The organism is Streptomyces sp. NBC_00988 (assembly GCF_045162645.1).
In the GTDB taxonomy this organism is placed as follows: Bacteria; Actinomycetota; Actinomycetes; order Streptomycetales; family Streptomycetaceae; genus Streptomyces.
Genome location: NZ_CP108730.1, coordinates 3,095,314 through 3,151,120 on the forward strand (window position 1 = coordinate 3,095,314; position 55,807 = coordinate 3,151,120).

At 70.1% G+C, this 55,807-nt stretch carries 54 protein-coding genes and 7 tRNA genes (2 of these 61 running past the window's edge); 17 read left to right on the forward strand and 44 right to left on the reverse strand.

Going from position 1 to position 55,807, the window contains the following annotated elements:
- The 8 genes from ruvC to pgsA all read right to left on the reverse strand — a co-directional run.
- On the reverse strand, positions 1-434 hold the 5' portion of the coding sequence (gene ruvC / locus OG496_RS14000) for a crossover junction endodeoxyribonuclease RuvC (protein ID WP_405971093.1). It extends 178 nt beyond the left edge of the window; the window shows 434 of its 612 coding nt (coding positions 1-434); the start codon lies at positions 432-434; the stop codon falls past the left edge of the window.
- A 150-nt stretch (positions 435-584) separates the two neighbouring features.
- Complete coding sequence (locus OG496_RS14005) at positions 585-1,337, reverse strand: YebC/PmpR family DNA-binding transcriptional regulator (protein WP_366097447.1); 753 nt, start codon at positions 1,335-1,337, stop codon at positions 585-587.
- 51 nt (positions 1,338-1,388) lie between these two features.
- Positions 1,389-1,994, reverse strand: coding sequence for a pyridoxal 5'-phosphate synthase glutaminase subunit PdxT (gene pdxT / locus OG496_RS14010; RefSeq protein ID WP_405971094.1), 606 nt, complete (start codon positions 1,992-1,994; stop codon positions 1,389-1,391).
- A gap of 15 nt (positions 1,995-2,009) precedes the next feature.
- On the reverse strand, positions 2,010-2,921 hold the full coding sequence (gene pdxS, locus OG496_RS14015; protein WP_200686525.1) for a pyridoxal 5'-phosphate synthase lyase subunit PdxS: 912 nt from the start codon (positions 2,919-2,921) through the stop codon (positions 2,010-2,012).
- 166 nt (positions 2,922-3,087) lie between these two features.
- Positions 3,088-3,630, reverse strand: coding sequence for a hypothetical protein (locus OG496_RS14020; RefSeq protein WP_366495514.1), 543 nt, complete (start codon positions 3,628-3,630; stop codon positions 3,088-3,090).
- A 173-nt stretch (positions 3,631-3,803) separates the two neighbouring features.
- Positions 3,804-4,964, reverse strand: coding sequence for a glycosyltransferase family 4 protein (locus OG496_RS14025; protein ID WP_405971095.1), 1,161 nt, complete (start codon positions 4,962-4,964; stop codon positions 3,804-3,806).
- Positions 4,961-5,872, reverse strand: a complete 912-nt coding sequence (locus OG496_RS14030; RefSeq protein WP_405971096.1) for a phosphatidylinositol mannoside acyltransferase — start codon at positions 5,870-5,872, stop codon at positions 4,961-4,963. Before OG496_RS14030 ends, OG496_RS14025 begins: the two co-directional genes overlap by 4 nt.
- Positions 5,869-6,606, reverse strand: a complete 738-nt coding sequence (gene pgsA, locus OG496_RS14035; RefSeq protein WP_405976624.1) for a phosphatidylinositol phosphate synthase — start codon at positions 6,604-6,606, stop codon at positions 5,869-5,871. The genes OG496_RS14030 and pgsA overlap by 4 nt, the downstream gene beginning before the upstream one ends.
- A gap of 232 nt (positions 6,607-6,838) precedes the next feature.
- On the opposite strand from pgsA, the gene OG496_RS14040 reads away from it, so the two are divergent.
- Both OG496_RS14040 and OG496_RS14045 read left to right on the forward strand, forming a co-directional pair.
- Positions 6,839-9,034, forward strand: a complete 2,196-nt coding sequence (locus OG496_RS14040; protein ID WP_405971097.1) for an elongation factor G-like protein EF-G2 — start codon at positions 6,839-6,841, stop codon at positions 9,032-9,034.
- Positions 9,035-9,242: 208 nt separating this feature from the next.
- On the forward strand, positions 9,243-10,910 hold the full coding sequence (locus OG496_RS14045; RefSeq protein WP_399396278.1) for a hypothetical protein: 1,668 nt from the start codon (positions 9,243-9,245) through the stop codon (positions 10,908-10,910).
- Positions 10,911-10,935: 25 nt separating this feature from the next.
- Here OG496_RS14045 and OG496_RS14050 read toward each other — a convergent pair whose 3' ends face one another.
- On the reverse strand, positions 10,936-11,496 hold the full coding sequence (locus tag OG496_RS14050) for an HIT domain-containing protein (RefSeq protein ID WP_033282250.1): 561 nt from the start codon (positions 11,494-11,496) through the stop codon (positions 10,936-10,938).
- 67 nt (positions 11,497-11,563) lie between these two features.
- Here OG496_RS14050 and OG496_RS14055 point away from each other — a divergent pair, with 67 nt between their 5' ends.
- Positions 11,564-12,220, forward strand: a complete 657-nt coding sequence (locus OG496_RS14055; RefSeq protein ID WP_405971098.1) for an ion channel — start codon at positions 11,564-11,566, stop codon at positions 12,218-12,220.
- Between the two features lie 52 nt (positions 12,221-12,272).
- Here the strand turns inward: OG496_RS14055 and thrS are convergent, their stop codons facing one another.
- The 3 genes from thrS to OG496_RS14070 all read right to left on the reverse strand — a co-directional run bounded on the left by thrS (position 12,273) and on the right by OG496_RS14070 (position 16,192).
- A complete protein-coding gene (gene thrS / locus OG496_RS14060; RefSeq protein WP_366495520.1) occupies positions 12,273-14,249 on the reverse strand; it encodes a threonine--tRNA ligase in 1,977 nt (658 codons plus the stop codon).
- Between the two features lie 147 nt (positions 14,250-14,396).
- Positions 14,397-15,629 (reverse strand): hypothetical protein, encoded by a 1,233-nt coding sequence (locus OG496_RS14065; RefSeq protein WP_405971099.1) that lies wholly within the window; start codon positions 15,627-15,629, stop codon positions 14,397-14,399.
- On the reverse strand, positions 15,626-16,192 hold the full coding sequence (locus OG496_RS14070; protein ID WP_200689140.1) for a DUF4365 domain-containing protein: 567 nt from the start codon (positions 16,190-16,192) through the stop codon (positions 15,626-15,628). Before OG496_RS14070 ends, OG496_RS14065 begins: the two co-directional genes overlap by 4 nt.
- A 181-nt stretch (positions 16,193-16,373) precedes the next feature.
- Between OG496_RS14070 and OG496_RS14075 the strand changes: the two genes are divergently transcribed.
- Positions 16,374-17,102: a 3'-5' exonuclease gene (locus OG496_RS14075; RefSeq protein WP_405971100.1), complete on the forward strand. Its 729-nt coding sequence runs from the start codon at positions 16,374-16,376 to the stop codon at positions 17,100-17,102.
- Between the two features lie 60 nt (positions 17,103-17,162).
- On the opposite strand, the gene OG496_RS14080 is transcribed toward OG496_RS14075, so the two are convergent.
- Positions 17,163-17,234, reverse strand: a tRNA-Val gene (locus tag OG496_RS14080).
- A 53-nt stretch (positions 17,235-17,287) separates the two neighbouring features.
- Complete coding sequence (locus OG496_RS14085; protein WP_405971101.1) at positions 17,288-17,734, reverse strand: SRPBCC family protein; 447 nt, start codon at positions 17,732-17,734, stop codon at positions 17,288-17,290.
- 65 nt (positions 17,735-17,799) lie between these two features.
- Between OG496_RS14085 and OG496_RS14090 the strand changes: the two genes are divergently transcribed.
- Positions 17,800-20,238 (forward strand): SCO7613 C-terminal domain-containing membrane protein, encoded by a 2,439-nt coding sequence (locus tag OG496_RS14090; protein WP_405971102.1) that lies wholly within the window; start codon positions 17,800-17,802, stop codon positions 20,236-20,238.
- A 7-nt stretch (positions 20,239-20,245) separates the two neighbouring features.
- Here OG496_RS14090 and OG496_RS14095 read toward each other — a convergent pair whose 3' ends face one another.
- The 7 genes from OG496_RS14095 to OG496_RS14125 all read right to left on the reverse strand — a co-directional run bounded on the left by OG496_RS14095 (position 20,246) and on the right by OG496_RS14125 (position 27,780).
- Positions 20,246-22,981: a Tat pathway signal sequence domain protein gene (locus OG496_RS14095; RefSeq protein ID WP_405971103.1), complete on the reverse strand. Its 2,736-nt coding sequence runs from the start codon at positions 22,979-22,981 to the stop codon at positions 20,246-20,248.
- Between the two features lie 110 nt (positions 22,982-23,091).
- Entirely contained in the window at positions 23,092-23,682 is a 591-nt protein-coding gene (locus tag OG496_RS14100) for a hypothetical protein (protein ID WP_405971104.1), read from the reverse strand.
- Between the two features lie 4 nt (positions 23,683-23,686).
- Positions 23,687-24,574, reverse strand: coding sequence for a carbohydrate ABC transporter permease (locus OG496_RS14105; RefSeq protein WP_366495527.1), 888 nt, complete (start codon positions 24,572-24,574; stop codon positions 23,687-23,689).
- Complete coding sequence (locus OG496_RS14110) at positions 24,571-25,536, reverse strand: carbohydrate ABC transporter permease (RefSeq protein WP_405971105.1); 966 nt, start codon at positions 25,534-25,536, stop codon at positions 24,571-24,573. Before OG496_RS14110 ends, OG496_RS14105 begins: the two co-directional genes overlap by 4 nt.
- Positions 25,536-26,822 (reverse strand): ABC transporter substrate-binding protein, encoded by a 1,287-nt coding sequence (locus OG496_RS14115; protein ID WP_405971106.1) that lies wholly within the window; start codon positions 26,820-26,822, stop codon positions 25,536-25,538. Before OG496_RS14115 ends, OG496_RS14110 begins: the two co-directional genes overlap by 1 nt.
- Before the next feature lie 344 nt (positions 26,823-27,166).
- Positions 27,167-27,238 (reverse strand) — tRNA-Val (locus tag OG496_RS14120).
- Positions 27,239-27,315: 77 nt separating this feature from the next.
- Complete coding sequence (locus OG496_RS14125) at positions 27,316-27,780, reverse strand: TIGR02611 family protein (RefSeq protein WP_366495530.1); 465 nt, start codon at positions 27,778-27,780, stop codon at positions 27,316-27,318.
- 191 nt (positions 27,781-27,971) lie between these two features.
- On the opposite strand from OG496_RS14125, the gene OG496_RS14130 reads away from it, so the two are divergent.
- Together OG496_RS14130 and OG496_RS14135 are read left to right on the forward strand one after the other, a co-directional pair.
- A complete protein-coding gene (locus tag OG496_RS14130; RefSeq protein WP_004002642.1) occupies positions 27,972-28,385 on the forward strand; it encodes an SsgA family sporulation/cell division regulator in 414 nt (137 codons plus the stop codon).
- A 306-nt stretch (positions 28,386-28,691) separates the two neighbouring features.
- Positions 28,692-29,252, forward strand: coding sequence for a CGNR zinc finger domain-containing protein (locus tag OG496_RS14135; protein WP_366495531.1), 561 nt, complete (start codon positions 28,692-28,694; stop codon positions 29,250-29,252).
- A 70-nt stretch (positions 29,253-29,322) separates the two neighbouring features.
- Here the strand turns inward: OG496_RS14135 and OG496_RS14140 are convergent, their stop codons facing one another.
- A complete protein-coding gene (locus tag OG496_RS14140; protein ID WP_019059824.1) occupies positions 29,323-29,475 on the reverse strand; it encodes a hypothetical protein in 153 nt (50 codons plus the stop codon).
- A gap of 169 nt (positions 29,476-29,644) precedes the next feature.
- Positions 29,645-30,094, reverse strand: a complete 450-nt coding sequence (locus OG496_RS14145) for a hypothetical protein (protein ID WP_366495532.1) — start codon at positions 30,092-30,094, stop codon at positions 29,645-29,647.
- 328 nt (positions 30,095-30,422) lie between these two features.
- Between OG496_RS14145 and OG496_RS14150 the strand changes: the two genes are divergently transcribed.
- A complete protein-coding gene (locus OG496_RS14150) occupies positions 30,423-30,938 on the forward strand; it encodes a DsbA family protein (protein ID WP_405971107.1) in 516 nt (171 codons plus the stop codon).
- A gap of 15 nt (positions 30,939-30,953) precedes the next feature.
- Here the strand turns inward: OG496_RS14150 and OG496_RS14155 are convergent, their stop codons facing one another.
- The 3 genes from OG496_RS14155 to OG496_RS14165 are packed head-to-tail and all read right to left on the reverse strand — an operon-like array spanning position 30,954 to position 33,693.
- The gene (locus OG496_RS14155) at positions 30,954-31,778 is read right to left on the reverse strand and encodes a GNAT family N-acetyltransferase (protein WP_405971108.1); all 825 of its coding nucleotides are present in this window, start codon (positions 31,776-31,778) and stop codon (positions 30,954-30,956) included.
- Between the two features lie 53 nt (positions 31,779-31,831).
- The gene (locus tag OG496_RS14160) at positions 31,832-32,653 is read right to left on the reverse strand and encodes an aminotransferase class IV (RefSeq protein ID WP_405971109.1); all 822 of its coding nucleotides are present in this window, start codon (positions 32,651-32,653) and stop codon (positions 31,832-31,834) included.
- Positions 32,650-33,693, reverse strand: a complete 1,044-nt coding sequence (locus OG496_RS14165; protein WP_405971110.1) for a chorismate-binding protein — start codon at positions 33,691-33,693, stop codon at positions 32,650-32,652. The genes OG496_RS14160 and OG496_RS14165 overlap by 4 nt, the downstream gene beginning before the upstream one ends.
- A gap of 179 nt (positions 33,694-33,872) precedes the next feature.
- On the opposite strand from OG496_RS14165, the gene OG496_RS14170 reads away from it, so the two are divergent.
- The 5 genes from OG496_RS14170 to OG496_RS14190 all read left to right on the forward strand — a co-directional run bounded on the left by OG496_RS14170 (position 33,873) and on the right by OG496_RS14190 (position 34,329).
- A tRNA-Gly gene (locus OG496_RS14170) sits at positions 33,873-33,945 on the forward strand.
- 40 nt (positions 33,946-33,985) lie between these two features.
- Positions 33,986-34,059 (forward strand) — tRNA-Cys (locus OG496_RS14175).
- A 1-nt stretch (position 34,060) separates the two neighbouring features.
- Positions 34,061-34,132: transfer RNA gene (locus tag OG496_RS14180), tRNA-Val, on the forward strand.
- A gap of 19 nt (positions 34,133-34,151) precedes the next feature.
- Positions 34,152-34,223: transfer RNA gene (locus OG496_RS14185), tRNA-Val, on the forward strand.
- Positions 34,224-34,257: 34 nt separating this feature from the next.
- A tRNA-Val gene (locus tag OG496_RS14190) sits at positions 34,258-34,329 on the forward strand.
- A 52-nt stretch (positions 34,330-34,381) separates the two neighbouring features.
- Here the strand turns inward: OG496_RS14190 and OG496_RS14195 are convergent.
- The 4 genes from OG496_RS14195 to OG496_RS14210 form a co-directional block, all read right to left on the reverse strand.
- Positions 34,382-34,684 (reverse strand): zf-TFIIB domain-containing protein, encoded by a 303-nt coding sequence (locus OG496_RS14195; protein WP_405971111.1) that lies wholly within the window; start codon positions 34,682-34,684, stop codon positions 34,382-34,384.
- A gap of 80 nt (positions 34,685-34,764) precedes the next feature.
- Positions 34,765-35,703 carry a phosphotransferase family protein gene (locus tag OG496_RS14200; protein ID WP_405971112.1) on the reverse strand — a complete coding sequence of 313 codons (939 nt, stop codon included), beginning with the start codon at positions 35,701-35,703 and terminating at the stop codon, positions 34,765-34,767.
- Between the two features lie 400 nt (positions 35,704-36,103).
- Positions 36,104-36,313: a hypothetical protein gene (locus tag OG496_RS14205; RefSeq protein ID WP_026178166.1), complete on the reverse strand. Its 210-nt coding sequence runs from the start codon at positions 36,311-36,313 to the stop codon at positions 36,104-36,106.
- Positions 36,314-36,525: 212 nt separating this feature from the next.
- Positions 36,526-36,801, reverse strand: coding sequence for a hypothetical protein (locus tag OG496_RS14210; RefSeq protein WP_033282228.1), 276 nt, complete (start codon positions 36,799-36,801; stop codon positions 36,526-36,528).
- Between the two features lie 196 nt (positions 36,802-36,997).
- On the opposite strand from OG496_RS14210, the gene OG496_RS14215 reads away from it, so the two are divergent.
- Positions 36,998-38,395, forward strand: a complete 1,398-nt coding sequence (locus tag OG496_RS14215; protein WP_405971113.1) for a serine/threonine-protein kinase — start codon at positions 36,998-37,000, stop codon at positions 38,393-38,395.
- A gap of 237 nt (positions 38,396-38,632) precedes the next feature.
- On the opposite strand, the gene OG496_RS14220 is transcribed toward OG496_RS14215, so the two are convergent.
- From OG496_RS14220 to OG496_RS14270, 11 genes are all read right to left on the reverse strand, one after another.
- Complete coding sequence (locus OG496_RS14220) at positions 38,633-39,028, reverse strand: NUDIX domain-containing protein (RefSeq protein WP_405971114.1); 396 nt, start codon at positions 39,026-39,028, stop codon at positions 38,633-38,635.
- Between the two features lie 8 nt (positions 39,029-39,036).
- Positions 39,037-39,855 (reverse strand): RNA methyltransferase, encoded by an 819-nt coding sequence (locus tag OG496_RS14225; RefSeq protein ID WP_019059837.1) that lies wholly within the window; start codon positions 39,853-39,855, stop codon positions 39,037-39,039.
- 64 nt (positions 39,856-39,919) lie between these two features.
- Positions 39,920-41,152, reverse strand: a complete 1,233-nt coding sequence (cobA, locus tag OG496_RS14230) for a uroporphyrinogen-III C-methyltransferase (RefSeq protein ID WP_405971115.1) — start codon at positions 41,150-41,152, stop codon at positions 39,920-39,922.
- 149 nt (positions 41,153-41,301) lie between these two features.
- Complete coding sequence (gene cobT, locus OG496_RS14235) at positions 41,302-45,165, reverse strand: nicotinate-nucleotide--dimethylbenzimidazole phosphoribosyltransferase (RefSeq protein ID WP_405971116.1); 3,864 nt, start codon at positions 45,163-45,165, stop codon at positions 41,302-41,304.
- A 384-nt stretch (positions 45,166-45,549) separates the two neighbouring features.
- The gene (gene cbiE, locus OG496_RS14240; RefSeq protein WP_366495543.1) at positions 45,550-46,773 is read right to left on the reverse strand and encodes a precorrin-6y C5,15-methyltransferase (decarboxylating) subunit CbiE; all 1,224 of its coding nucleotides are present in this window, start codon (positions 46,771-46,773) and stop codon (positions 45,550-45,552) included.
- A gap of 115 nt (positions 46,774-46,888) precedes the next feature.
- Positions 46,889-47,527: a GNAT family N-acetyltransferase gene (locus OG496_RS14245; protein ID WP_405971117.1), complete on the reverse strand. Its 639-nt coding sequence runs from the start codon at positions 47,525-47,527 to the stop codon at positions 46,889-46,891.
- A 144-nt stretch (positions 47,528-47,671) separates the two neighbouring features.
- A complete protein-coding gene (locus OG496_RS14250) occupies positions 47,672-48,508 on the reverse strand; it encodes a MetQ/NlpA family ABC transporter substrate-binding protein (RefSeq protein ID WP_405971118.1) in 837 nt (278 codons plus the stop codon).
- 32 nt (positions 48,509-48,540) lie between these two features.
- Positions 48,541-49,374, reverse strand: a complete 834-nt coding sequence (locus OG496_RS14255) for a MetQ/NlpA family ABC transporter substrate-binding protein (protein WP_399396311.1) — start codon at positions 49,372-49,374, stop codon at positions 48,541-48,543.
- Between the two features lie 84 nt (positions 49,375-49,458).
- Positions 49,459-50,163, reverse strand: coding sequence for a methionine ABC transporter permease (locus OG496_RS14260; RefSeq protein WP_366495547.1), 705 nt, complete (start codon positions 50,161-50,163; stop codon positions 49,459-49,461).
- Positions 50,160-51,194 (reverse strand): methionine ABC transporter ATP-binding protein, encoded by a 1,035-nt coding sequence (locus tag OG496_RS14265; RefSeq protein ID WP_405971119.1) that lies wholly within the window; start codon positions 51,192-51,194, stop codon positions 50,160-50,162. Before OG496_RS14265 ends, OG496_RS14260 begins: the two co-directional genes overlap by 4 nt.
- Before the next feature lie 333 nt (positions 51,195-51,527).
- Positions 51,528-52,178 (reverse strand): HAD family hydrolase, encoded by a 651-nt coding sequence (locus tag OG496_RS14270; RefSeq protein WP_366495549.1) that lies wholly within the window; start codon positions 52,176-52,178, stop codon positions 51,528-51,530.
- Between the two features lie 50 nt (positions 52,179-52,228).
- Here OG496_RS14270 and OG496_RS14275 point away from each other — a divergent pair, with 50 nt between their 5' ends.
- Entirely contained in the window at positions 52,229-52,588 is a 360-nt protein-coding gene (locus OG496_RS14275) for a hypothetical protein (RefSeq protein ID WP_405971120.1), read from the forward strand.
- A gap of 1 nt (position 52,589) precedes the next feature.
- A complete protein-coding gene (locus OG496_RS14280) occupies positions 52,590-53,048 on the forward strand; it encodes a hypothetical protein (protein ID WP_405971121.1) in 459 nt (152 codons plus the stop codon).
- On the opposite strand, the gene OG496_RS14285 is transcribed toward OG496_RS14280, so the two are convergent.
- From OG496_RS14285 to OG496_RS14295, 3 genes are all read right to left on the reverse strand, one after another.
- Positions 53,038-53,535, reverse strand: coding sequence for a GNAT family N-acetyltransferase (locus tag OG496_RS14285; protein ID WP_366495551.1), 498 nt, complete (start codon positions 53,533-53,535; stop codon positions 53,038-53,040). The two genes, OG496_RS14280 and OG496_RS14285, sit on opposite strands and share 11 nt — an antisense overlap.
- A 46-nt stretch (positions 53,536-53,581) precedes the next feature.
- Positions 53,582-54,088, reverse strand: a complete 507-nt coding sequence (locus OG496_RS14290; protein ID WP_405971122.1) for a sigma-70 family RNA polymerase sigma factor — start codon at positions 54,086-54,088, stop codon at positions 53,582-53,584.
- Between the two features lie 73 nt (positions 54,089-54,161).
- A complete protein-coding gene (locus OG496_RS14295) occupies positions 54,162-55,346 on the reverse strand; it encodes a glycerophosphodiester phosphodiesterase (protein WP_405971123.1) in 1,185 nt (394 codons plus the stop codon).
- A 320-nt stretch (positions 55,347-55,666) separates the two neighbouring features.
- Between OG496_RS14295 and OG496_RS14300 the strand changes: the two genes are divergently transcribed.
- A protein-coding gene (locus OG496_RS14300) for a 1-acyl-sn-glycerol-3-phosphate acyltransferase (RefSeq protein WP_019059854.1) crosses the window boundary here: on the forward strand, positions 55,667-55,807 show its start. It continues 531 nt past the right edge of the window; the window shows 141 of its 672 coding nt (coding positions 1-141); it begins with the start codon at positions 55,667-55,669; its stop codon lies off the right edge, out of view.

Sequence of the window (55,807 nt, forward strand, 5' to 3'; positions counted from 1 at the left end):
GCGTCGGCCGCGTCGGCGGGCTTCGGGGGCGCGTCGAGCCGGAGCAGCCGGGTGACCATGGCGCCGACCTGCGCCTTGTCGGCGCGGCCGCTGCCGGTGACGGCGGCCTTGACCTCGCTGGGGGTGTGCAGGGCGACGGGGATGCCGCGGCGGGCGGCACAGAGCATCGCCACGGCGCTGGCCTGGGCGGTGCCCATCACCGTGCGCACGTTGTGCTGGCTGAACACCCGCTCCACGGCGACGAATTCGGGCCGGTGTTCGTCCAGCCACGCCTCGATGCCCTGCTCGATGGCGACGAGGCGCAGCCCCAACTCGGCGTCCGCCGGGGTCCGTACGACACCGACGCCGATCATGGTGAGCGGCCGGCCCGCGACGCCTTCGACGACACCGACACCGCATCGGGTCAGTCCGGGGTCGACACCCAGTACCCGCACTCCAACCCCCCTCGTTCGATCTCCCCCAGCTTCGCTGGGGGGACCCCCAGTTTGTGCAGGCTATCGGGTGTCACTGACAAAGCGACGGGCCGACGGGGTGTGTCCCGTCGGCCCGTTGAACCGCTTGTTCGACTTCAGCTCGCGGCAGCGCTACGCGTCGACCTTCTCCATGACCTCGTCGCTGACGTCGAAGTTGGCGAAGACGTTCTGCACGTCGTCGCTGTCCTCCAGGGCGTCGATCAGCTTGAAGATCTTGCGGGCGCCGTCCTCGTCGAGGTCGACCTGCATGGTCGGGACGAAGTTGGCGTCGGCGGAGTCGTAGTCGATGCCGGCGTCCTGGAGCGCGGTGCGGACCGCGACCAGGTCGGTGGCCTCGGAGATGACCTCGAAGGACTCACCGAGGTCGTTGACCTCCTCGGCGCCCGCGTCGAGCACGGCACCCAGGACGTCGTCCTCGGACAGCTCGCCCTTGGGGACGACGACGACACCCTTGCGGTTGAAGAGGTACGAGACGGAGCCGGGGTCGGCCATGTTCCCGCCGTTGCGGGTCATGGCGACGCGCACGTCCGAGGCGGCGCGGTTGCGGTTGTCGGTGAGGCACTCGATGAGCACCGCGACACCGTTGGGGCCGTAACCCTCGTACATGATCGTCTCGTAGTCGGCGCCACCGGCTTCGAGACCGGCGCCGCGCTTGACCGCGGAGTCGATGTTCTTGTTCGGGACCGAGCTCTTCTTGGCCTTCTGGATGGCGTCGAACAGCGTCGGGTTGCCGGACACGTCGGCGCCACCGGTACGGGCCGCGACCTCGATGTTCTTGATCATCTTCGCGAAGAGCTTGCCGCGCTTGGCGTCGATCACGGCCTTCTTGTGCTTCGTCGTAGCCCATTTAGAGTGGCCGGACATCTGCCTGTCTCCTTCGCGTAACCCAACTCTTTACGAACCCCAGAGATCCTACTAGGACCCCGGAGCCAGGTTCGCGCGCACCATGTCGACGAACAGGGAGTGCACGCGGTGGTCGCCGGTCAGTTCCGGGTGGAACGACGTGGCGAGCGCGTTGCCCTGGCGGACCGCGACGATGTGGCCCTCGTGTTCGGCGAGGACCTCGGTCTCGGCACCGACGGACTCGACCCAGGGGGCGCGGATGAAGACGCCCTCCACAGGATCGCCCTCGATGCCCTGGACGTCGACAGCTGCTTCGAAGGACTCGTTCTGACGTCCGAAGGCGTTGCGGCGCACGATCATGTCGATGCCGCCGATCGTCTCCTGGCCCGAGCGCGGGTCGAGGATCTTGTCGGCGAGCATGATCAGGCCGGCGCAGGTGCCGTAGACGGGCATTCCGGCACGCACGCGTGCGCGCAGCGGGTCCATCACTCCGAAGAGGACGGCCAGCTTGGAGATGGTGGTCGACTCACCCCCGGGGATGACGAGACCGTCCACCTCGGCGAGTTCCTCGGGGCGCCTGACCTGCCTGGCCACGGCGTCGGCCGCGGCCAGGGCGATCAGGTGCTCCCGTACGTCGCCCTGGAGGGCCAGGACGCCGATGACAGGGGCTGAAGACACATCTGCCATGGGTGGTTACCAGCCGCGGTTGGCGTAGCGCTCGGTCTCGGGGAGGGTGTCGCAGTTGATGCCGACCATGGCCTCGCCGAGGTTGCGGGACGCGTCCGCGATGATCTTCGGGTCGTCGTAGAAGGTGGTCGCCTTCACGATGGCGGCGGCGCGCTTGGCCGGGTCGCCGGACTTGAAGATGCCGGAGCCGACGAAGACGCCCTCGGCGCCGAGCTGGCGCATCAGCGCGGCGTCGGCGGGGGTGGCGACACCACCGGCGGAGAACAGCACGACCGGGAGCTTGCCGAGCTCGGCGACCTCGCGGACGATCTCGTACGGGGCGCGCAGCTCCTTGGCGGCGGCGTACAGCTCGTTGTTGTCGAAGCCGCGCAGCTTGGCGATCTCGTTCTTGATCTGGCGCAGGTGGCGGACCGCCTCGACGACGTTGCCGGTGCCGGCCTCGCCCTTGGAGCGGATCATCGCGGCGCCCTCGGCGATGCGGCGCAGGGCCTCGCCCAGGTTGGTGGCACCACAGACGAAGGGGGTCGTGAAGGCCCACTTGTCGGAGTGGTTGACCTCGTCGGCCGGGGTGAGGACCTCGGACTCGTCGATGTAGTCGACGCCGAGGGACTGCAGGACCTGGGCCTCGACGAAGTGGCCGATGCGGGACTTGGCCATGACCGGGATGGAGACCGCCTCGATGATCTCCTCGATCATCGTCGGGTCGGACATCCGGGCCACGCCGCCGTCCTTGCGGATGTCGGCGGGGACCCGCTCCAGGGCCATGACGGCCACGGCACCGGCGTCCTCGGCGATCTTCGCCTGCTCGGCGTTGACCACGTCCATGATCACACCGCCCTTGAGCTGCTCGGCCATGCCGCGCTTCACGCGCGCGGTGCCGGTCTCGGGAGTCTGGGCGGAGCTGGGGGTGCTGGACACGGGGTGACCTCACTCGGTGAAAGAGGGTTGCTGCACTACCGAGGAAACGTCAGAGATGCAGGCCACAGCAAGGGCCAATGAACAGCCGGTGGATCGTTTTCGAACCGCTGTGCCCTGCGGCGGTCTTCTACGGCTGTGTTCTACGGCCGTGCTGCACCGCTTTGTGCTACGCGGCCCGGTCCACCAGCGCGGCCGGTGGCTCGTCGTCCATCTCGAAGGCCATCGGGAAGGGCGCGTGCCCGGCCAGCCGGAACCAGCGGACCTTGCGGTGCCGGCGCAGGGCGCGGGCGGCGCGTACGGAGTCGTTGTGGAAGCGCCGGGCCATGGGCACCCGCCGTACCGCCTCGGTGAGTTCGTGGGCCGCCGACTCTCCACCGGGTGCCTCACGGACGCCCTCGACCTGCGGGGCCTCCGCGAAGACGGCGCGCAGGGCCTGGCTCAACTCGCTCTCGGCGACCTCCCGTTGCTCCTCCTCGGCCTGCCGGGCGGCGTGCGCGGCCTCGTAGAGGACGATCGAGGCGGCCGGGTCGAGGACGCCGGAGGTGGCCAGTTCCTGGGTCACCGAGGCGCGGCGCAGCAGTTGGGCGTCGAGTGCCGCGCGGGCCGCGTCGATCCGGACGTGCAGCCGGTCGAGCCGTCCCGCGGTCCAGCTCAGGTACAGGCCGATCGCCACGACGGCGACGAGGATCCAGATCAGGGTTGCGGTCACGGGCGGCAAGCCTACGGGGCCGTTCCACTTGGGTTGACCGGGATTCGTGCGGGGGGTTGGTGTGGGCGTTGTGGGGGCTGCCGCCCCCACGCCCCCGCTTCGGCCTGGACGGCCTCGTCCTCAAACGCCGGACGGGCTGGAAATACCCGCCCGCATCAAGAAGTTGCCGCTCCTCAGTCCCGCGCCAGCCCGAACCTCGCCCGCAATCCCGTCCGTTCGTCCGTCGCCACCGCTGCCGCGCCCGCCGTCACCGTCTCGTAGACCGACAGGATGTCCGCGCCGACCGTCGACCAGTCGAAGCGCCGCACATGGGAGCTCCCGCTCCGTCGCAGCTCCGCCAGCCGGGCGGGGTCGCCGAGGAGTCGTACGGCTGCCTCGGCCAGTGCGTCCGGGTCCTCGTTGGGGAACAGCTCGCCGGCGACGCCCTGGTCGAGGACCTGGGCGAAGGCGGGGAGGTCGGAGGCGAGGACCGGGGCGCCTGCCGACATGGCCTCTACGAGGATGATGCCGAAGCTCTCTCCGCCGGTGTTGGGCGCTACGTAGAGGTCGATGCTGCGCAGGAAGCGGGCCTTGTCGTCGTCGCTGATCATGCCGAGGAACTCGACGCGTGAGCGCAGTTCCTCGGGGAGCGATTCGACGGCCTCCTCCTCGTCGCCCCGGCCGGCGACCAGGAGTCGGGCGTTCGGGCGCTCGGCGAGGATCTTCGGGAGGGCGTTCATCAGCACCGGGAGGCCCTTGCGGGGCTCGTCGATGCGCCCTATGAAGCCGATGGTCTCGCCTTGCCACTCGGGCTTGGGTTCGGCTCGGGCGAAGAAGTCGACGTCGACGCCGTTCGGGATGACGACCGCGTCGCCGCCGAGGTGTTCGACGAGCGTGCGGCGGGCGTACTCGCTCACGGCGATCCGGGCGCTGATCTTCTCCAGCGCGGCCTGGAGGATCGCGTACGCGGCGATCATCGCCCGGGAGCGCGGGTTCGAGGTGTGGAAGGTGGCGACGATCGGGCCCTGGGCGGCCCAGCAGGCGAGCAGGCCGAGGGACGGCGAGGTCGGCTCGTGGATGTGGATGACGTCGAACTCGCCGTCGTGCAGCCAGCGTCGGACCCGGGCGGCGGACAGGAAGCCGAAGTTCAGCCGGGCCACCGAGCCGTTGTACGGCACCGGGACCGCGCGGCCGGCCGAGACGACGTAGGGCGGCAGCGGGGTGTCGTCGTCGGCCGGAGCGAGGACGGACACCTCGTGGCCGAGCCGGATGAAGTACTCGGCGAGGTCCCTGATGTGGAACTGGACGCCGCCCGGCACGTCCCAGGAGTAGGGGCAGACGATGCCGATCCTCACGAGGGCCCCTTCGTGGGATCCAGGTCCGCGAGCCACAAGCGCTGGAGCATGTGCCAGTCCTCCGGGTGGTCGGCGATGCCGGTGGCGAAAGCGTCTGCCAGCGCCTGTGTGATGACAGACGTCTTCTCGGCCCGGTCACCTGACTCGGGCACCTCGACCGGCGGATGGACCCGGCCCTTCATGACCGGAGAGTCGTCGTACCAGAGCGTCACGGGGAGCAGGAGTGCGCCCGTCTGCTGGGCGAGGAGCGCCGGTCCCGCGGGCATCCTGGTGGTCTCGCCGAAGAACTTGACCTCGACGCCCGAGGCGGACAGGTCGCGTTCGGCGACCAGGCAGACCAGGCCGCCGTCGCGCAGTCGCCGGGCCAGGGTGCCGAAGGCGGTGCCGCCGCTGTGCGGCAGGACCTCCATGCCGAGGCCCTCGCGGTAGGCGACGAAGCGGTCGTAGAGCGTCTCCGGCTTGAGGCGTTCGGCCACCGTAGTGAACGGGGTCTCCAGCTTGGTGGTGACCCAGGCGCCGGCGAGGTCCCAGTTGGCCATGTGGGGCAGCGCGAGGATGACACCGCGGTCGGAGGCGATGCCGTCGGTGAGGTGGTGGACGTCCTTGGGCTCGAAGCCCGTGCGGATCCGTTCGGCGCTCCAGGCGGGGAGCCGGAAGGACTCCATCCAGTAGCGCAGGTACGACCGCATGCCCGCGCGCGAGAGCTCGGCGAGCCGCTCGGGGCTCGCGTCGGGCACCACGCGCGCGTAGTTGCTCTCCAGCCGTCGCACGCCCTTGCCGCGTCGCTTCCAGGCGAGGTCGGCGACGGTGCGGCCGAGCCGGACGGCGACCGGCTCGGGGAGCTTCTTGACGGCGCCCCAGCCGAGGCCGTAGAGCGCGTCCGTCAGCCGCTCCTGGGCACTGCTCACGGAGTCGCCCCGCTGCTGTGCTGTTCCGCGGCCTCCTGGGCCGCCGTGGCGTCGGCCTCGGCGGCCTCCCGGCGGACCGTGACGACGCGCTGGATCAGCGTGACCAGGCTGCCGACGGCGACGATCCACAACGCGATGGGCAGCAGCCACTGGATGCCCGGGACGCCGAACTTGTGCAGCCCGGCGAGACCGCACGCGACCAGTGAGATCACCAGTCGCTCGGCCCGCTCGACCAGGCCGTTGACGGCGACCGGCAGGCCGATCGACTCGCCGCGCGCCTTGGTGTACGACACCACCTGGCCGCTGGCCAGGCAGAAGATCGAGACGGCGCACAGGGCGATGTTGTCGCCGCCGCCCGCGTACCAGAGGGCCAGGCCGCCGAAGACGGCGCTGTCGGCCACGCGGTCGAGCGTGGAGTCCAGGAAGGCGCCCCAGCGGCTGGAGCGGCCCAGCTGGCGGGCCATGTTGCCGTCGACGAGGTCGGAGAACACGAACAGCGTGATCACGACCGTGCCCCAGAAGAACTCGCCCATGGGATAGAAGACCAGCGCGCCCGCGACCACTCCGGCGGTGCCGAGGAGGGTGACCGTGTCGGGGCTGACGCCCCGGCGGATCAGAAACGCGGCGAACGGCGTGAGGACACGCGTGAAGAATGCACGCGCGTACTTGTTCAGCATGGCCTTCCCGAGGGTCGGTGTCGCCGCGCGGCCCCTGCTGGCCACCGGCTGGCCCATCGTAGCCACGCGCGCGCGTGGGCGACGGCCGGGCACCCGCGTGCCCATGTTCTGAATGGCTGCAGCACGAGGAGATGCCATCGGTGTCACGGCCGGATCGCGTCCGGTGTATGGACGCACCGTGACGGGAGTGGAAAGCTCGAACCACCGCGGGCGTCATCGGAGCCGCCACCGCACGCGGCTGCGTGTGTCCGCGCCCACAGTGACCTCACCGTGTACGGGAGGCAAGGCCATGGGCGACAAGGCGAACGCACACTCCGGAGCCGCCGGCAGGGCTACAGCGGCCGACCACCCCGCGTCCGTACGGAATGTGGTGCTGGTCGGCCACTCCGGATCGGGCAAGACGACTCTGGTGGAGGCCCTCGCGCTGACCGCGGGGGCGGTGAACCGGGCGGGCCGCGTGGAGGACGGCGGCACCATCTCCGACTACGACGAGATCGAGCACCGGCAGCAGCGCTCGGTGCAGCTCTCCCTGGTGCCCGTCGACTGGGACGGGTACAAGGTCAATCTTCTCGACACCCCCGGGTACGCCGATTTCGTCGGCGAGTTGAGGGCCGGTCTGCGAGCGGCGGACGCGGCCCTCTTCGTCGTCTCGGCCTCGGACGGCGTGGACGGCTCGACCCGCATGGTGTGGGAGGAGTGCGCGGCGGTCGGCATGCCGCGCGCCATCGTCATCACGCATCTGGAGTCCGCGCGCGCGGACTTCGAGTCGATGACCCGCACCTGCGCGGAGGCCTTCGGCGCGGACGACCCCGACGCCGTACTCCCCCTGTATCTGCCGCTGCACGGCGCGCCGGGGCCGGACGGGCACGCGCCCGTGTCCGGTCTGGTCGGGCTGCTGTCGCAGAAGGTGTTCGACTACGCCTCCGGAGAGCGCAAGGAGTCCGAGCCCGGGCCCGACCAGCTGCCGCGGATCGAGGAGGCACGCAACCGGCTCATCGAGGGGATCATCGCGGAGAGCGAGGACGAGACCCTCATGGACCGCTATCTCGGCGGCGAGGAGATCGACGTCAAGACGCTGATCGGCGACCTGGAGCGGGCCGTCGCGCGTGGGGTCTTCTTTCCCGTTCTGGCGGCCGCTCCCGCCGCCGAGGGCGCCCGGCAGGGTCTCGGCACCGTCGAGCTGCTGGAGCTGATCACAGGCGGCTTCCCGACCCCGCTGGAGCGCGCGGCGCCCGGGGTCACCACGGTCGACGGCAGGGCGCGGGAGCTCAAGCCGTGCGACCCGAACGGGCCGCTGGTCGCCGAGGTCGTGAAGACCGCCTCCGACCCGTACGTCGGCCGGGTCTCCCTGGTGCGCGTCTTCTCCGGGACGCTGCGGCCCGACGCGACCGTCCATGTCTCCGGGCACGGGCTCGCCGATCGCGGGCACGAGGACCACGACGTCGACGAACGCGTCGGCGCCCTCTCCGCGCCCTTCGGCAAACAGCAGCGCGCGCTCACGCACTGCATCGCGGGCGACCTCGCGTGCGTGGCGAAGCTGGGCCGCGCGGAGACCGGGGACACGCTTTCGGCCAAGGACGACCCGCTGCTCATGGAGCCCTGGGAGATGCCCGACCCGCTGCTGCCGCTCGCCATCCAGGCACACAGCAAGGCCGACGAGGACAAGCTCTCGCAGGGCCTGAGCAGGCTCGTCGCCGAGGACCCGACCATGCGCCTGGAACAGAACCAGGACACCCACCAGGTCGTCCTGTGGTGCCTCGGCGAGGCCCACGCGGACGTCGCCCTGGAACGGCTGCGCAGCCGCTACGGCGTCCAGGTCGACCTCGTGCCGCACAAGGTCTCCCTACGGGAGACGTTCGCCGCCAAGGCGCAGGGACGCGGCCGGCACGTCAAACAGTCCGGCGGGCACGGGCAGTTCGCGATCTGCGAGATCGAGGTCGAACCGCTGCCGGGCGGCACGGGCATCGAGTTCGTGGACAAGGTCATCGGCGGCGCGGTGCCGCGGCAGTTCATCCCGTCGGTGGAGAAGGGCGTAAGGGCCCAGGCAGCAAGGGGAGTTGCGGCCGGCCATCCCCTTCTGGACGTACGGATCACGCTCCTGGACGGCAAGGCGCACTCGGTGGACTCCTCGGACGCCGCGTTCCAGACGGCCGGGGCGCTCGCCCTGCGGGAGGCCGCGGTCGACGCGAAAATCCATCTCCTGGAGCCGGTGGCCGAGGTGACCGTGCTGGTCGGCGACGACTACGTGGGCGCCGTGATGAGCGACCTGTCCGGGCGGCGGGGCCGCGTGCTCGGCACCGAGCAGACGTCCGGCGGGCGCACCCTGATCCGCGCCGAGGTGCCGGAGATCGAGATCGGCCGCTACGCCGTGGACCTCCGCTCCCTCTCGCACGGCACCGCGCGCTTCAACCGCGCCTACGCCCGCCACGAACCGATGCCTCCGCAGATCGCCGAACGGATCCGCGAAGAGGCGGGCGACGCCTAGCAGTTGGTGCCGGGCGGCCCACTTGTGGCGTGCGGCGACCCACAAGTGGCCTAAAGGGAACGATCACTTCCGGGTTGGCGGGCGGCTTCGGCTGTCCGCCGACGAATGTCAGTGATGGCCGATACGCTGATGACCTGATCAACAGGTGTGCGGAGCACGGAAGTCGGGAAAGCCGCAGAAGCGGGAACAGCGGCGATCGGGGGCGGGAATGACCGTTGACAACGGTTACGCGGACATCTTCGGACCACAGGTGCCGCGTACCGGCGACGAGGGGCAGACGGCGACCTTCGCGCTGGCCTCGGCGGCCTACCGGGACAACCCGGTGGCCGACATCAAGAAGGCCGACAACGAATGGCACCAGACGGCCGTCAACGAGGGCCGCAAGTGGGCGACGATCTTCCGCCCCAACCTCGGTGAGGCGTTCTCCGGCGCCCTGGTGGCCCGCATGCTCGGCCCCGGACGCAAGCCGCTCATCCAGTCGTTCGGCACCGAACCGCAGTCCGTCGTCGAGCACGCCCTGGCGGCCAACAACATCCGCCGCGCGCGGGACAACAGGCTGTCCATGATCATGGTGCTGTGCGGCCTGCTGTTCCTGCCCGGGCTGGTCGTCTGGCTGCTGGTCTTCCAGCTGCGCAGCCTGATCGACAAGCGCACGCAGACGAACAAGAGGGCCGGCGCGATCGCCACGACCCTGCTCGTCGCGGTGGGCGCGGTCGCCGTGATCTTCCTGGTCAAGATGCCCTTCGCGGGTTTCTGGTCCTGGTACGCACGCGCGTGCGTCGTCCTGCCCGTGGTCGGCTGGCTGTGGGCCAAGCAGGTCTGCGAGAACACCGCGAAGGATCTGCGCGGGCGCTGGGACAGCCTGCTGTCCGGCAGCAGCGTCGGCGCCAAGGTCCCCGAGGCGGTGCCGACCAGCCCCGGCGAGACGCAGGCCGAGCAGCTCCGCCAGTCCCTGGCCACGCTCAGCGCCGAGCAGCAGTCCAACTCCATCTTCTACGCAGGCCCCAAGGGCATCCTCGGCATGGGCACCCGCTGGGGCAGCTGGCAGCTCGCCGAGGACCTGATCGCGCGGGACCCCTCCCGGGAGATCCACCCCTTCCGCAGCTGGGACGTCATCCGCAACATCCACGACGACCTGCGCATGCTGGAGCGGAACACGATCAACACCGGCGGCTTCCCGAAGGCGTCCATACGCCACTGGGTCGTCACGCCGATCGGCGAGGGCGCCAAGGCCGTGTCCCGGCCCGGGGGCACGGACGTCGACGCGTACCAGGTCAAGACGCACGCGATACAGGACATCTGCAACAAGCAGCAGTTCGGCGCCGGCGACCGGCACTACCTGGGCGTCCAATGGACGCTCTGGGAGGGGCAGTTGGTCATCACCATGATGATCACGGTCACCGTGCTGCACAAGACGCTGCGCATCGAGATCACCGGGCACGCCCTGGGACCCGTGAACTCCCTGTTCACCGGAAAGCCCGAGGCCCCCACGAAGGACGTCCAGAAGACCCTCAAGCCATGGGAGACCCGCAAGGTCAAGCTCCCGCTCGTCCCCGCCGACGAGGTCGTACGCCTCGCCGTCCGCGCCCCGATCACCTGGTACCCGCCGCTGCTGAACTGGCTCGGCGGTTCCATATCCCTGCCCGAGCCGTTCGGCCTGCGGCATGCCTGGGCCGACCAGCCCTGGCGCCACCGCTTCATGGCGGACGACGCACTGCGCGCCGCGACACCGGTCCTGCGCGTGGTCCACGCCGCCGCGATCCGCGTCCTGGACGAGAACGGCGTGGACACGGAGAAGTTCGGCAACCGCTCGTCGTTCCTCAGCACGAACGTGCAGGACGCGTCACCGCGAAAAGCGGACCTCTACGACGCGTGAGCAACCACGTAGGACGCCGCGTGGCTCACGCCGTGGGCCACGCGTCCGCCAGCATCTTCCGTGTGTCCGCGAGGAGTTGCGGCAGCACCTTCGTGTGGCCGACCACCGGCATGAAGTTCGTGTCGCCACCCCAGCGCGGGACGATGTGCTGGTGCAGGTGGGCGGCGATACCCGCGCCCGCCACGCTCCCCTGGTTCATGCCGATGTTGAAGCCGTGGGCGCCGGACGCGGTACGCAGGGCCGTCATCGCCTGCTTGGTGAGGGCCGCCAGCTCCACGGTCTCCGCGTCCGTCAGGTCGGTGTAGTCCGCGACGTGACGGTAGGGCACGACCATCAGATGGCCGCCGTTGTACGGGTACAGATTGAGCACCCCGTACACCAGCTCACCGCGCCTGACGATCAGCCCGTCCTCGTCCGATTTGGCCGGAATCGAGCAGAAGGGGCAACCGTCGTCGGCCCCGGGGCCGGTCGGCTTGTTCTCGCCCTGGATGTAGGCCATCCGGTGGGGCGTCCAGAGGCGCTGGAACGCGTCCGGCGTGCCCACTCCGATCTGCTGCTCCGGCTCACTCGTCATGCAAGGAAGCATATGGCTTCGCCCGTTCGCGGCGTGTCGCCGGGGTTGCGCGAAACCCCTCCCGCGCCAAGCTGGGCCGATGGACGACGACAGCCGCAAGGCCCGCTGGGAGCAGCACACGGAGGTCCCCCTCGCCGTGGCGTCCCTGGTCTTCCTCGCCGCGTACGCGGTGCGCATCCTGGCCCACGGTCTGCCGGTCACCTGGCAGGACCTCTGCCTCGCCGTCCTGTTCGCCGCCTGGGCGCTCTTCGCCGTCGACTACGCGGTCCGCTGGCGGCTGAGCGGCCAGCGGCTGCGCTTCGTCCGCACGCACTGGCTGGACACTCTCGTCCTGCTCCTGCCACTGCTGCGACCTCTGCGGGTCGTCAAGGTGTACGAGGCCGTGCAGCGCCGGCACGGACAGCCCCGACTCGCCCTGCACGCGCGCGTGATCGTCTACGCCGGCCTGTCCACCGTCCTGCTCGGCTTCGCCGGCGCCCTCTCCGTCTACCACGAGGAACACGCGGCCCCGGGCGCGACGATAAGGACGTTCGGCGACGCCGTGTGGTGGACCTGCGCGACCTTCGCGACCGTCGGCTACGGCGACGTGGCCCCCGTCACCCCGCTCGGCCGCCTGATCGCCGTGGGCATGATGGCCATCGGCCTGGCCCTGCTCGGCGCCGTCACCGGAACCTTCGCCTCCTGGCTGCTCCAGGTCTTCACGCGGGAGGACGACGAGAGGCCCCCGGGGATCTGAACTCCCCGAGGGCCTCCCGAACAACAGCGGACTCAGACCCGCGACAGCGGACTCAGACCTGCGCCCGGTCCGCCACGACCTGCTCGATCTTCGCGATGGCGTCGTCGAACGCGATGCCGTTCTCCTGCGAGCCGTCGCGGTAACGGAAGGACACCGTGCCCGCGTTCATGTCCTCGTCGCCGACGATGACCATGAACGGCACCTTCTGCTTCTGCGCGTTGCGGATCTTCTTCTGCATCCGGTCCGAGGACGAGTCGACCTCGACGCGCAGCCCCTTCTTCTTCGCCGCCACGGCGAACTTCTCCAGGTACTCGACATGCCCGTCCCCGATCGGGATACCGACCGCCTGCACGGGCGCCAGCCACGCCGGGAACGCGCCCGCGTAGTGCTCAAGCAGTACGGCGAAGAACCGCTCGATGGACCCGAACAGCGCCCGGTGGATCATGACCGGCCGCTGCTTGGAACCGTCAGGACCGGTGTACTCCAGGTCGAAGCGCTCCGGCAGGTTGAAGTCCAGCTGGACGGTGGACATCTGCCAGGTCCGCCCGATCGCGTCCTTCGTCTGGACGGAGATCTTCGGACCGTAGAACGCGGCGCCACCGGGGTCGGGAACGAGCGGCAGCCCCTGCTTCTCGGCGACCTGGCGCAGCGTCTCGGTGGCCTCTTCCCAGACCTCGTCCGAGCCGACGAACTTCTCCGGGTCCTTGGTCGACAGCTCCAGGTAGAAGTCGTCAAGGCCGTAGTCCCGCAGCAGGTTGAGGACGAAGGTGAGCGTCTTGTCCAGCTCGTCCGCCATCTGCTCGCGGGTGCAGTAGATGTGCGCGTCGTCCTGCGTGAAGCCGCGCGCGCGGGTCAGACCGTGCACGACGCCGGACTTCTCGTACCGGTACACGGTCCCGAACTCGAAGAGGCGCAGCGGCAGTTCACGGTACGAGCGGCCGCGCGCGTCGAAGATCAGGTTGTGCATCGGGCAGTTCATGGGCTTGAGGTAGTAGTCCACGCCCTCGTCGAGCTGCATGGGCGGGTACATGCCGTCGGCGTACCAGTCCAGGTGCCCGGACGTCTCGAAGAGCTTCCCCTTCGTCGCGTGCGGGGTGTAGACGAACTCGTAGCCCTCCTCCTCGTGGCGGCGCCGCGAGTAGTCCTCCATCGTGCGGCGGATGATGCCGCCCTTGGGGTGGAAGACCGCCAGGCCGGAACCGATCTGCTCCGGGATGGAGAACAGGTCCAGCTCGCTGCCGAGCTTGCGGTGGTCGCGCTTCTCGGCCTCGACCAGGAAGTCGAGGTGCGCCTTCAGCTCCTCCTTGGAGGGCCAGGCGGTGCCGTAGATGCGCTGGAGCATGGGGTTCTTCTCGCTGCCGCGCCAGTAGGCGGCCGCGTTGCGCATCAGCTTGAACGCCGGGATGTTGCGCGTGGTGGGCAGGTGGGGACCGCGGCAGAGGTCCTTCCAGCACAGGTCGCCGGTCTTGGCGTCGAGGTTGTCGTAGATCGTCAGCTCGCCGCCGCCGACCTCGACGTCCGCACCGTCGTCCGTGGACGCGGACCCCTTGATGCCGATGAGTTCGAGCTTGTACGGCTCGTCCGCCAGCTCCTCGCGGGCGTCCTCGTCGGTCACCACGCGCCGGGAGAAACGCTGGCCGCGCTTCTGGATCTCCTGCATCTTCTTCTCGATGGCCTTGAGATCCTCGGGCGTGAACGGCCGCTCGACGTCGAAGTCGTAGTAGAAGCCGTCCTTGACCGGCGGGCCGATGCCGAGCTTGGCCTCGGGGAACAGCTCCTGCACGGCCTGCGCCATGACGTGCGCGGTGGAGTGGCGCAGGATGTTCAGGCCGTCGGTGGAGGAGATCTCGACGGGCTCGACCTCCTCGCCGTCCTTCACCTCGTACGCCAGGTCCTTCAGCTCCCCGGCCACGCGCGCGGCGATGATCGAGCGCTCGCCGGCGAAGAGCTCCGCGGCCGTGGTGCCCGTCGTCACCGTGCGCTCTTCCCGCTCGGAATCGCGTTGGATGATCACACGGACGTCTGACACGGGTCTCTCCTGACTACAGGGTGGATGCGGCGCCATACCGTGAGCGCGCGCAATAGGGGATCGTACCGACCCTAAGGGGCCCACCGCGAAACGGTCGCCCCCGGGCCCCAGCTCAGGCCCGGCCCCGCCCCGCTCCCCCGCGCTCCCTCAGTCCTCCCCGCTGCACGCCTCCTCGAAGAAGTCGAGGTTCTCCTGGAGGGACTTCATCAGCCGGTCCCGCTCCGCCTCGTCCACCTGCACGGGTACGACCCCGGAGGCGCCGGTCAGCCGGCGGAAGCCGCCCCGGCTCTCCAGCCGCCCGTGCACCCGCACCGGCAGCCCGACGAGGTGGGCGTGCCCGGCTATCCGGTACGACTCCTCGTCCAGGGTCATCCGGACGTGCCCGACCTCGGCGCCCGCGATCACCTGCATCCGTACGGTGCCCTCGCCGCGCGGCCCCGACCTGCGCATCCGCACCACCGAGCCGGTGATCCGCACGGGCATGGCCGGTTCCTCGCGCAGGTAGCGGGCCCCGGCCGCGCGCAGCACGGGCAGGTCGCCGGGCGAGAACTCGACGGCCTCGGCAGGCGCGGCACAGCCCTCGGGGACGCCCGCGCCGGGCGCCCACTCGACGGCGATCCGGGCGCCCTCGGTGCCGCGCACGAGCGCGACGACGGCTTCGGTCAACTCCCGGCTGACGCCCGCCTCGACGGCTCCGTCGAAGGCGTCCATGCCGCCGGTGGCCCGTTCGTAGTCGATGGCCTCGCGGGTGGCGTAGAGGGCCTGGTGGAGGCGTACGGCGAGGGCGCGGCCGGTGTCGACCGGGACGAACGCGGTGAGCTGGCGGCCGCCGGGAGCGGAGCCGACGAGGACGTGTTCCAGGGATGCCGCGGCGGGGCGGCGGTGGCGGGCGCCGTAGTAGCCGGCACGCGCGCGTGTGGCGAGTGCGGCGGCGAGCAGCATCTGGCGGGCGGCGGCGCGGAGTTGCTCCTCGACCGTCCAGGACGCGGCGCCTGCCGGTCCGGTCGGGATGTCGCGCCACCAGCGGATCTCGTCGCTCGGTACGGCGAGGCCGACGAGGACCTCGCGGGCGGAGGGGGTGTTGCTGCGGGCGAGCGCGATCAGCGCCTCGCCGAGGAGGTCGTCGCTGTCGGGGAAGGCCCGGCTCTCGGGGACCAGCAGGCTGGTGCCCGAGCCGCCGGGCCCGGGTGGGGTCCAGCGGCCGTACCGTCCGGCGGCGCCGCCGCGCCGCTGCCAGCCGTGCCGGCGCAGCAGGGCGCCGAGGACGGCGGGGTCGACCTCGTCGGGTTGGGGGGCGCGGTCCCACGCCGCGTCGGCGGCATGGTCGTCGGGATGCGGTCGTACCGTCCGCAGGTGTTCCTCGACCGAGCGGTGCCTCATGGCCTGCCTCCCGTCCCGACCCGCGTCATGATCTCGCACAGCGCCCGGTCGTCGAAGATGCGCGAGGTCGGTATCCGCACGGTGGTCCGGGTCCTGCCGGTGATCGCGTGACCGGCGAGGTTGACCCAGTAGCAGCAGTGCCGCAGGTCGAGCCGGTCGTGGCTGGCGCGCAGCCAGTCGTCCTGGGAACGCGGGACGAGCATCACGACCAGGATCTTGTGCACCGAGACCGGTGTGCGGGCGAGCTTGCGCAGATGGTCGTTGTCGAGCGTGAAGGAGAAGGAACGTCCCGGCGGATTCGGCGGGATCTGGTAAGTGCACTTGAGCTGCACTTTTATCGTGACCTCGTCGTCCACCGTGTGCCCGGGCGAGCCATGACTGACGTGCCAGTCGATGCCGTTGTCCGGAAAGGGTTGCGACAGCGAGCAGCCGGCCGCAGCGGCGACGGCGTGCAGATAGCCCACCTGCAGTGTCTCCATGCAGGCGGTGGTGGCGAGCGATCCGCGATGGGGTGCCGTCCGTTCGGGCAGCAGCCCGCCCCGCTCGGGCTGCGCTATCACCATGGCCAACAGCCTTCCAAGTTCAGGTGAATTGCTGTGCTGAATGCCTGATCGGGTCGCTGAACTGCAAAGACCCGCACTCCTGTTGTGTCCTTCCGGCGTACGGCGCAAACAGCCCGGGTATCACCAAACAGGCAGAAGACGGTACGTCAGCTGCCGTGGGTGAACGAGGAGTTGTGTACGTATGACGTGCTGGTACGAGGGCCCGTTGGCCGCGTTCGACACGGAGACCACGGGCGTGGATGTGGAGACCGACCGGATCGTGTCGGCCGCCGTCGTCGTCCAGGACGCCCCCGGTACCCGTCCCCGGGTGGCCCGGTGGCTGGTGAACCCGGGGGTGCCGGTGCCCGCCGGGGCGACGGCGATCCATGGACTGACGGATGAGCATCTTCAGCGCAACGGCCGCTGGCCCGCGCCGGTGATGCACGAGATAGCCGACGAGCTGGCCGAACAGGCCGCGATGGGACGCCCGTTGGTGGTCATGAACGCACCGTTCGACCTGACCCTGCTGGACCGCGAACTGCGCCGCCACCGCGCGTGCTCGCTGGACCAGTGGTTCGAGTCGACGCCCCTGCAGGTCCTGGACCCCCGGGTCCTCGACAAACACCTGGACCGCTACCGCAAGGGCCGCCGTACCCTCACCGACCTGTGCGCGCACTACGGCGTCGAGTTGGAGGGCGCGCACGACGCGGGCGCGGACGCGTTGGCGTCCCTGGAGGTCGTACGGGCCCTGGGCCGCCGCTTCGCGACCCGGCTGGAACGCCTGTCCCCCGCCGAGCTGCACACCCTGCAGTCGACGTGGCACGCGGCCCAAGCCCGCGGCCTCCAGGCGTGGTTCGCGCGCAGCGGCACACCGGAGTCGGTGGACCAGTCGTGGCCACTGCGGCCAGGCCTGACGGCGGAGGCCGCGTAAGCGGTCGGCACGTCGGCACACAAAAAAGCCGGTCCGCTACTGCGGACCGGCCTTTCCCGGTGGGCGATACTGGGTTCGAACCAGTGACCTCTTCGGTGTGAACGAAGCGCTCTCCCACTGAGCTAATCGCCCGGGAACGCACCGAACAATACAGGCCCCCGCCGGTTTCCTTCAAACCGCTTCCGTCAGGCCGCTGCCAGGTGTGCGAGGAGCCCGCGCCGTCCGGCCCGCATCATCAACGCGTGGTTGAGGCGGAACACCGGCCGCCCGGGTACGGCGAACCACCTGAGCAGCGGCCGGTTCAGGTCGACCTCCTGGTCGTAGCGGGCGAGCGTGCCGGGGCCGTCGGCCGTGAGTGTCCAGCGCGCCCAGCCCACCAGGTCACCGGTCATCGCGATCTCCAGCACCCCGGCGACCGGATCGCGCCGCACTTCGCGCGCGGTGAAGGTCAGGACGTACGGCAGGCTCGCGCGGATGCGGATGACGCCGGTCGTGTCGTCGATCCGCTCGACCGCGCGCACCTGCGGCCACCAGCGGGGATAGTCCTCGGCCCGTTCCAGGAACGGGTACACGACGGCGGGCGGCGCGGGCAGGGACCACCGGGCACGGAAGCGGTAACGGGTCCAGTCCATGGCGGGAGTCTGCCCGCTCCCGGGCCCGTCTCCCGGCCACCAGGCGCGTTTGAGTACGCGTACTCATGTCGTACGACGTGACGGGCGCCACACTCCGAGTCATGACGCACATTCCGCCCCCGGCCGTGGAGCTGGGGATCCTGGACGCCGAGCTGCGCCAACTGGACGCCCGGCGGACCCAGTTGCTGCACCGGCGAGCCTGGCTGCTGACCGTGCTCCAGCCGGTCCGGTCCGCACCCGTGCTGTCGCCGCCGCCCGCCGTACCGCCCCGGCGGGAGGCCACCGCACCGAGCGTGCAGAACGTGCTGCTCCTGCTCGGCGCCACCCTGCTCACCCTCGCCGCGATCGCGTTCACGCTGGTCAGCTGGGGCAGCATCGGGATCGCCGGCCGGGCGCTGGTGCTCGGCGCGGTGACCCTGGCGACGCTCGGCGCACCCGTCGTGCTGCTGCGGCGGGGCCTGCGCTCCACGGCCGAGTCGCTCGCGGGCCTCGGTCTCGTGCTGACGGTGCTGGACGCCTACGCGCTGCATGAAGTCGCGTTCCCGGACGGGGACGGCGTGACCTTCGCGGCAGCGGCGGCGACGGTGCTGACAGCGGTCTGGGCGGCGTACGGCATCGGACTCGCAGCACTCCCGGGCCCGACCGTCACCCGCCCCGGTCCGAGCACCGCACCATCCACCCCACCGGCTCTCCTCCTCCCCCTCCCCGCTGCGCTCACTGTCGCCCAACTCCCCTTGTTTCTCTGGGCGATCGCGGCCGGCGGGGGCCCGCACACGATCACGGCCGCGCTGCTGCTGACCGCCGTGACCGACATGGTTGTCGCGCTCCGGGTCTCCCCGAAGGCCGTTCGTCTCGTCGCCGCAGGCGGGGCGTTCGGCATGGGCGGCTGGGGCGTGCTGGCGGCCGGCGTGCTCTCTTTGGACGCGACCGGTCCGGGCGCCGCCGCCCGTGCGGCGGCGCTCTTCACTCTCGCGGCGGCGGGCGCGTTCGGCGCCGCGTGGCTGGCGACCGGCCGGGGACTGAGGACGAGTACGGCCGCGGCGGGCGGCCTGTTCCTGGTCGCCGCGCTCGGTGGCATGCTGCGCGCGTCACTGCCTGCCGACTGGACGGTTCCTGGCTATCTGGCGTGTGGGGTCGCCCTGTTGACGCTCGTACGGGGTCGGCTCCCCGAGCCCGTACGTCACGGTCTCGGCTGGGCCTCCGGCGCCGTACAAGCGAGCGCAGTGCTGTGGACGATGCCGGTCGTCGGGGTCACCCTGCTCGGTCCGGCCGCGTGGTTGTCGCACGCCTGGTCCGGTGTACCGGGCGACGCCCGTGACGCGGCGGCGACGGGCGCCTTCTGGCCGGCGCATGCCACCACAACTCCCCTGGTACTCGCGGCGGTTGCGGCGGTCCTGGCCCGCACGGTCCGCAACGCCGAGTGGCAGCCCCAGGCACGGACCGCCGCACTGACCCTGGCCTGGGCGACGGCGATCACCGTCCCGACCACGCTCCAACTTCCGTACAGCGTCAGCCTGTTGACGCAGGGGCTCGCGATCATCGCCCTTCTCACCCTCGCACATCGCGCCGCGACACTCCTCGCCCTGCTCACCTCCCTCAGCCTGGCCGCCCTGTCCCTGGCCACGGAGTCGGCCACACTCGCCGTACTCGTGTCCCTGACCGCCGTGTTCGCGGTGGCCGCCCGACGCGGCCGACTCGCACCGGCGACCGCCGCCACCTCGCTCGGCTACGCCACGGCCCTCGCCTGCGCCGTGGGCGCCGCCCTCGACTGGCAGCCGCAGCACATCGCGCTGCTGGTACTCGCCGTACCGGCGACCGCCGCGCTGCTCGCCGCGCGTATCGGCGACCCGGCCACCAGGACGGCCGTCGAGATCACGGGGGCCGCCTCAGGCCTGGTCGCCATCGGTCTCGCCGGGGCCGAACCACCCATGCTCGCCCTGGTGTTGGCCCTCTGCGGAGTGATCGCGGCCGGCACGGCGCTACGGCCCGAGCGCAGGAGCTTCGGCTACGCGGCCGCCGCCCTGTTCGTCCTCGCCACCTGGGTACGGCTGTCCGCGTGGGACGTCGGCAGCCCCGAGGCGTACACCCTGCCGGTGACCGTCCCTGCGCTGCTGGTGGGCGCGTTGCGCAGGCGCCGCGACCCGAACGCCTCGTCCTGGACGGCGTACGGCCCCGGGCTCGCCGCCACGCTCGCGCCGAGCCTCCTCGCGGCCTGGGCCGACGCGCACTGGACGCGCCCGCTGCTGCTGGGCACGGCCGCACTGCTGGTCACACTGGTCGGCGCGCGGCACCGCCTCCAGGCACCGCTCGTCCTCGGCGGCGCCACCCTCGTGCTGGACACGCTGCACGAACTCGCCCCGTACCTCGCCCAGGCCATCGGCGCCCTGCCCCGCTGGGCACCTCCCGCCCTCGCCGGAGCCCTGCTGCTCGCGCTCGGCGCGACGTACGAGCAGCGGATCCGGGACGCGCGGCGGGTGCGGGAGGTGCTGGGGAAGATGAACTAGCCCTGAACTAGGGCATCTTGTCGCCGAGCAGCGCCAGGTTCTCGATGGCGGCGAGGCCGTACAGCGCGGTGTCGTTCGAGGACACCCATGCGGCCTCGCCGCCCGGGACGAGCGTGATCGGGCCGGTCAACGGCTCCGTCTTCCACGGGGACGACTCCATGTAGCCGTCGGAGCCGTAGAACTTGGTCCACGCCCGCTTGGCGAGTGTCGCGTCACCGAGTTGTACGGCGGCATAGGCGTCGAGGCGTGAGTGGCCCTGGAAGAGCAGCAGGGTGCCGAAGTTGGAGCCGTAGCGTGCCGCCTGTTCCGTCTTGGAGGCGTTGAAGTAACGGCAGTAATCCATGTACACCTCCTTGAACTTGGGCATGTCGACGAGGTGAATCAGCTCCGCGCAGAGCTCGTTGAGGCCGAAGACGGCCGAGAGGTGCGAGACGGAGACGACGGGTGCGGAGGCGACGGCGAACTTGCCGGTGTCGAGGTCGTACAGACCGCTCCCCTGCACAAATCCGTTGGGCTGAGCGGCGATTGTCTCCATCGTCGACAGGACGCGCGCCTTCGCCTTCTCCCACTTGGGGCCCCTGCGCTCCCACTCGGTCAGCCACGCCGACACCAACCCGCTCCAGTCCGTGCCGAATCCGATCGACAGGGCGTGCCGGTCGGGGGTGTACGGCGCGGTGCGGATCTTGCGGATCGGGTCGAGGACGAGGAACGTCTCGTCGGAGTCGACGTTCGCCGCCATGAGGTCGCCGACGCGTTCGTCGGCGGTGAGGAAGTAGTAGTAGCGCCGGTAGGTGGTGTTGGCGATGCGCTGCTGCTTGGCGCTATCGGCGTAGTGCTGGACGCCGTGCCGGGTGCCCAGGCCGGCCCACTGTCCGAGGTGGTAGACGTCGACCTCGCCGGTGTGCCGGGTGAGCGCCTCGGCGAAGCGGAAGATGTCCGAGCGGCCCGAGCGGATGTACGCGAACCAGAGCCAGATGTCGGGCGACAGCTCGGAGTTGTCCCAGGCGTAGCCACCGATGTCGTACCGCCACTGGTGGCGCACGGTGTCGTAGGAGTGCATGAAGTCGCCGTAGTCCCAGAAGCCGTACCAACGGCGTTGCGCCACCTGGTCCTTGTAGTAGGTGAAGAGGAAGTCGAGGTGGTCCTCGATCTTCGCCTTGGCGGTGGTGGAGCGGTCGGGCTCGGAGTAGAGGCCGGGGCCGAAGACCTTGGACTTGATCAACTGCTGTGGTGGGGCGGCGAGTTGGGGCAACACCCTGACGGCGCCCACCTGTTGGGCGAGGGCCTCCGGCGTCGGCGTCGACTCGTTGGCCCAGAAGAGGAGTTCGGAGGTGCGGGCGATGCCGTAGGGGGTGCCGAATTCGGGTTCGTAGTCCTCGTAGGTGATTTCGAGGCCTTCGAGCTGCTTGGCGTACGTGTCCTGGCCCATGCCGTCGTGGTAGAAGCGCAGGTCCATCGGCTGGGCCTCGGGTGACCAGAGCCAGAGGGTGACCTCGGCCTCGTCGGTGTGGGCGTCGCGGATGTCGAGCTGCGCGGGGAACTTCTCCCAGAAGTCCCGCAGCCCGAAGGAGAATCCGCCGCTCGCCCCGCCGACGTACCCGAATCCGGAGGCGTGTCCGCCACCGCCGGCGGGGATCCAGCCGTGGCCCTTCGTGGTGCGCTTGCGCAGGGTGAAGCCGTCGGCGGAGAGCTGGGAGAGGGTGTAGTCGCCCCACTTGGGGATGTACTGGAGGCGGCTCGTGACGCGTTGGTCCCAGGTGGACGGGTCGGCGAGCTTCTGGCCCGCGTACTGGGCCGCCTGGACGGTCGCGCCCGGGTCGCGGCGCAACCCCGTGATGCCCTGAACTGCCTCGCGCAGCAGGCCGGTTCCTTCGCCGCCGATGCGGATGTGACGGTCGTAGGCCGCGTCCCGCATCGGCACAGTGAAGCGGACTCCCAGCCCGCGGATGAAGTCACCGCTCGCCTTGCCCGGTTCCACCGTGCCGTCGAAGGTGATCGTGTGCACCATGCGGAAGGAGTCGGCGCCCGCGTAGAAGTAGAGACGGATCGAGAACGGCAGCCAACTCCGGCCGCCCTTACGGTGTTTGCCATCGATGCGGACCACCGCCCTTACCGGGCCGTCCTGCTCGACAGTGACCTCGCCGATCACCCCGTCGAAGCGCTCGGTCTTCACCGCGCCCTGGTCCTCGTCCTCGATCTCGGGCTGGCGGATGAGGACGAGCCGGCCGTTCTTCGCGATCTCCGTGCCACCCCGGGTGACCGACTTGACGATGGTGGAGCCGTTTTTGCCGATCTTCGCGGTGATGACCCCGGTCGACACGTCGATGGTGCCGCCGCTCTTGTCGACGGTGACCTTCTTGTCGGGGGCGGCCGTGTCCCCGGCGGTGAGGGTGAGCCTGCCGGAGCCCGAACTCACCGCGTGGGCCGTCCACTTGAGGGAGCCGTCGGGCCAGTAGGCGATCGGCCAGGACTGCACCGGCACGGCCGTACCCTCGGCGTCCGTCAGCGCGAAGGTCTGGTCCTCCTGGTAGGTGCCCATCGGCCACGGCACACCGACCGTCGAACCGGGCGCGGCGCCGAGACCGCCGTCCTCCAGCCAGTCGAGGGTCACCGGGTCGCCGTCGGCCGCCGCGGCTCTCGGCGCGGCCTGGGCATCCTTCGCACCCAGCGCCCAGCTGAACTGCGCGGCGGCTCCTGCGACGGCGGCCGCCTTGAGCAGGGACCTGCGGGGAATGGGAGACATGACCTGTCCTTTCCGTGCGGGAAGCTTTCTTCAAGTCCGTCTGGTCAGGGGCATGACAGATAGAGGTACGACGCCGGGAACGCGTCGACCTGATGCGAGGGCACCGCCCGTCAGCGGCGCCGGTACCGCTCCTCCACGGCGACGGTCGCCGCGGCGACGGCCCCCAGCACGGGGACCGCCAGCGGTGCGATGAGCAGGGCGGAACAGCCGACTAGGACCAGCCCGCCCACGAGCAGGAAGGAACCGGCGGGGTCGAGCACCGTACGGCGACCGGCCTCGGCGAGGAGCGCCCGCCAGGTCTCCCCGGGCGCCCACACCGCCGCCGCGCGCATCCCGGCGACGACGATCCCGAGCAACGCGAACACCCCGACGGCACCGACGAGTTGCCCACCGGGCAGCCCGGCACGCACGGCCTGGACGTCCACCCATACGGCGGCCGCCACGCCCCACCCGGCAACCCCGACGACCCACCCGCCGCGCACCGCCACGCGGAAGTCCGCGACGAACTCCCGCCAGCCACCGCCCACATGACCGGTGCGGCGCCTCAAGTGCCGTGCCCCGGCAGCGAACGCGGCGGGATACGTGACAACTCCCGCCGACGCGACGGCGATCCACACCCCGGTGAGCAGACATTCGGCGAACACCCCGAACCGCTCGGCGAAGACCGACTCCCTGCGTGCCCTCACGCGTGCTTCGGCCACCGTCTCAGCCCTTCAGTCCGGAGGTCGCCATACCGTCGATCAGGTACCGCTGGAAGGCGAGGAAGAACAGCAGCACCGGCAGCAGCGCGACGAGGGACATGGCGATCATGCCGCCGTAGTTCGCGGCCACGCCGTCGGAGTCGCGGAACATCATCAGGCCCAGCGAAACGGTGTATTTTCCGGGCTCGTTGAGGTAGATCAGCGGGCCCATGAAGTCGTTCCAGGCGTTGATGAAGGTGAAGATCGCGCTGGTGATGAGCGCGGGCCGGCACAGCGGCAGCACGATCGACCAGTAGATGCGCAGGTGCCCGCAGCCGTCGAGCCGGGCGGCCTCGTCCAGTTCCTTCGGCAGGTTGCGCATGAACTGCACCATGAGGAAGACGAAGAAGGCCTCGGTCGCCAGGTACTTGCCGAGCAGCAACGGGACGTAGGTGTTGACCAGTTGGAGCTTCTGGAACATCACGTACTGCGGGATCAGCAGCACGTGGTACGGCAGCAGGAGCGTGCCGATCATCAGCGAGAAGAGCAGGTTGCGGCCGGCGAACCGGATGCGGGCGAAGGCGTAGGCCGTCAGGGAGCAGGAGATGAGGATGCCGACGACCGAACCGAGGGCGTAGAAGAGGGAGTTCTGGAAGAAGGTCCAGATCGAGATGTCGGCGATGCCCTTGGCCAGGCCCTTGAAGTTGGCGAGGATCGGGTGCCCGGGGAAAAGCTGCAGGCTGTTGATGACGTCCTTGCTCGGCTTGAACGAGGCGCCGATGACCCAGACGACCGGGTAGAGGACGACGGCGAGGACGGCCAGCGCTCCGACGTGCCAGACGAGCGAGCCGGTGCGCTTGCGCCCCAGCCCCGGGGACTTCGGGACAGCGGTGGCACTCGTCGAACGGCTCATCGGGCGTCCTCCTCGTAGTGCACCCACTTCTTCTGCGACCAGAAGAGGACGGCCGTCACGAGCGCCACGGCGAGCAGCAGCATCCACGCCATCGCGGACGCGAAGCCCATCTGGGCGTTCTTGAAGCCCTGTTGGTAGAGGTAACAGGTGTAGACGAGGGTGGCGTCGGCCGGTCCGCACTGGGAGTTGGAGACGACGTACGCGGAGCCGAAGATCTGGAAGGAATGGATGGTCTCCAGCAGCACGTTGAAGAACAGCACCGGGGAGATCATCGGCAGCGTGATGTTCCAGAACCGGCGGAAGGGTCCGGCCCCGTCCATCGCGGCGGCCTCGTACAACTCCCTCGGCACCTGCTTGAGCCCGGCGAGGAAGATGACCATCGGCGCACCGAACTGCCAGACGGTGAGCGCGACCAGGGAGTAGAGGATCCAGTCGGGGTCACCGACCCAGCCGCCGACATGGGAACCGAACAACGACTGCGTACGGTCCACCACGGCGCCGTCGGAGAACAGCGTCCGCCAGACGAAGCCGATCGAGACGCTCGCGCCGATGAGCGAGGGGGCGTAGAAGGCGGCCCGGTAGAGGGCCTGGCCGCGGCGGCTCTGGGCGAGCAGCATGGCGACGCCGAGGGCGAGGAGCAGTTTCAGCGGGGTGCCGATGACGACGTATTTCGCCGTCACCTCGACCGACTTCTGCCACCGGGGGTCGTCGAACATCCGGGTGAAGTTGTCGAAGCCGATCCACTTGGGGCTGTCGAAGAGGTTGTAGTCGGTGAACGCGAAGTAGAGGGAGGCGACCATGGGGCCGGCGGTCAGCAGCAGGAAGCCGGCGATCCACGGGGACATGAAGAGGTAGCCGGCGAGGTTCTCGCGGCGCCCCCGCCGCTTCTTGGCGGCGGGGGTGGCGGAGCGGGTCTGCCGGGTGTCGGGCGGAGCGTCGACGAGCGTCACGGCGGTTCCCATCAGGCGGAGAAGGCGGCCTGCGCCTCGGAGAAGAACTGCTTCACCGCGTCGGCGACCTTGGTCTTGCCCAGCGCCATGTCCCCGCCGATGCGCAGGAAGGCGGACTCGGCGGTGTCGGCGCCGGACGGGTGCGGAGTGATCGTCCCGAGGACACCGGCCTTGGCGGTGTCCACCTCGTACTGGGCGATCTCCTTCTGGACGGTGTCGGTCGGCTTGAACGCGTCGTACTGGTCGGTGGTCGCGAGGATGCCCCGGTCGTAGCCCATGATCTTGCCGACCGCGGGGTCGTGGACCATGAAGTCGATGAACTGGGCGACCTCCTTCGGGTGCTTGGTGCGCGCGGAGCCGCTGAGCATCAGGGACGCGAGGTACTGGCCGGTGTCCTTGCCGTCGGTGGTGGGGATCGGCGCGAGGCCGTAGTCGCTGGCGCCCTCCGCCGTGTAGCGGACGGTGAAGTTGTCCCAGGTGAATTCCGAGGCGCCGTGTCCGGCCGAGAGCGAGGACTTGGGGGTGTCCTGGGCGACGACCTTCGGGGAGGTGACGATCCCGGCCTTCACCCGGCCGTATCCGTCCGTCCACCAATCCGTCAGATCCGACTCCTCGAAACCGAGTCCGTCCTTGGTGAAGAACGCCTTGCCGTTCTGCCGGAGGTAGAGGTCGTACAGGTACATGATGCTGAAGTAGCCCGTGTCCCCGGGGACTCCGGTCCTGTCGTGGATCGTCTTGAGGGCCTTGAAGTACTCGTCCCAGGTCCAGCCCGCGGCGGGGTCGACACCCGCCTTCGCGTAGACCTTCTTGTCGATGACCAGCGCCATGGTGTTCGAACCGACCGGAACACCGAGCTGCTTGCCGTCGACCTCGCCGACCTTCACGACGCCCGCGCGGAAGTGATCCAGGCTCAGATTCCCCGCGTCGATCTGTGACCTGAGATCGAGCAGGATGCCTCTCTTGTCGTACTTCCGAAGAAATCCCACGGCGTTCTGGAATACGTCCGGTGGATTTCCGCCCGCGGCCTGCGTCTGGAACTTCTCCCAGAAAGAGGGATAGTCCTGAAAGTCCGTCTTCACCTTGATCTTCGGATACTTCTTCTCGAAGAGCGCGATGGACTGATTGATCTTTTTCGCCCGCTCCTCGGCACCCCACCACGAGTAACGGATCGTCACATTCCCGTCCGCGGACGTGCCGTCGTTCCCGCCGCACCCCGTCGCCGCCAGCCCCAGCGTGACCGCCGAGACCCCGCCGGCCTTCAGGACCGTACGCCTCTCCACATTCGTGCCGGTTCCCATGATGGGCCCTCCCCGTAGCGTCGTTGCCACCTGCATGAATCGTTTCAAGTAAGCGCTTGCTGGCACAAGGTACGGAGGCCCTCGGGGTGCGTCAATGATTCGGACAGGAATTTCTTGTGGACCGGCTGAGTGCTACGACGGCGCCGCCGGGCGCGTTGCGGGAGCGACGGGACGGATACCGCAGGTGAGGCGCGCGTGGCCGGTCGGCCGAACAGGAAGCGGCCTGCCGTGCCCGGCCGCCGGGCGGCCGGAAAACGCCTGCGCGGTGGGGAGTTGACGACGCGGTCCGGTGACTGAACGACGACGGCCCGCCTGTGTGATCACAGGCGGGCCGTCGGTCCGGGTGGGCGATACTGGGTTCGAACCAGTGACCTCTTCGGTGTGAACGAAGCGCTCTCCCACTGAGCTAATCGCCCGGGCGCACGGAGAACATTACCCCATGTCAGCGGGTGCCCCGACCAGCGCCGGAAGGCCCCCGGAGGCCGTCAGCGGGTCACTGGTCCTTGATCTTCCAGGGCATCACGACGCCGAACTTCCAGACGTAGACACCGACAAGAGCGACCACGATGACCAGGCCGATCGAGGTCAGGACGATGTTGCGGCGGCGTACGGCGGGGTCGAGCGCGCGCTGTGCCGCCTCGGTCACCTTGCGCTTCGTCCAGCGGAGCACCAGCTGGGCCCAGACGAACTCGGTCGCCCAGATCGCCATGCCGCCGAAGATCACGACCCAGCCGGGTCCCGGCAGCGGCAGCATGATGATGCCGGCGACGACGACCGCGAGGCCGATGACGAAGACGCCGACCTGCCAGCTCAGATGCAGCGCACGGCGGGCCTTGATGAATTCAGGCGCCTTGGAACCGAGCCCTTGCCCGTCCCGCGCCCCGTCCGCCCGCGTCTCGCCGGCCGCCCCGTCGGACGCCACGACAACCTCACCCGGCTCGTCACTCCCCGTATTCATACGGACAAACCCTACCCGAGGGAAACCAGTCACCGGAATGGCCCCACGGAGCGATCGAGCCCTCGGCCGGAAGAGTTACGTAAAGGCACGCAAAACACTCAGAGGGGTTTACAACGGCACCGTAGGTGGCATGTCGATTTCGCCGACGTGCGAATCCCCGAGCGCACACTGAGCGAAAGGCCCTGGCGCTTATGAACACCACGGTCAGCTGCGAGCTGCACCTGCGCCTCGTTGTGTCGAGCGAGTCATCCCTGCCTGTCCCCGCAGGCCTGCGGTACGACACGGCCGACCCCTACGCCGTGCACGCCACCTTCCACACCGGAGCCGAGGAGACCGTCGAGTGGGTGTTCGCCCGCGACCTTCTCGCGGAGGGCCTCCACCGGCCCACCGGCACCGGCGACGTCCGTGTCTGGCCATCCCGTAGTCACGGTCAGGGCGTCGTCTGCATCGCGCTGAGCTCTCCCGAGGGCGAAGCCCTGCTGGAGGCTCCCGCGCGGGCTCTGGAGTCCTTCCTGAAGCGGACGGACGCCGCCGTGCCACCTGGCACGGAGCACCGGCACTTCGACCTGGATCAGGAGCTGTCGCACATCCTGGCGGAGAGCTAGAGCGAGGTCCCAACCAAGCCGCCCGGCGCCGTCCGAACTCGGGGAGACGGCTCGGGCCCAGACAACCGCATAGGGCACACACCGGCGCCGTCGCCGCGATTCGTCGCGGGGGCGGCGCCGGTGCGCGTGCCGACCCGGACCCCGGCGACTCCCCCGCGGTCCGCCGTCCGCGCGGCTCTCCCCGGTCCGGGGAACCGCGAGGGGCACGGTCCCGTTCTTAGAGACAGCGGGCCGCCCTCCGGGAAGCCACTACCATCGGCCAGCATCGGCGGGCGCCCGCCCGACCCCCAGGCCAGGGAGCGAAACGTGCTGATCACCCACGACACCCGGTGTGCCCTCGACACCGTGGTCGATCTGGTGAACACCGCACCGGAGGACGCCGCGGCGCCGGACGGACTGCAGGATGTCGCGCTGCTCGCGGAATTCGTACGAAACCACGAGATCAGCGATGTCGGGGTGCTGTCGGAGTTCGACCTCTCCGCCGTGCGCAAGATCCGCGGCCGGTTCACCGCGGTCTTCTCGGCCCCGGATCCCCGGACCGCCGCCGGGCTGATCAACGACCTGGTCGCCGCCGCGGGCACCACACCCCGGCTCACGGACCACGACGGCTACGACTGGCACGTGCACTACTTCGCGCCGGGCGCGTCGGTCGCCGACCATCTCGCCGCCGACTGCGGGATGGCGCTCGCGTTCTTCGTGGTGGCCGGCGAGGAGGAGCGGCTGCGCCGCTGCGAGGCCCCGGACTGCCGGCGCGCCTTCGTCGACCTCTCCCGGAACCGCTCCCGCAGGTACTGCGACAGCCGGACCTGCGGGAACAGGCTGCACGTGGCCGCGTACCGGGCACGGCGCAAGGAAGCGGCGGGCTGACCCGCCCGGCTTGAAGGGCTCGATGAGTTCGTGGCCCCCGGCGGGTGACGTCGGGGACCACGAGTACGGCTCACAGCATCAGCAGGTCGTGCAGCGAGGCCATGAGCAGCAGACACCCGATCACCGCTAGGAAGATCATCAGCGGTGGCTGGGAAAGGGCGAAAAGGCACCCGCGCGGCTCGTCCTTCGGCGGCGCGGCGTCGCTCTGTGTCGTGTCCAGCATCTCGCCGCGATGATGACGTAGCGGAGGCCTCCGGCGCGATCAACACGCCCGTTATGAGAGGGAGTTCGCCGGATTCCGTGATGTCCGTTTCGAGTCGCGACGACTCCTGAACGCTTACCGGCGGACCTGGCTCACTCTGTGTCGTTTCAGTCGCGGTCCCGTCCGACCGTCATATGCCGTGCTTCTTCAGGATGGCCTCGATGTCGCTGAAGTCGTCCCCGCTCTGCGCGCGGGGCGCTGCCGCGGGCCGGGTCGCCGGGCGCTTGGCCGGACCCAGGGAGGGGGCGGAGGCCGCCGGAGCCACCGCGTCCGACTGGGCTGAGGCTCGGGCCGCCTTGCGTTCCTTGCGGGTGCCGCCACCGCCACGACGGCGCTCCACGGCACGCGTGCCCGTGAAGAGCAGCCAGGCACCGCCCAGCACCACGAAACCCGCCCAGGCCGTAGGACTGAACGCGGTGTCGGCCGCCCAGCCGACGACCCCGGTCATCACCAGGCCGACCGGCACCAGCGAATAGGCGGCGATACGGGCGGCGGAGAGAAAACGCTTGCGGTACGCCGTGACCGCCGCGATGCCCAGGCCGGCCGCGGAGACGGCGGAACAGACGGTCTCGGCAATCATCCGGTCCTCCAGGCATCGTTCGGTCTGCAGATCTCGGTCGCGCCCGGTCCGGTCGGGCACGCTCCCGTCACGCGGGTGCGTGCCGGGCACGTCCAGTCCGCACAGGCGCCGGTCGGGCACGTTTCGGGTCGGGCAGCGTGCGGTCGACCGGGCAGCGCGCACTTTCGTCCCTTCCATCCTGCACCGTCCGGTCCCCGGGAGGCCATGCCCCGGGAGGACATCAGGGACATCTCCGGGTCGCATCCTCCCCAGGTGCCGGTCGGCGTCGTACGAGTGCGGCCCGTGGTCCCGGTTGGGGCGGCGCGGCCGGGGCTGGGAGACTGGGCTCATGAGTGACCTCCCCTCCGTGCGCACCCCCGTCCTCGACGTCTGGTGCGAGCTCCAGTGCCCGGACTGCGACACCGCCCTGGACGATGTACGCGCCCTGCGGGCCCGCTACGGCGACCGGCTGGAGGTGCGGCTGCGGCACTTCCCGCTGGAGAAGCACAAGCACGCGTTCGCCGCCGCGCAGGCCGCCGAGGAAGCCGTGGAACAGGGGCGGGGCTGGGACTACGTCGAGGCCGTGCTCGGCCGGGTCGCGGAGCTGGACCGCAAGGGAGAACCCTTCCTGGTCGAGGTGGCCGGTGAACTCGGTCTGGACGCCGAGGAGTTCGACACCGCCCTGATCGACGGCCGGCACATCCTGATCGTCGACGCCGACCAGGCCGAGGGCAAGGCCATCGGCGTCACCAGCACCCCGACGTACGTGATCGGCGGCGAACTTCTCGACGGCGGCAAGAGCCAGGACGGGCTCCGCGCCCGCATCGAGGAGATCGCCGACCGGTTGCTCACCGGGGGCGAGTGAGCCTCGTACTCGGTGTCAGAGCAGGCTCTTGTACAGGTGGTAGGTGACCGGCTCGTAGCCGAGTGACTCGTAGAGCCGCTCGGCCGGGGTGTTGCCCGCGAAGACGTTCAGCCGGATGGTCGGCAGACCGGCCGCGATGCCCTGCGCCTCGGCCAGGAGCATCAGGGTGCGGCCGTGGCCCCTGCCCCGATGGCGCGCGTCGGCCTCGACCTCGTAGACGAAGGCCTTGCCGTCGCGGGGGCCGGTCCAGAGCGTGCCCACCGGGGTGCCCCCGTGCTCCAGGACGCTGAAGAGCATGTCCGCCGTGGCGAGTCCGTCGGGCAGCAGATCGGCATTGCCCTGCAGAGCCCTGGTCCGGGCCTCGGCCTCGGGCACCCCGCGCTCGGTCCAGCTCAGGATGAAGTTCTCCGTCCCGAGGTTCTCCCACGGGCCGTACTCCTCCTGGGTCATGGGCCGACACCGGCTCCCCGCGGGCAGTTCGGGCGCGATGTCGCCGAGGGGCTTCTCCATGTGGCGGTTGCGGACGACGTAGCCGAGGTTGGCCGCCATCTTGAGGGCCACCTCCGCCTCCGCGGGCACGGATGCCTCGATCCGCTCGCAGCCCCAGCCCCGCACCACCTCCTCGGCGGCGAGCGCGGCCACGGTGCCCCGGCCGCGTCGGCCGTCCTGCTCTTCGATACGCAGGTCCAGGATCTGGGCCACCGAGTCGCCGAAGAACGGACTCGTGCCGAGGTGTATCTCGCCGACGGGACGGCTGTTCACACACACCTGGTAGCGGCGTGAACGCGTCCCGTCGGCCTCGCGCTGAAGCGGCTCGGTCGGCCGCAGGGTCGTGGTCATCAGGTGTGTTCTACCCGACTCAGAGCTCCGGGTCAGCCTCTTAAAAGAGGCCTTTATGGATCAAGGTCGTCGCCCGACCGCTCGTCGAACACGCGCATGGCCTTGGCGGTCACCGGACCTGCCGTACCCGGGAGTTGACGCTCGTCCACCAGGTGAACGGCCTGTACGTCCCGCAGCGACGACGTGAGGAAGACCTCGTCGGCGCGTTCCAGGACGTCCAGCGGGAGGTCGGTCTCCTTGGCGCCGGTCCATTCGACGGTCAGGGCGCGGGTGATGCCGGCGAGACAGCCGGAGGTGACCGGCGGGGTGTGGATCTCGCCGTCCAGGACGACGAAGACGTTCGACCCTGTGCCCTCGCAGAGTTGGCCGACCGTGTTGGCGAACAGGGCCTCGGAGGCGCCGTGTTGGTGGGCGCGGGCGAGGGCGACGACGTTCTCGGCGTACGACGTCGTCTTGAGGCCGGTGAGGGCGCCGCGTTCGTTGCGGGTCCAGGGGACCGTGACGGCGGCCGTGGAGTCGGGGCGGCGGCTCGCCTCGCCGAGGGCGACCACGAGGGTCGGGCCGTGCTCGCCGCGGTCGGAGCCGAGGGGGCCGTGGCCGCCGGTGTACGTGATGCGGAGCCGGCCGAACGACAGCGGGTTGGCGTCGAGGACGGCCGCGCAGCCGCGGCGGACCTCGTCCAGGTCGGGGTCGGGCAGCCCGAGGCCGCGCGCGGAACGGGTCAGCCGGTCGAGATGGCGGGTCAGCGCGAACGTCTTGCCGTCCGTCGCCTTCACCGTCTCGAAAATGCCGTCGCCCACGGTCAGTCCGTGGTCGAAGACGGAGACACGGGCGGACTCGATGTCCTGCAGCCCGCCGTCGAGCCAGATCTTCATGAAAGAGCCTCTCCGCTCACCTCGTACGCGCCCGACGCTATCGCGAGCAGCCGTGACGCCTTCAGCTCGGTCTCCCGCCACTCCCCCTCGGGGTCCGAGCCCCAGGTGATGCCCGCGCCGGTGCCGAAGCGCAGCATGCCGTCGGCGCGGTCGATCCAGAAGGTGCGGATTCCTACGGCCAGTTCGCCTGTCCCCCGGTCCGCGTCGACCCAGCCGATGCCTCCGCAGTAGGGGCCCCGGGGCGCGGTCTCCAGGGCGTCGATGATGCGCAGGGCACTGGACTTGGGCGCGCCGGTGACACTCCCGGGCGGAAAGGTGGCGGCCAGCAGCTCCGGCCAACCGGCGTCCGCGGGCAGCTCACCCCGCACCGTCGACACGAGGTGGACCAGGCCGGGGTGCTTCTCGACGACGCACAGGTCCGGCACGGTCACGGTCCCCGTGGCGCAGACGCGGCCGAGGTCGTTGCGGACCAGGTCCACGATCATCACGTTCTCGGCGTAGTCCTTCTGCAGCAGGTCCGCCTCCGTCCGCCCGGTGCCCTTGATCGGGCCCGACTCGACGACCCGGCCGGTGCGGCGGAGGAAGAGTTCGGGTGAGGCGGTGGCTGTCTCCACGCCATGCTCGGGCAGCCGGATCGTTCCTGCGTACGGCGCCGGGTTGCCGCGTGCGAGCAGGGCGGTGAGGGCGTCCACGTCGGCGTCGGAGGCGACGGGCGCGGACAGGACGCGGCACAGGTTCGCCTGGTAGACCTCGCCGGCCGCGATGTGGTCCCGGATGCGGCGGACGCCGGCGGTGTAGGCGGCGCGGTCGAGGGAGGAGGTCCAGGCCTCGGTCGCGGGGCCGTGCCAGGCGCCGGGGGCGGGCGCCGGGACCGGTTCGTGCCGTACGTCGCGGAAGCGCGCGCAGGTCAGACGGCCCTCGAAGTCGGCCGCGACCGACCAGAAGCCGGTGGAGTCCAGGGCCGCGGGGTCGCTGGTGACATCGAGGAGACCGGTGGCGACACGGCCGCCGAAACGGGCGAGAGGGGTGAGGCGGGACACGCCGTCGAGTCTATGGCGGGTGTCTCACAGGTTGCCCGGCCATGTCACCGCGGGTGCCCTGACCATGCGTTCCCGTAGTCGCAGGCCAGCACGCTGCACAAACGCGTTTTTGTGCTGGCCCCGGAATCCGCTAGAGTTCAACTCGTCGCCGCGACGCGCAAGCCGAGCGGAAACGACAAGCGGACGTAGCTCAGTTGGTAGAGCGCAACCTTGCCAAGGTTGAGGTCGCCAGTTCGAACCTGGTCGTCCGCTCGCAGGAAAGTGGGGGATCTTCCCGAACCCCTACGCTCCTGGTGGAGTGGCCGAGAGGCGAGGCAACGGCCTGCAAAGCCGTCTACACGGGTTCAAATCCCGTCTCCACCTCCAAGGACGATTAGCTCAGCGGGAGAGCGCTTCCCTGACACGGAAGAGGTCACTGGTTCAATCCCAGTATCGTCCACTGGTCCGCAAGGATCCCCGCGCGATTAGCTCAGCGGGAGAGCGCTTCCCTGACACGGAAGAGGTCACTGGTTCAATCCCAGTATCGCGCACGCACCGCCCATGATCCCCGGATCGTGGTCCCGAGGACGATTAGCTCAGCGGGAGAGCGCTTCCCTGACACGGAAGAGGTCACTGGTTCAATCCCAGTATCGTCCACACACCGAAGCCCCCGGCGCTCACCGCGTCCGGGGGCTTCTCCGTGTGCCGGTCAGCTGGAGAACAGCATGTGGCCGAAGCTCTTGTGGCGGTGGTGGCTGCCGTGACCGCCGTAATGGCCACCGCCGCCGTGACCGCCGCCGTGCGGGGCGCCCCAGGCGGGCGCGGACGGGGCGGGGTAGGCCTGCGGGCCCGGGGGCGGCGGGGCGGGCTGCTGCCACTGCGACTCCACGCGGGTCAGCGCCTCCAACTCGCCGTAGTCGAGGAAGATCCCCCGGCAGTTGCTGCACTGCTCGATCTGGACACCGTTGCGGTTGTACGTCTGCATCTGCGCGTGACACTTCGGACACTGCATGCTCGGCTCAACTCCTCGCCCGTTGGTACTTCTTCGTGTTTCCCCAGGACAGACTCCGTCCGACCCCGGTCGGTTGCACCCTACTTCGCGGATCCGGGCGCCAACTCGGCCGGTACGGAACCCATTCGGTCACACGCGTCCACGACCGCCCGCTCCACCTCGTCCAGCGGGCGGTCCGCCGCGACCGCCTTGACGATCGCCAGGGCCGCGGTCTGCACGGTGAGCGCCCGGGCCGGGACGTCCAGGGCGGGCCAGGGGTCGCCGTCCGCGGGGACGGCCGGGCCGCCCGCCGCACGGTACGCGGTGAGGAAGCGGGTCCACTCGTCGGGCGGGAGCAGACCGCAGGCGTACCAGGCGGCGGGGCGGGCGAGATCCCAACCGGGGACTCCTACGCCCAGGTCGTCGACGTCGATCAGCAGCCAGGGGCCGTCGGGGGCCGGGTGGCGGACGAGTTGGCCGAGGTGCAGGTCGCCATGGCAGAGGGTGGTGGTGTCGGGCTGGGATGCCTCCGCGCGGGCCCAGGCGGGGAGCCGCGTCCAGGCGCGCAGGACGGGGGCGGCTGCGGGGTGGGGGCCCGCCTCGCGGAGCCGGGTGATCGCGCGGGCCGCCTTGAGGGGGCCTCGCATGGGTGGGAGCGGGGTGGGGGGCGGGGTGCGGTGGAGGAGGGCGAGGAGGGTGGCCGCCGCTTCCCAGGGGGCCGCGTCCGGGTCGTCCGGGTCTACGGGGGTGCCGTAGGGCCAGCAGGTCACCCAGCGATCGTGCAGGTGGACGGGGGTGGGGTCGAGCGGGGGCAGGAGGATGCCGGGGAGGCGGGCGGCCGTGGTGAGGCGGGCGGTGAGGTCGGTGGGGTCCGTGTGCGGGGCGTGGGCCTTCGCGACGGTGTCCTCGTGGCGGACGACTGTGCCGTCGGGGCGGTCGGTGAGGGTGGTGGTCGCTCCGCAGGGGCAGGGTTCTGTGCGCGCGTGGGCCGTGGTCCTGGCTCGGGCGGTGAGGTCGGAGAGCAAGGGGGTGGCGGTCACTGGGCTTCCTGGGGGCGGGCGACGGGTCTCGTCGCGAGCGTACGGGGTGGTGCGGGGGTGGGGTTCTACGGCGGGTTCGGGCGGCCTGTGCGGGTGGGTGGGCCTGGGGTTTTCGCCCCCGCCGCCCCTACCCGTCCCATCCCCAGGGGCTGCCGCCCCTTCGACCCCGCCTGGGGCTGCGCCCCAGACCCCCTTCGGCCTGAACGGCCTCGTCCTCAAACGCCGGACGGGCTGAAAGCGCCGACCGGTGCCGAGAAGAATCCGTAAAAGGGCAAAGCAAAGCCGGCGCAGCTCCCCAGCTGCGCCGGCTTTTTTTGCCGTCCGCCGCACCCCCGTCCCCACGGGGTTTCATGGGTTGATGTCCCCGCCCGGACCGCTCTTCCGGGCCTGGGGTCGCCGCTCAGCGCCCCAGCATCACTCCCACGGACGACGCCTGTGTGGCCACGGTCTCCCAGCCGTCGAAGACGACGAGGAGCAGGACCGCCAGGGGAAGTGCCATCAAGGTCGCCACCAGTGGGTGGCGACGGCCCGTGCGGCGGGTGCGGAACGCTGCGTTGTACGCCTTGCGTCCTTCTTCGCGGATCAATGCCCGCGGTGCCGTGTGGGCCATGGTCCCTCTCCTGACCGTGCTCCGTTGACCGAACTCAGTTGTCGTTGGCAGCGGCGGGTGTCTGACCTCGGGGGACGAGTGCTGCACCCGCCGCTTGACCTCAAATCTAGGCGTGCGGCGGGTGCGGGTCGTCATGCCCTCGTACCGATTGGCGGGCCTCCCGGAGGATGAGCAATGACCTGCGAACTACTCCCCTGGGTGGAGACCGGGTCCTACGTCTCGGGGTCTTCCCGGAGGGGTAGTCCGGTGTGCCCCGCTTTCTCTGAGCTGTCCTCGCGCGGGACCGGCTGCTCGACCAGGGCGAGGACTCTGGTCGCCATGAAGCGGGCGGTACGGACGACGGAGCCACTGCGGGTGACTTCGCTCACTTCTACGACACCTCGTCGTACCGCCGTCTCCACCCGACGGCCCGCCCTGCTCGCCACCACCTCGTAGGTACGTGTTGTGTCGCCGGCGTCCACCACTATCTCGACGCGATCACCCTTCACGCGCTCAATCCCCCTTCTGTGATGGTTGGTTGGGGTCCGAGGTGATGTGAAGTCCTGCTGCTCGCAACGCCTCTGACCACCCTTCAAGTTTCCCACCCAGCACTGACAATCCGTCGGTCCGAGAGGGCGCGGCCTTTGCGCGCGGGCGCCCGTGGAAACGTAAGCTGTCGCTCGTCACACGGACCGGGCAGCGGGGATGAACATGGCGATGATGCGCCTGAGGCGCGAGGACCCGCGCGTCGTCGGCTCGTTCAGGCTTCACAGACGGCTCGGCGCGGGCGGAATGGGTGTCGTCTATCTGGGCTCCGACCGCAAGGGTCAGCGGGTCGCGCTGAAGGTCATCCGGCCGGATCTGGCGGAGGACCAGGAGTTCCGTTCGCGGTTCGCGCGCGAGGTATCGGCCGCTCGGCGGATTCGCGGGGGATGTACTGCCCGGCTGGTCGCCGCGGACCTCGACGCCGATCGGCCGTGGTTCGCCACTCAGTACGTGCCCGGGCCCTCCCTGCACGACAAGGTCGCCGACGAGGGTGCGCTGGGAGCGGCCGAGGTCGCCGCTATCGGGGCCGCCCTGTCCGAGGGGCTCGTCGCGGTGCACGAGGCCGGGGTCGTCCACCGGGATCTCAAGCCGTCGAACATCCTCCTCTCCCCCAAGGGTCCGCGGATCATCGACTTCGGTATCGCCTGGGCGACCGGTGCGTCGACGCTCACGCATGTCGGTACGGCCGTGGGTTCGCCCGGGTTCCTCGCGCCCGAGCAGGTGCGGGGGGCGGCCGTCACGCCCGCGACGGATGTGTTCTCGCTCGGGGCCACGCTCGCGTACGCCTCGACCTCCGACTCGCCCTTCGGGCACGGTAGTTCCGAGGTCATGCTGTACCGCGTGGTGCACGAGGAGGCGCAGCTGCACGGGGTGCCGGACGCGCTCGCGCCGCTCGTCCGCGCGTGCCTCGCGAAGGATCCCGAGGAGCGGCCCAGCACGCTTCAACTGTCCCTGCGGCTCAAGGAGATCGCCGCTCGCGAGGCTCAGGGCATGGCTGATGTGCGGCCGCCCGGGCCGCGTGCCGCGGAGGCGGATCGGCCTACCGGGCGGCTCACCGACAGTTATCCGGAGCAGCAGCGCACCCAGAGTCAGCGGCGGCCGCAAAATCCTCAGGGTCCTCAGGGGACACCGGCGCCTCGTGGTGCTGCTCCGCCGTCCCGGGGTGGCGGTGGTCCGTCGCGTGGGGGTGGCGGTGGGGGTGTGGTGCCGTCGCGTGGCGGTGGGGTGCCGTCCCGGCCGGGTTCTCCTCGGCCTACTCCGGCGGGGCGTAACACCACCCGGTCCGGTAGTGGGAGTCGGCCCGCGCCTCGTAGTGGTGCCGGGCGGGCTGGGCCGCGGACTACGGGGACCGGGCGGCGGCCTGCGAATCCGCGGTTGCTTCGGCAGCGGTTGTTCGTGTTCGTCGTGGTGACGTTGCTGGTCGCGCTGGGGATCGCGGTGGCTCAGGGGTGTTCGGGGCCGGCTCATGGGCTTGGGCGTACGGGAGATGGTGTGCGGCAGGGGCATGGGAGTGTCGTGCGGGCGGATGGTCCGGGGTCGGACGGGTTCGGCGAGTAGTGGGGGGCCGGTGGTGGTTTTCGCCCCCGCCGCCCCTACCCGTCCCATCCCCAGGGGCTGCCGCCCCTTCCGCCCCGCCTGGGGGCTGCGCCCCCAGACCCCCATCGGCCTGAACGGCCTCGTCCTCAAACGCCGGACGGGCTGAATTACGCGGGCCTGTGTTGAGAGGTACCGGACGGGCTCGATCTGCCGACCTGCACTGCATGGCGGACGTCGAGCTCGCTGGACGTCTCGTGCCTACAGACCCGGCAACACGTGCTCGAAGAACTCCCTGTCCGCGTCGAACGCCGGAGTCATCGTCAGGAACTCCGTCGGGGTCACCCAGCGGACCTCGGAGACCTCGCCCGGGTCGGGGACGATCGTGCCGTTGCCTGTTTCCGTGGCGGTCCACCAGTGGAGGCGGAAGGTGCCGTCGGCCGCGTCGGACTGCCAGACCTTGGAGAGGGGGGAGACCGTGAGGCCCACCTCCTCCTTGACCTCTCTGACCAGGGCCTCTTCCTGGGATTCGCCTGGTTCGAGTTTGCCGCTGAGGGGTGCCCAGTAGCCGGCGCGGGCCGAGTCGGGGCCTCGGCGGATGACCAGGACCCGGTCCGCTCGTCGGAGGACGGCGACGATCGCCTCGCGCGGGGCCAAGCGGGCTCCTAGAGTTCGGGGCGGCCGGTGGCCACCGCGTAGAAGGCGACCGCGGCCGCGGCGCCCACGTTGAGGGAGTCGACGCCGTGGGCCATGGGGATGCGGACCCATTCGTCGGCGGCTACCAGGGCTTGCGTGGACAGGCCGTCGCCCTCCGCGCCCAGCATCAGGGCCACCCGGTCCATGCGGTGCGGGGCCGCCTCGTCCAGGCTCTTCGCCTTTTCGTCGGGGGTCAGCGCCAGGAGCGTGAAGCCTGCCTCGCGGACCGACTCCAGGCCTTTGGGCCAGCTGTCGAGGCGGGCGTAGGGAACCGAAAAGACCGCGCCCATCGAGACCTTCACGCTGCGGCGGTACAGAGGGTCCGCGCAGTCGGGAGACAGCAGGACCGCGTCCATGCCCAGCGCCGCCGCCGAGCGGAAGATCGCGCCGATGTTGGTGTGGTCGTTCACCGACTCCATGACCACCACCCTGCGCGTGGTCTGGAGGAGTTCGTCCGCTGTGGGGAGGGGTTTGCGCTGCATGGAGGCCAGCGCGCCCCTGTGCACGTGGTAGCCCGTCACGCGTTCGGCGAGTTCCGGGCTCACCGCGTAGACGGGGGCCGGGAGTTCGTCGATGACGTCCCGCATGACGTCGACCCACTTCGCGGACAGCAGCATCGAACGCATCTCGTAGCCCGCGTCCTTGGCCCGTCTGATGACCTTCTCGCCCTCGGCGATGAACAGGCCCTCGGCCGGTTCACGCTTGCGGCGCAGCTCTACGTCGGTCAGGCCCGTGTAATCACGCAGGCGCGGGTCGTCGGGATCCTCAACGGTGATGAGATCGGCCACAGGGTGATACTGCCTTGTCCTGGGTGTGGTGCCAACGGCTGGGAACGGGTTGTGTTACCCGGGGTTACGCAACTGCCTTCGGGCCTACGGTGACCACCGCGCCGATGACGATCACCGCCGGCGGCTTCACGTCCTCGGCGCGTGCCGTCTCGCCGACCGTCGCGAGGGTCGCGTCCACCCGGCGCTGGGCGGCCGTCGTGCCCTCCTGGATCAGGGCGACGGGGGTGTCGGACGGCTTGCCATGCGCGATCAGGGTTTCGGCGATCTTCCCGATCTTGTCGACGCCCATGAGGACGACGAGGGTGCCGGTCAGCTTGGCCAGCGATGGCCAGTCCACCAGGGAACGCTCGTCGTCAGGGGCCACATGGCCGCTGACCACCGTGAACTCGTGTGCGACGCCTCGATGGGTGACCGGGATGCCCGCGGCGCCCGGTACCGAGATCGAGCTGGAGATGCCGGGCACGACCGTGCACGGGATGCCGGCCTCCGCGAGCGCCTGGACCTCCTCCATGCCACGGCCGTAGACGAAGGGGTCGCCGCCCTTCAGTCGTACGACCGACTTGCCCTGCTTGGCGTGTTCGATCAGGGCGTTGTTGATGGCCTCCTGGGCCATGTAGCGGCCGTAGGGGATCTTCGCCGCGTCGATCACCTCGACGTGCGGGGGTAGTTCGGCGAGGAGGTCGCGGGGGCCGAGGCGGTCGGCGATGACTACGTCGGCCTCGGCGAGGAGGCGGCGGCCGCGGACCGTGATCAGGTCCGGGTCGCCGGGGCCGCCGCCGACGAGGGCGACGCCCGGGGTGCGGGTGCGGTGGTGGGGGGCGACGAGGGTGCCGTCGCGCAGGCCCGCGACGACCGCGTCGCGGATCGCGGCGGTGTGGCGGGGGTCGCGGCCGCGGGCGTCCGTGGTGAGTACGGCGACCGTCACGCCCTCGCTGTGGCCCGTCGCCGGGGTCCATGCGGTGGCCTGGTCGGCGTCGTCGGAGCGGACGCACCAGACGCGGTTCGTCTCCGCCTCGGTGGAGGCCCGGTTGTTCGCTTCCGGGTCCGTGGTGGCGATCAGGGCGTACCAGGCGTTCGCCAGGTCGCCGTCCGCGTACGGGCGGCGCTCCCAGGTGATCTCGCCCGCGTCCGCCATCGCCTCCACGGAGGGGGTCGCCTCGGGGGACACGAGGGTGATGTCCGCGCCCGCCGCGATCAGCGCGGGGAGGCGGCGCTGGGCGACCTGGCCGCCGCCGAGGACGACGACCCTGCGGCCGGTGAGGCGGAGGCCTACGGGGTAGGCGGGGTTTTCGGCCATGAGGGTGCGGCTCCTCGGACGGGCGTGCGGTGGGCGCTACGGCTCTGGAGCGGCCCTGACGTGCGGATTTTAGAGTGCGTTCAGCGTACGGCGGGGGTGGGGTGGGCGCGACGGAACGCGTGCCCACCCCACCCCCGGTCCGGGTCGGTCTACTTCTCGGTGACGCCGGCCGAGTCGAACGTCGCCACCTCGTGCATCGCCCGCGCCGTGCTCTGCACCAGCGGCAGGGCCAGCAGCGCGCCCGTGCCCTCGCCGAGGCGGAGGTCCAGGTCGACCAAGGGGCGCAGGCCGAGCTTGTTCAGCGCCGCCACGTGGCCCGGTTCGGCGCTGCGGTGGCCCGCGATGCAGGCCGCGAGGACCTCGGGGGCGATCGCGCGGGCCACGAGAGCCGCGGCGCCGGCGCTGACGCCGTCCAGGATCACCGGCGTACGCAGGGACGCGCCGCCGAGCAACAGGCCGACCATCGCCGCGTGTTCGAAGCCGCCGACCGCGGCGAGTACGCCGATGGGGTCGGCCGGGTCCGGCTGGTGCAGGTCGATCGCGCGGCGCACGACCTCCGTCTTGCGGGCGAGGGTCTCGTCGTTGATGCCGGTGCCCCGGCCGGTGACCTCGGCGGGGTCGGTGTCCGTGAACACCGAGATCAGGGCGGCGGACGCGGTGGTGTTCGCGATGCCCATCTCACCTGTGAGCAAAGCCTTGTTGCCGGCCGCCACCAGGTCGCGGGCCGTCTCGATGCCCACCTCGATGGCCTGCTTGGCCTCCTCGCGGGACATCGCCGGGCCGGTCGTCATGTCGGACGTACCGGCACGGATCTTGCGGGGCAACAGGCCTGGCGTGGCCGGGAGTTCGGACGCCACACCGACATCCACGACGCACACCTCGGCGCCCACCTGGCTCGCGAAGGCGTTGCAAACCGCGCCGCCGCCAAGGAAGTTGGCGACCATCTGGGCCGTGACCTCCTGCGGCCAGGGCGTGACGCCCTGCGCGTGCACGCCGTGGTCGCCCGCGAAGATCGCGACGGCCGCGGGCTCCGGGATCGGCGGCGGGCACTGCCGGGACAGGCCGGACAGCTGCGCGGAGATGATCTCCAGCATGCCGAGCGAACCCGGCGGCTTCGTCATCCGCTTCTGCCGCTCCCACGCCTCGCCGAGCGCCTTCGCGTCCAGCGGGCGAATACCGGCGACGGTCTCCGCGAGCAGGTCGTGCGGGTCCTCGCCGGGCAGCGCCCGACGGCCGTACGTCTCCTCGTGCACGACCCACGACAGCGGGCGGCGCTTGGACCAGCCGGCCTGCATCAGCTCGGGCTCGTCCGGGAACTCGTCGACGTAGCCGACGCAGAGGTACGCGATGACCTCCAGGTGCTCCGGCAGGCCGAGCGCGCGGACCATCTCGCGCTCGTCGAAGAAACTGACCCAGCCGACACCGAGGCCCTCGGCGCGGGCGGCGAGCCAGAGGTTCTCGACGGCGAGCGCGGCGGAGTACGGCGCCATCTGCGGCTGCGTGTGCCGGCCCAGCGTGTGCCGGCCGCCGCGGGTCGGGTCGGCGGTGACGACGATGTTCACCGGGGTGTCGAGGATGGCCTCGATCTTCAGTTCCTTGAACTGCTTCGCCCTGCCCTTCGGCAGCGACTTGGCGTACGCCTCGCGCTGGCTCTGCGCCAGTTCGTGCATGTTCCGGCGCGTGTCGGCGGAACGGATGACCACGAAGTCCCACGGCTGCGAGTGCCCGACGGACGGCGCCGTGTGCGCCGCCTCCAGCACCCGCAACAGCACGTCGTGCGGGATCGGGTCACTACGGAAGCCGTTCCGGATGTCCCGACGCTCCCGCATCACCTTCAGCACGGCCTCGCGTTCGGCGTCGTCGTAGGCGGGAGCGGCAGGACCGGTGGACTCTCGTACGTCTTCCACTACGGCCGTGCTCTCTTCTTCCTGGTCAGCGGCCCGGGTGTCCAGGTCGTCCGCGTGCTGTACGAGTTCCGGGTCTGCCTCACGGGGGGCGGGTACGGCGGCGAAGAGTTCCTCTGTGACACCCGGTTGCTCCTCCACGGGGAGGACGAGCGGGTGCGGCGGAGTCGGTGCGAGGTGGGGGGTGGTGGGCACGGAGCCCTCCACCGGGACGAACCGGCCGAGGGAGTCGTCCGGGTGAGGCTGGGGGTGGGGCTGGGGCTGCAACTCCGGCTCCAGCGGGGCCGACTCCGTTACGTGGGATTCGGCTACGACGGGCTCGGGGGCCGGTGTGAATTCGGCTTCGGTGTCGGCGAGGGGCACGGCTTCGGGGGTGAGCGGTGTCTCAACTTCCGGGAAAGCGGCCGGAGTTGGCTCGGCTTCCTGGATGACCGCCGTCTCGTCGACCGGGGTGATCTCGGGAGCGTGAGGGGCTTCGAGAACCTGGTCCGGCGCGGGGGCGTACACGACGTCCTCTGCCTGGACCGGCTCCGGAGCGGCTACGGCCTCGGGCTCCTGCACGGCGTCCTGAACCAACACCGGCTCGGGGGCGACTTCCTGCGCGAGCACTTCTTCGGGAGCGTGCGCGAGTACGGGCTGGGCCACCTGCTCGTTAGCGGCCGCGAACCCGGCGTCGAAGCCCTCTTCGACTCCCGCCACAGGAACGGCCTCCGGCAACACCGCACCCTCAGAAGCGAACGCCTCCTCCGGAACCGGCACGACCTCAGGCTCCGGCGCGACATCGGAACCGGCGCCCGGCACGGGAGCCGGAACAGCGACCTGCGCCGACTCCTGCCCGGCAGCCACCGCAAACGCGTCCCCGGGAACCGGCACGGCCTCGAAGGCTCCCGCACCCTCCGGCACGTACCCGGCGTCACCACCGTGCCCGTCACCAGCAGGCACGAACTCCGCACCGGAGCCCGGCACCTCCACCTGCGCCTGCACCGGGGCCTGCGCATGGTCCTGCAGCTGGGTCTGCACCTGGGCCTGCTCGGCAACCAACTCCTCGGCGGCCTCGGGCAGTTGACCCACCTCAGCGACACCAACACCGGCGTGTCCGGAGCTCTCCGTGCTCACGTGGGCGAAAGCGGCCGCGGGCTCACCGTTGAACGACTGACCGTGCCCCTGCCACGCCCCACCCGCGTGGGGAGCCTGCGCCAAGTCGGCGTCCTTGCCGGTGCTCGCGCCCGCGGCCATGACCGGACCCGGCTCGGGCTCCGGCACGACGACCCCGGCGTCCAGGGCCATGGCGATCCCCCCGCCGACGGGCTCACCGGCGAACTGGCCGTCCGGTTTGCCAACCGGAACAACCGTTTCCGCTGTCGGCACCCCCGCGCTCACCGGAACCTGGGCGCCCCAGGGAGCCGCGCCCTGCGGGGGCAGGTCGCGGAGTTGGGGTGCGTCGAAGTACTCGGGGCCGGGCGTCGGCGAGCCCACCTGCCGTACCGGCGCCCCGGCGGGACCGCGGTCGGCGAGGGAGCGGACCGGGCTCGCGGAGGTGTCGGGGAGGGGCGGGCCGAGGTGCAGCGGACGGCGCGGCGGGACCGGCGCGGGCGGCGGCGGTGCGGACAGCCGGACGCCCCCCAGATCGACGGAACCGCTGTCACGGCCGGCCGTCTCATGCGGACCTGGCTCATGTACAGCAGCCTCAGGCGGAGCAGCCTCATGCAGAACCGGCTCGTGCGGCGCGGCCTCGTGTGCGGCAGCCTCATGCGCAGCCGGCTCGGGCAAGGGAGCCTCGTACGCGACAGCCTCGTGCGGAGCCGGTTCCTGCGGAGCGGCCTCGTACACACCCGGCTCCTGCGCGGCAGCCTCGTGCAGGCCCGGCTCGTAGGCCGCCGCTTCATGCGGGGCCGGCTCATGGAGCGTCTCGAAAACGGGCTCGGGGGCGGGAGGCGGGACCTCGTTGCCCCAGGCGCCCTGGGCGCCCGGGAGGAGCAGCAGGTCTTCGTCCTCGGCGGTGGTCTCGGAGAGGTAGGTGTACGCGCCGTGCGCGGGAACGCCTGGCTGTTCCACCATGCCTGCGTTCTCCGGCAGCCCCTCGGCCGGGATCTGGCCGGTGTCGGTCATGCGTACCCCTCGCCCATCGGTTAGTGCTTCTACGACCCGCTCACCGGGAACGGCGCACCGACCGCCCCGCAGTGGAGAACGAGCGTGCCTGTCCAGCGGCACGAACGACCCGACGCCAAAAGGCGACAAAGCCATTTAGACGACAAAGCCATTGACTGGCATTGTCGCGGCCGTTCGGCCGTCGCGACAGGTAGACCCGCGACGGCCCGCTGTGGACTGCGCCACGTTGCGCGTCCTCCGGTTCCGCCGTACCACACTCACCCCAAAACGGGCGGGTTTTCCGGACATTGACGAACGAAGTGCCGGGTCACCCGATGCGGTACAACAGTCCGCCAGCCTACCGCGCGCAGTACGACAACAGGATCACGGGGACGGTACGAGGGGTCAGGAAGCGCGCTCCGGAAGGAGGCCGCTGAGCAGGAACGCGACGCTCCGTTCCGTCTCCGTCCAGGCCCTGGTGTCGAGTTCGACGGACTGGAGGAGGGCGCACTCGACGTGGTAGCCGTGCTCCGTCAGGTCGCGGCCGACTAGTTCGGCCTCGTCGCGGGTGGCGGCGTGCGCCACGATGCGCTGCGGGCGCCGGTCGGCGACCGCGGAGACGACGGCCACTCCCCCGCCGCCGACCCGTACTACGTCGGGTTCGGGCAGGTTCTCCAGGATGTGCGGGGCGTCGCCCTGGACGATCTGGAGGTGCACGCCGAAGCTCCGGGCGGCGGAGTCGGTGCGGGTGCAGGCCTGGGCGTCGCGGTCGACGGCGATGACGGCGGCTCCGGCGCGGGCCGCCTCGATGGCGAAGGCGCCGCTGCCGCAGCCGATGTCCCACACGAGGTCTCCGACGCGGGGGCCGAGGCGGGCGAGTTGGGCGGCCCGGAGCAGATCCGTCTCGCCTTCGCCGAGCTCACCGCCGTAGGCCTCGGCGGGGAGGGTCCAGCCGCGGGCGACCGCGGACGGGTCGCGGCCGGCGATCCAGCCCTCGCCGGTGGTCCCGGTGACGGACGGGCCGACCGGGCCGCCCATCACGATGACGACGTTGGGGTCGCGCCAGGTGCGGTCGGCGGCCTTGTCGGAGGTGAGGACGGTGACCTGCTCGTGCTCGGTGCCCAGTTCCTCGCAGATGACGAAGGTGCGGTGGACGCCCTCCATGAGGAGACCGAGTTCGGCGGGTCCGGCGCCCGGTGAGGTGAGGACGGCGACTTTTGTGTGGGCCCGGCACACGTTCACCGCGCGTCGCAGGGTGCGCCTGTGTGCGACCACCACCTGTGCGTCGTCCCAGGGCATCCCGGCGCGGGCGAAGGCGGCGGCCACGGAGGAGACCGCGGGGACGACCTCCACCTCCAGGCCGAACTCCGGTGCGCGCAGGGTCCGTACGACTCCGAAGAAGCCGGGGTCCCCGTCGGCGAACACGACCGCGGTGCCGCGGTGCCCTGCGATGCGGCGGGCGGCGAGGGCGACGCTGCCGAGGCGGATGCGCTCGGCGCGCGGCAGTACCTCGGGGAGCGCGAGATGGTGGGGCGCGCCGGCCACAAGGGTGGCGGCGGCGAGGGCGGAGCGTGCCGCGGCGGTCAGCGGAGAGCCGTCCCAGCCGATCACCGTGACGCGGTCGGCCATCGTCGTCAGTCTCCAGGGGTAATTCGCAGGTCGTCGGGGAAAGCGGCCCGTACGCGGGCACCGTGAGGGTACCTGGTGCGGCTGGGCGGTGCTCCCGTGGTCGTACCCGCCGGATTCAGTTCCAGTCGGCGAGTGACGTGAAACCGTCGATGTCCTCCAACTGTTCAGCCGTGCCCTCCAGGTCCTCCGGGAGGAGGCTCCACACGATGAAGTCGGTGCGGACGTCGCTCCAGGTGCCGTCGTCGGCGTGGATATGCGCTATGCACGCGCCCCGCAGGACGCCCTCGCTGATGCAGCCGATCTTCTGGGCCACCTGCTGGGAGGCCGTGTTGTCGGCGGCGGTGCGCAGCTCGATGCGCTCCAACTTCTGGTCCCCGAACAGCCATTGGGCGGTGGCGAGCGCGGCCTCGGAGGCGTAGCCCTCGCCGCGGGCCCAGGGCGCGATGATGTACGACAGCTCGGTGGACCGGATGTGCCAGTTGGTCTTGGTCAACTGGACGATGCCGACGAGCCGTTGGGTGAGGAACTCGGTGACGGCGAGGTCGAGGCCGCGGCCCGAGGTCCGCTCGGCGGGCGCGTAGCCGGTGATCCACCGCCGGGCGCCGGCCTCGGTGAACGGCTGGGGGACGTCGGTCCAGGCCGCGACCTGCTCGTCGTTCATCATCTCCGTCAGCGCGGGGATGTCGTCCTCGTCGAGGGGCCGGAGCACCAACCGCTCCGTGTTGATGGAGATGTTGGGGAAGGTGCTCGTCATGCGCCGCTCCGTAACCTTCGGAAAATGTTCCGGGCCTACCTGAACTGCCCAGCATGCAGCATGAAAGCGGGGAACCGCACCACGGGGTCCACTCATGGTGAGGGCGTGGACCCCGTGCGTGGTGATACGCCGTATACGCCCCCGTCAGCCGGAAGTGACCGGCAGGACAGAGCCCTTGTACTTCTCCGCTATGAACTTCTTCACGTCGGAGGAGACGAGAAGCTTCGCGAGCTTCTCTACGCGGGGGTCGTCCTCGTTGCCGCGTTTGACGGCCAGGAGGTTGGCGTAGGGGTTGTCCTTCGCCGACTCCAGGAGGATCGCGTCCTTGGCAGGGCTGAGGCCCGCGTCCTGGGCGTAGTTGTTGTTGATGACGGCCACGTCCAGGTCGTCCAGCGAGCGCGGGAGTTGGGCCGGGTCCAGCTCCTTGAACCTCAGGTGCTTCGGGTTGGCCGTGATGTCCGCGGGGGACGCGTCCGTGCCCGCGCCCTTCTTGAGCGTGATCAGCCCCTTGGCGGCGAGGAGTTTGAGGGCGCGTCCCTCGTTGGTGGTCTCGTTCGGCACGGCGACGGTGGCTCCGTCGGCGAGCTTGGCGATGTCCTTGATCTTCTTGGAGTACACGCCCATCGGCGGCAGATACGCCTTGACGACCGAGACCAGGTCGGTGTTCTTGGACTTGTTGAACTCGTCCAGGAAGGGCTGGTTCTGGTAGAGGTTCGCGTCCAGCGAGCCCTCCTGGAGCGCGGTGTTCGGCAGGACGTAGTCCGTGAACTCCCTGATCTCCAGCTTCAGTCCGGCCTTCGCGGCCAGGTTGTCCTTGATGTACGTCAGGACCTCGCCGGCCGGCACGGCGGTGGCGCCGACGACGAGCGCGCCGTCGGCCTTGCCGCCGCTCTTGCCTGAGCCGGAGCCTGAACCGCAGGCCGTGAGGCCGAAGAAGGTCACGGCCAGTCCGGCCGCCGTGACAGCGATGCTCTTGCGCATGGTGATTCCCCCGACTCTGTTCAGAAGGACGGTCAGAAGGACGGGATGACGGAACCGGCGTACTTGTCCTCGATGAACTTCTTCACCTCGGGCGAGGTCAGCAGCTTCGCGAGCTTCTTGACGCGCGGGTCCTTCTCGTTGCCCTTCTTCACGGCGAGGAAGTTGCCGTACGGGTTGTTCGTCGCGGACTCCAGGATCAGGGCGTCCTTGGCGGGCTTCAGGCCCGAGGAGATCGCGTAGTTGCCGTTGATGACGGCCGCGTCGACGTCGTCCAGGGAGCGCGGGGTCTGGGCCGCCTCCAACTCCTTGAACTTGAGCTTCTTCGGGTTCTTGGTGATGTCCGCGGGGGTCGCCTCGTTGCCCACACCGGACTTGAGGGTGATCAGCCCGTTGGCCGCGAGCAGCTTGAGGGCGCGGGCCTCGTTCACGCTGTCGTTCGGGACGGCGACCGTCGCGCCGCTCTTGAGGGCGTCGGCGCTCTTGACCTTGTGGGAGTAGAGGCCGAGCGGCTCCAGGTGGACCGTGACGACGGGCACGATGTGGGTGCCGTTCTTCTTGTTGAAGTCGTCGAGGTACGGCTGGTTCTGGAAGTAGTTGGCGCCCACCGAGCCGTCCTCCGTCGCCGTGTTCGGCGTGACGTAGTCGGTGAACTCCTTGACCTCCAGGTCGAGTCCGGCCTTCTTCGCCAGGTGGTCCTTGACGTAGTCGAGGATCTCGGCGTGCGGGGTGGGGCTCGCGGCGACGACCAGCGGTCCGCTGTAGTCGGAGGCCGAGGAGGAACCCTTGTCCGAACCGCAGGCCGAGAGCGCGAAGGTGAGGGCTCCGGCGGCGAGGACGGCGGTGGTGAGCTTTGCGGTGTTACGCACGAAAAGTGCCTTTCCTGAAGGGTGTTGCGTGGTACGACCCCGCGTTGGGTGGTGCGGGGAGCCTTGGGGGATGCCGGGGTGTGCTTACGCGGCCTTCAGCAGCCGGAGCCTCGGCGCGGGTCCTGACTGTCCGCCGCGCCGGTGCACGGAGCGGGCCGCGTAGTCGCCGGCGAACTGGATGAGGGAGATGACGACCGCGAGGATCGCCACGGTGATCCACATCAGCTGGGTCTCGAAGCGCTGGTAGCCGTAGCGGATGGCGATGTCGCCGAGGCCGCCGGCGCCGACCGTGCCCGCCATCGCGGAGTAGCCGATGAGCGCGACGATCGTCGTGGTGGTGCTGGAGATCAGCGAGGGCAGGGACTCCGGCACGAGGACCTTGCGTACGACGGTCCAGGTGTTGCCGCCCATCGACTGCACGGCCTCGACGAGCCCGCCGTCCACTTCCCGGACAGCTGTCTCAACAAGGCGCGCGAAGAAGGGGATTGCCCCGATCGCGAGCGGCACGATGGCGGCCTCGCGGCCGATGGTCGTGCCGGTGATGGTCCGGGTGAAGTTCATCAGCGCGACCATGAGGATGATGAACGGCAGCGAGCGCGCGACGTTCACGATCTGCCCGATGACCTTGTTGGCGGCGACGTTCTGGAGCAGTCCGCCGCGGTCGGTCAGGACCAGCAGGATGCCGAGCGGAAGCCCGCCGACGACGGCGATGACCGTGGACCAGCCGACCATGTACAGGGTGTCCCAACACGCCTGGGACAGCAGCGGCTGCATCTCCGACCAGGTCACTTGGCACCTTCCTTCAGCAGTACGGGCTCCTGGCCCAACACGTCGATCTGCAGGCCCTGTTCGCGCAGGAAGCCGATCGGCACGACGTTGTCCTCGTAGCGGCCGGGCAGTTCGATGCGCATGCGGCCGACCTGGAGTCCGCCGACGGTGTCGATGGCGGCGCCGAGGATCGAGATGTCGATGTTGTAGGTGCGCGAGAGCTGGGAGATGACGGGCTGGGTGGCGGCCTCGCCGTGGAAGGTGACGTCGACGACCGTGCGGTCCGCGCCGTGCGCCTCGCCGCTGACCGGGAACAGCGCGGAGGCCAGCTCGGAGCCCGGGGTCGCGAGCAGTTCGCTCACCGTGCCGGACTCGACGATGCGGCCGTTCTCCATGAGCGCGGCCGAGTCGCACACGTTCTTGACGACGTCCATCTCATGGGTGATGAGCAGGACGGTCAGGCCCAGCTGCCGGTTCAGGTCGCGCAGCAGCTGGAGGATCGAGCGGGTGGTCTCCGGGTCGAGCGCGCTGGTGGCCTCGTCGGAGAGCAGCACCTTGGGGTCGCCGGCCAGCGCGCGGGCGATGCCGACGCGCTGCTTCTGACCGCCGGAGAGCTGCGCCGGGTAGGACTTGGCCTTGTCGGAGAGCCCGACGAGGTCGAGGAGTTCGAGGGCCTTGGCGGACCGTTCCTTCCCGGACTTGCCAAGGATTTCGAGGGGCAGCTCGATGTTGTCCTGCACGGTCCGCGAGGAGAGCAGGTTGAAGTGCTGGAAGACCATGCCGATACGGCTGCGCGCCTGCCGGAGTTCCCGTCCGGCGCGCGGTCCGCGCCCGGCGAGGGCGGTGAGGTCCTGCCCGGCGACGGTGACCGTGCCGGCGGTGGGCTTCTCCAGGAGGTTGACGCAGCGGATGAGCGAGGACTTGCCGGCGCCGGACTGGCCGATGACGCCGTAGACCTCGCCTTCGCGGACGTGGAGATCGACGCCGTCGAGGGCGGTGACCTCACGGCCGCGTGAGCGGTAGACCTTGGTCAGGCCCGATGTGGTGATCACTGGGGTTCCATGACTGTCGGGTACGCGGGCGTGGGTGTGCCCTGGTACGAGGGGGGAAATGTGCGCGGGGCGGCGTCAGTCACGTACGAGATGCGAGGTACGGACATGCCACGGCGGCTCGCTTCGGGGCGCGAGGCTCGGGGCGCAAAGCCCGGGGGTGGTGCGGGGGGCCCTCTAGGAGGCGCACATTCGACACATACAACGAGCACCGGGCGTCAGGGTCGCCTCGGTCGCAAGGGTGCGGCTGCTCGTCGTGGTCATGGAATCAGTAAAGCAGACGTACGGTCCTGACAAACTGCCGCTGTCCGCATGCCGGACAGCGGCGGACGCCCGTCAGCCGCGTACGGAGATCTCCACTCCCCCGTCGCTGACCAGCGCGGACAAGGCTGACAGGTCGCTCACAACAAGGTCGGCGTCGAGCTCGTGGGCCTCGTGCGTTGTGGCCAATGCCACGGTGATCATTCCGGCCGCGCGGCCCGCCTGGAGTCCCGCCGGGGCGTCCTCGAAGACGACACAGCGGGCCGGGTCGACGCCCAGCTGGCGTGCGGCGAGCAGGTAGGGCTCGGGGTCGGGCTTGCCGCGGGTGACGTCCTCGGCGACCACGAGGGTCTTGGGGAGGATGCCGGCGTGCGCGAGCCGGGCCTCGGCGAGGCGCCGGGTGGCGGAGGTGACGACGGCCCAGCGGTCGGCGGGCAGCGAGTCGAGGAAGTCCCGGGTGCCGGGCAGCAGGGTCGCGCCGCCGTTGGGCACGTCCTCGACCTCCAGCGCCTCGATCCGTGCGACCGCGGCCGGGACGACGTCGGCGGGCAGCAGGTCGGCGGCTATCGCCACGGCGGTCCGCCCGTGCAGTTCGACCCGGGCGAAGTCCTCGGCGGTGATCCCGAACTCCTCCGCCCACCGGGTCCAGCACCGGCGCACGGATTCGAGGGAGGAGACGAGCGTGCCGTCGTTGTCGAACAGGAGGGCCTCAGCGTGGATCTTCATGTTCCCGACCCTACGGTCACCTGCCTTTTGGCCCGTAATAGGGTCACTGCATGCTTGATGCCCTGACGCTGGCGACCGGTGTCGCCGCGCTGCTGCTCGCCACCTGGTGCGGGTGGGCGGCCTACCGTGATCAGCCGACCAAGGACTGGCACTTCATCGGCATGGCCGTCGTCACCCTGCTGGCCACGGTCCAACTGGTGGTCGGCATCGTGCAGTTGGCGCGCGGCGAGAAGGCGGAGCAGGGCACCGTGATCTTCGTGGCGTATCTGTTGGGCGCGTTCGCGTCCGTCCCGGCGGCGGGCTTCATGTCCCTGACGGAGCGCACGCGTTGGGGTTCGATCACGGCCGCGGCCGGCGGTGTGGTCCTCGCCGTGCTCGAAGTGCGGCTCTACGACATCTGGGGAAGCTGAGATGACCACCGTGGAAGAGAACACCGTGGAAGAGAAGCCCAAGAGGCTCATCAGCGGGCCCGGCATGCTGCTCGTCTGGTTCTACGGCGTGATGGTCGTCGGCGCGGTCTCCCGCTCCGTCTACCAGATCGCCACCGAGTTCGACCGGGCCCCGCTCGCCTACTCCCTGTCCGCCGTCGCGGGCGTGGTGTACGGATTCATCACGTACTCCCTGATCCGCGGCGGTGAGAAAGCCCGCCTGGCGGCACAGGCGTGCTGCGCCGCCGAACTCGCGGGTGTCCTGATCGTCGGTACGTTGACCGTGTTCGACAGCTCGGCCTTCCCGGACGCGACGGTCTGGTCGTACTACGGCGCGGGGTACATCTTCATCCCCGTGCTGCTGCCGCTCTCCGCGCTGTACTGGCTGCGGAAGAACCGCACGGCCGACACTGCCGACACCTCCGACACCGTCACGCCGTAGCGACGTACGCCTCCACCGGCTTCTCCAGGACGATCATCGGTACGCCGTCGTCGCCCTGGGAGGTTCCTACGGTCTCGTAGCCGACGCGGCGGTACAGGCGGAGGTTGCCCTCGCTGCGGTGGCCGGTGTGGAGGCGGAACTTCTTGGCGCCGCGCTCCCCGGCGAGGGCCGACTCGGCCGCGCGGAGGAGGCGGGCGCCGATGCCGTGGCCCTGGAGGCGTGGGTGGACGCAGAGTTTGCCGATGGCCGCCGCGCCGTCCTCGGTCACCGTGCCGCGGACCGATCCGACCACCTCCTCGCCCAGCCGGGCGACGAAGACACAGTCGGAACCGACCTCGGCCCGGACCGAGTCGAGGCTCTGGAGGAGCGGGTCGATGCGGTAGTTGCCGTACAGCGCCGCCTCGCTCTGGAAGCACAGGTACTGCAGCCTGAAGATCTGCTCTGAGTCCTGCTCGGTCGCCACCGAGATGGTCACGCTCATGCCCATGTGCGCACGCCTCCCGCTCACCTGATCGCCACTTGATTCCTCACTCCTATCCCCGTGCTTCGTGGGCCGCAACCTCCGGCGCCAGCAATCGCCGAAGACATCCCAGACATCTGGAACGTTCCGGGCCGAGACTGCCCTGTGAGATACCCAACTCCCCCGCGATCTCGCGGTAGGTGAGGTCCTTGGGCGACAGCAGCGCCTCCATCAGCCGGGGGCAACGGCCCGGCAATCGGCTCACCGCGTCATGCAGCGCGCGATGCCTCGCCGCCGTGAGCGCGGCCTGCTCGGGGCCGCGATCGCTGTCGTCGACGGGCTCGTCGCCGTACGACTGTTCGAGGCGGGCGGTACGACGGCTGCGCCGGGCCTCCGAGCGGACCGCGCGGCGGAGCCAGCGCTGGGGGTCGACCGGTGGGCCGGAAGCGTCGAGGAGCTCCAGGAGGCGGAGCCAGACGGCCTGTTCGAGGTCGCCGGGCTCGGTTCCGGAGGCATATGCCTCCGCGGACGCCTCGGCGGCGAGCAGTGGGCGCAAGGTGGCGACAAGTTGGTGCGTCATATGCGGCACGACGCGGCCGCCCCGGCGCGAGGTTGCCGGGGCGGCCGTCTGTCACTCCAACGGGGCGCGGGGCTCAGCCGTTGACGAAGTCCGCGCGGGCGAGCAGACCAGTGTCGGCGTTGTCGGTGAAGACACCGTCGATGCCCGTGGCGAAGTAGCGCTTGAAGGCGCCGAACGCGTCGCCGTAGGCGTCCGGGGCGGTGCCCTTGCGGTACTCCAGCGGCAGGAAGGGGTTCTCGTTGCGCATGGTGTAGGGGTGCAGGATCAGGCCCGCCTTGTGCGCGTCGGCGACCAGGGTGGTCTCCTTGTTGAGGCTGCCGTCGGCGTTCTTCGTGATGATCAGGTCGAGCGTCGGGCCCAGGCCGTCCGCGTACGTCGCGATCTCGGCGAGACCCTTCGGCTTGACCAGGTCGTCGACCGTGCGGGGGTCGCCCTGGTCGATGAAGTCGAAGGGCTGGGTGCCCGTGCCGGACAGCAGCACGACCAGCGGGTTGCCGACGAGCTTGTTGATCTTCGCGATGCTGGTCGGCTCGAAGGACTGGATGAGGACCGGGGAGTTCTTACGGTCCTTGCCGTGCTTGCGCAGGATCGTCGAGAGCAGCTTCTCCATCTCGAACCCGCGCTTGCGGAAGTAGGTGGGGTGCTTCATCTCGGGGTAGATCCAGACCTGCTTGCCGCGCTTGCGGGTCTGCTCGTCCTGCCACTTGAGGACCTCCTCAAAGGTGGGGATCTCCCAGCGGCCGTTGTAGAGCGTGTTGTGCGGGCGGTTGACCGGGATGCGCTCGATCGCGCGCAGGGTCTTCAGCTCGGCGAGCGTGAAGTCCTCGGTGAACCAGCCGGTCGTCGAGACGCCGTCGAGCAGCTTGGTGGTCTTGCGGCTCGCGAACTCGGGGTGGTCGGCGACGTTCGTCGTGCCGCCGATCTCCGGCTCGTGCCGGCAGACCAGGTGACCGTCCTTGGTGGGGACCAGGTCACCGGCCTCGACGATGTCGGCACCGAGGTCGAGGGCCAGGTTGTACGAGCCGAAGGTGTGCTCCGGGCGGTAGCCGCTGGTGCCGCGGTGACCGACGATCGTCGGCTTGGGCAAGTCCTTCAGGCCACCGCCTCCGTGGCGTGCCGTCGTCGCCTCGGCGGCTCTCGCCGCGCCCGCCGGTCCGAGTGCGGCCACTCCCGCGCCGAGCACGGCCGCGCCGAGCAGCGCCCGTCGTCCGGTGCCGTTCGCTCGCTCGTTCGGCCCCTGCGTTCCCTGCGTGTCCATGAAGCCTCCTGGCGTCGCCCCGTCGGTGCGCGCCGATCGTAGGTGCGCGTACATGACGAACGGGAGACCTCGGCCGGAACACGGCGGTGACGCTGGATGTCGTACCGGCTGGCAGGTTTGACTCGCCGTCACCAAGGAACGCGAGATGCGTCACAACATGGCGGCCCGGTTACGGGACGGTCCTGGCGCGGCACCGCAGGTAAACGTGCGTCAACACTGCGTAAGACCTCGGTGAACCCGATGTGCAATACCCCGGGCGCCGCGAGTATCGTCCTCACCTGCACAGATTTATATCGAACCCCTTGACACCGGAGGGCCCGTTGTCCCGCTTCGCGCTCATCAAGGCACTGCTCGGACCGATCATGCGCCTGATGTTCCGCCCCCGGGTGGAGGGAATCGAGCACATCCCGGGAGACGGTCCGGTGATCCTGGCCGGCAACCACCTCACGTTCATCGACTCG

Coding starts and splice junctions, on each gene's coding strand:
- OG496_RS14050 (WP_033282250.1), bottom strand. CDS start 11,496: ATGCTTCCTTGCATGACGAGTGAGCCGGAGCAGCAGATCGGAGTGGGC.
- OG496_RS14095 (WP_405971103.1), bottom strand. CDS start 22,981: ATGTCTCCCATTCCCCGCAGGTCCCTGCTCAAGGCGGCCGCCGTCGCA.
- OG496_RS14150 (WP_405971107.1), top strand. CDS start 30,423: ATGAGTGACCTCCCCTCCGTGCGCACCCCCGTCCTCGACGTCTGGTGC.
- OG496_RS14250 (WP_405971118.1), bottom strand. CDS start 48,508: ATGCGCAAGAGCATCGCTGTCACGGCGGCCGGACTGGCCGTGACCTTC.
- OG496_RS14195 (WP_405971111.1), bottom strand. CDS start 34,684: ATGCAGTGTCCGAAGTGTCACGCGCAGATGCAGACGTACAACCGCAAC.
- OG496_RS14295 (WP_405971123.1), bottom strand. CDS start 55,346: ATGGACACGCAGGGAACGCAGGGGCCGAACGAGCGAGCGAACGGCACC.
- OG496_RS14285 (WP_366495551.1), bottom strand. CDS start 53,535: ATGGGCATGAGCGTGACCATCTCGGTGGCGACCGAGCAGGACTCAGAG.
- cbiE (WP_366495543.1), bottom strand. CDS start 46,773: ATGGCCGACCGCGTCACGGTGATCGGCTGGGACGGCTCTCCGCTGACC.
- pgsA (WP_405976624.1), bottom strand. CDS start 6,606: ATGGGCCAGCCGGTGGCCAGCAGGGGCCGCGCGGCGACACCGACCCTC.
- OG496_RS14070 (WP_200689140.1), bottom strand. CDS start 16,192: ATGGTGATAGCGCAGCCCGAGCGGGGCGGGCTGCTGCCCGAACGGACG.
- OG496_RS14245 (WP_405971117.1), bottom strand. CDS start 47,527: ATGACGAGCACCTTCCCCAACATCTCCATCAACACGGAGCGGTTGGTG.
- OG496_RS14115 (WP_405971106.1), bottom strand. CDS start 26,822: ATGGGAACCGGCACGAATGTGGAGAGGCGTACGGTCCTGAAGGCCGGC.
- OG496_RS14085 (WP_405971101.1), bottom strand. CDS start 17,734: ATGGACTGGACCCGTTACCGCTTCCGTGCCCGGTGGTCCCTGCCCGCG.
- OG496_RS14215 (WP_405971113.1), top strand. CDS start 36,998: ATGAACATGGCGATGATGCGCCTGAGGCGCGAGGACCCGCGCGTCGTC.
- OG496_RS14155 (WP_405971108.1), bottom strand. CDS start 31,778: ATGACCACGACCCTGCGGCCGACCGAGCCGCTTCAGCGCGAGGCCGAC.
- OG496_RS14075 (WP_405971100.1), top strand. CDS start 16,374: ATGACGTGCTGGTACGAGGGCCCGTTGGCCGCGTTCGACACGGAGACC.
- cobT (WP_405971116.1), bottom strand. CDS start 45,165: ATGACCGACACCGGCCAGATCCCGGCCGAGGGGCTGCCGGAGAACGCA.
- cobA (WP_405971115.1), bottom strand. CDS start 41,152: ATGGCCGAAAACCCCGCCTACCCCGTAGGCCTCCGCCTCACCGGCCGC.
- OG496_RS14040 (WP_405971097.1), top strand. CDS start 6,839: ATGGGCGACAAGGCGAACGCACACTCCGGAGCCGCCGGCAGGGCTACA.
- OG496_RS14130 (WP_004002642.1), top strand. CDS start 27,972: ATGAACACCACGGTCAGCTGCGAGCTGCACCTGCGCCTCGTTGTGTCG.
- OG496_RS14090 (WP_405971102.1), top strand. CDS start 17,800: ATGTCGTACGACGTGACGGGCGCCACACTCCGAGTCATGACGCACATT.
- OG496_RS14105 (WP_366495527.1), bottom strand. CDS start 24,574: ATGAGCCGTTCGACGAGTGCCACCGCTGTCCCGAAGTCCCCGGGGCTG.
- OG496_RS14270 (WP_366495549.1), bottom strand. CDS start 52,178: ATGAAGATCCACGCTGAGGCCCTCCTGTTCGACAACGACGGCACGCTC.
- OG496_RS14140 (WP_019059824.1), bottom strand. CDS start 29,475: ATGCTGGACACGACACAGAGCGACGCCGCGCCGCCGAAGGACGAGCCG.
- OG496_RS14145 (WP_366495532.1), bottom strand. CDS start 30,094: ATGATTGCCGAGACCGTCTGTTCCGCCGTCTCCGCGGCCGGCCTGGGC.
- OG496_RS14065 (WP_405971099.1), bottom strand. CDS start 15,629: ATGAGGCACCGCTCGGTCGAGGAACACCTGCGGACGGTACGACCGCAT.
- OG496_RS14205 (WP_026178166.1), bottom strand. CDS start 36,313: ATGGCCCACACGGCACCGCGGGCATTGATCCGCGAAGAAGGACGCAAG.
- OG496_RS14280 (WP_405971121.1), top strand. CDS start 52,590: ATGACCACCGTGGAAGAGAACACCGTGGAAGAGAAGCCCAAGAGGCTC.
- OG496_RS14275 (WP_405971120.1), top strand. CDS start 52,229: ATGCTTGATGCCCTGACGCTGGCGACCGGTGTCGCCGCGCTGCTGCTC.
- OG496_RS14125 (WP_366495530.1), bottom strand. CDS start 27,780: ATGAATACGGGGAGTGACGAGCCGGGTGAGGTTGTCGTGGCGTCCGAC.
- OG496_RS14160 (WP_405971109.1), bottom strand. CDS start 32,653: ATGAAGATCTGGCTCGACGGCGGGCTGCAGGACATCGAGTCCGCCCGT.
- OG496_RS14045 (WP_399396278.1), top strand. CDS start 9,243: ATGACCGTTGACAACGGTTACGCGGACATCTTCGGACCACAGGTGCCG.
- OG496_RS14055 (WP_405971098.1), top strand. CDS start 11,564: ATGGACGACGACAGCCGCAAGGCCCGCTGGGAGCAGCACACGGAGGTC.
- OG496_RS14110 (WP_405971105.1), bottom strand. CDS start 25,536: ATGGGAACCGCCGTGACGCTCGTCGACGCTCCGCCCGACACCCGGCAG.
- OG496_RS14290 (WP_405971122.1), bottom strand. CDS start 54,088: ATGACGCACCAACTTGTCGCCACCTTGCGCCCACTGCTCGCCGCCGAG.
- OG496_RS14005 (WP_366097447.1), bottom strand. CDS start 1,337: ATGTCCGGCCACTCTAAATGGGCTACGACGAAGCACAAGAAGGCCGTG.